The sequence below is a fragment of the Amycolatopsis sp. NPDC114484 genome, assembly GCF_055633755.1.
Genome location: NZ_JBVKDQ010000005.1, coordinates 364,892 through 420,669, shown reverse-complemented (window position 1 = coordinate 420,669; position 55,778 = coordinate 364,892). Strand labels below are relative to the sequence as shown.

Sequence of the window (55,778 nt, the reverse complement as noted above, 5' to 3'; positions counted from 1 at the left end):
GCGCGACCATCCCGGTGCGCAGCTGCAGTTCGTGCAGCACGGCCGCAGTCGCTTCACGCAGTTCGAGGTGGTTGCCGCCGGTTCCGCCGAGGTTCAGCGCCCGGGCGCCGAGCGCGTACCCGAACGACGAGTGCGTCAGCCACTGCAGCCGCACGAGCTGGTCGAGGATGCGGTGCGCGGTCGAACGGGGGAGGTGGGTCGTGCGCGCGACCTGTTCGAGGGTGAGCCGGGTGCTCGGCGCGTCGAAGGCGTCGAGGATCAGCGTCATCCGCTCGACCATCGACGGCGGCAAGGTGCGGTTCTGCGAGGCGTCCGTGCCGAGAGAGTCCGTTTCGATCGCGACAACCGTCATGCTGTGCTCCTCGCGGACGAATTGAAATCATTTCTAGTTTTGACGGTAACACGGCGGCCTCCCGGGGCGTCAACACGCGGCGGGTCACGACTGCGGCACGGCTCCCGATCAGCGGGAGAAGCCGCTCGCGGCCGGCCCGGCGGCGGGTAGGCATGGCGGCATGGACATCGGCCTCGTGAGCCCCGTGGTGACCCGGCTGCCGGGGGACCCGAACGCCTGGGAGGGCACCGCCGGCATCGAAGACCTGGCCCGGATCGCCGCGGCCGCGGACGGGCTCGGGTTCGATCACCTGACTTGCAGCGAACACGTCGCGGTGCCGGTCGCGGTCGCGGAGCAGCGCGGCTCGACGTACTGGGATCCGCTCGCGACGTTCGGTTTCCTGGCTGGGCGTACCAGCCGGATCCGGTTGGTCACGCAGGTGCTCGTGCTGGGATATCACCACCCGCTGGAGATCGCGAAGCGCTACGGAACGCTCGACACGGTCAGCGGCGGACGGCTCGTGCTCGGCCTGGGCGTCGGGTCGCTGCGGGAGGAGTTCGACCTGCTGGGCGAGCCCTTCGAACAGCGCGGCGAGCGGGCCGACGACGCGCTGCGGGCGCTGCGGGCCGCGTTGTCGCAGCGGCTGCCGGAGTATCACGGGCCGCACTACGACTTCGCCGGGCTGATCGTCGAACCGCATGCTGTCCAAGCGAAAGTCCCGCTGTGGATCGGCGGCCGAACCAGGCGCTCGCTCCGGCGGGCGGTGGAACTGGCCGACGGCTGGGTCCCGTTCGGACTGTCGCTGGAGGAACTGCGGCGGATGCTCGACACCGTTGAGCCGCCGGAGGGCTTCCAGGTCGTGCTCTCGCCCGGAAGGCCGCTGGACCCGGGATCGGCGTCCTGCCGGGATCGGCTGGCCCGGGTGGTCGAGGCCGGGGCGACGACGGTCAGCGCGCGGATCGCCGCGAACTCCGCCGACCACTACTGCGAGCAGCTCGAAGCGCTCGCCGAGCTAGGAAGCGAGGTCTGACGTGGACCGGATCGCCCAGTTGGAGGCGCGGCTCGCGCGGCTGGAGGACGAACGCGAGATCAGCAGGCTGATCGCCGCGTACGGACCGCTGGTGGACGCCGGCGCGGCCGAGGACGTCGCCGCGCTGTGGACCGAGGACGGGATCTACGACGTCGACGAGATCTACCTCGAAGGCCGCGAACAACTGGCCCGGATGGTCCGGTCGAGCGCTCATCAAGGCTGGATCTCCGGCGGTTGCGCGCATTTCGTCGGCCCGCCGCACGTGACCGTCGACGGCGACACGGCGATCGCGGTATGTCACTCGCTGATGGTGGTATATCAGGACGGCCGCTTTGTTGTCCGGCGCGCCACGGCGAACCATTGGGCGCTCGCCCGCACCGACGAGGGATGGAAGGTCGCCCAGCGCACCAACCGGGTTCTCGACGGCCGCGCCGAGTCGCCCGGGCTGCTGCGGCAGGGCGCGTACGGCGAGCCAGCGTTCCGCTGAGCCGGTCCCGGTTACTGGAATCGGCCCGTCGCTGACGGCGGTGAGCAGGCACAATCACCCCGCACCGGTGCGCGAGGAGGGAGACCTTGATGAGCCTCTCCACCGATCCTCGGCAGGTGGTGGCGGCGCTGACCGCGCCCGGCGCGCCGGGTGAACTGCGCACCGAAGAAGTGCTGGGCGTGCCGATGACGGTGTTCGCCCATCGCGCACGGTCGTTGGGGGAGGTGCTGGCTGCTTCGGCGCGGCACGGCGAACGCGAGTATCTGGTGACGGCCGACCGCCGGATCACCTTCGCCGCGCATGCCCGGCAGGCGGCATCGATGGCTTGCGCGCTCCGCGACGAGTACGGGATCGGCAAGGGCGACCGGGTCGCGATCGCGGCGGCGAACAGTCCGGAGTGGGTGCTCGCGTTCTGGGCGACGGTGTCGCTGGGCGCGATCGTGGTGGGCTACAACGCGTGGTGGTCGCGGCCGGAGCTGGAATTCGCGCTCGGCCACACGCGACCGTCGCTGGTAGTCGCCGACGCGAAGCGGGCCGCGCTGCTGGACGGGGTGCCAGTGCTGACCGTCGAGGAGGACGTGCCGCGCCTGGCCCGCTCACGACCGGACGCACCGCGGCCTTCCTGCGCGGTCGCCGAGGACGATCCGGCGGTCATCCTCTACACCAGCGGCACCACCGGACGTCCGAAAGGCGCGGTGCACACGCACCGGAACCTGACGTCGGTGATCGAATTCCACCGCCTGAACAGCGAAGTCGCGCGGGCGCTCGGCGACCCGACGGATCCGTCCGCGCGGCGGTACCTGCTCGGGGTGCCGCTGTTCCACATCGCCGGGCTGCACAATCTGGTCGTGCCCCGGCTGGCCGACGGCAGCACGGTGGTGCTGCACCAGGGCGGTTTCGACGCGGAGCGAGTGCTGCGGCTGGTCGAGGCTGAGCGCGTGACGAACTGGGGTGTCGTGCCGACTATGGCGCACCGTCTGCTGGAACACGGCGACCTTGACCGATACGACCTTTCCTCGCTGACCGCTTTTACTCTCGGCGCTGCGCCTTCTTCTCCGGCTTTCCACCAACGGTTGCGCGCGGAACTTCCGGTGGCCGAGCAGGGGTTGGTCGACAGCTACGGCCTGACGGAGTCCTCGACGGCGATTTCCGTTGCTGCCGCAGCTGATCTGGCTGCTTCTCCCGGAACTGTCGGGTCTCCGATCGCGACGGTGGAGCTGGAGATCCGGGACGCGTTCGGCGAGGTAATGCCTGACGGCAGCGCGGGGGAGATCTGCGTGCGAAGCCCGTTCACGATGCTCGGTTATTGGGAAGATCCCGAAGCCACCGCCGCCGCTATCGACGACGAGCGATGGCTGCACACCGGGGATATCGGCGTCCTTTCCGGCGGCCAGCTCCGGCTCACCGCACGGCGTTCGGATTTGATCCTGCACGGCGGGGAGAACGTTTATCCGGCTGAGGTCGAGTACGTGCTCGCTGAACATCCGGCAGTGCGGGAGTGCATTGTGCTGGGGGTGCCGCAGGCCGATCTGGGGCAGGAAGTAGCCGCGGTGGTGGTTGTTTCGTCGCCGGTCGAGGCGGAGGAGCTGCGGGCGTTCGCGGCGGAGCGGCTGGCGTCCTTCAAGGTCCCGTCCCGGTGGCGGATCGGGACGGATCCGTTGCCGCGCAACGTGACCGGCAAGGTGGTGCGAAGCAAGGTGCCGCGACCCTGATCCCGTTGACCGGGAGCGCGCCCGCGCGCTCGGGTGCTCCGCTGGGAGGCTCGGGGCAGCCGGGGCCGCATCGCAATCGGACCGGAGAAAGGGAAGCGCCATGACCCATCCCGCTCTTGCCGCGATCGAACAGCGCGCGGACGAGATCGCCGCGCTCGGACCGGAGAACGAGCGGCTCGGCCGGCTCGCCGACGAAGCGGCCAAGGCGCTCCGGGAGACCGGCGCGATCAAAATGCTCCAGCCTGCCGATTACGGCGGCGCGGAAGCGCATCCGCGCGAATTCGCGGAAACGGTGATGCGGCTGGCGTCGCTCGACGGCTCGACAGGCTGGGTCGCCGGGATCGTCGGCGTGCATCCGTGGGAAATGGCGCTCTGCGACCGTCGCGTGCAAGAGGAAATCTGGGGCGCTGACAACGACACCTGGATCGCTTCGCCGTACGCGCCGATGGGCGTGCTGAAGCCGGTCGACGGCGGGTATGTCTTCAATGGACGGTGGCAGTTCTCGTCCGGAACCGACCACTGCGACTGGATTTTCCTCGGCGGCTTCCTCGGCGACGCGGACGGCGATGTCGTGCAGCCGCCCCGGAATTACCACGTGATCCTGCCTCGCGCGGATTACGAGATCGTCGAGGACACCTGGGACGTCGTCGGCCTGCGCGGCACTGGCAGCAAGGACATCGTCGTTAAAGACGCGTTCGTTCCGGAGTACCGCGCGGTCCCGTTCAGCCGGATGACCGACGGCAGCGCGCTGCGCGAATCCGGCCGCACCAACCCGACGTACGGCGTCCCGTTCACCACGATCTTCCCGCTCGGCATCACCTCCGCGGTGATCGGCATCGCCGAGGGCGCGCTGGCCGCGCATCTGGCATATCAACGCACGCGCGTGCAAATCACCGGCACTCGGGTGAAAGACGACCCGTACGTGCTGTTCGCGATCAGTGCCGCCGCCGAGGAGATCAAAGCATCGCGAATTGCCATGCTGGACAACGTTTCCCGCTTCTACTACAAGGCAGCTGCCGGTTCGCCGGTGACGCTCGCCGAGCGGGCGGCGTCACGCCGCACTCAAGTCGCCGCCGCGTGGCGTGCGGTGCGCGCGATGGACGAGGTGGTCGCCCGCAGCGGCGGCAACGGCCTGCGGATGGACAACCCGATCCAGCGATTCTGGCGCGACGGCCACATGGGCCTGGCGCACGCGATCCACGTGCCCGGTTCGGTGTTCCACGCGTCCGCGCTGACCGACCTCGACGTCGAACCGCCGCCCGGGCCGATGCTCTCCATGATCTGAACTCTCTTACCCCGCAAGGAGTTTCGCTATGACCGACATCCGAGGGCTCGGATACCTCCGGGTGCAGAGCCGGGACCTGCCGCGCTGGCGGGAGCTGACCGTGGAGGCGCTCGGCTTCGCCGAGACCTCCGGCCCGGTCCCGGACGGCCTGTACCTCCGGATGGACGAACGGGAGGCGCGGCTGATCGTGCTGCCCGGCGAGGACGACCGGGTGCTCGCGGTCGGCTGGGAGGTGCGCGACCAGTTCGCGCTGGCGGCGGTCGGGCGCGCGGTGGAGGCGTCCGGAACCGCGGTGAAAGTGTTGTCGGAACAGCAATGCCGGGAACGCCGCGTCGATTCGGCGATCACCTTCGACGATCCGTCCGGCACCCCGGTCGAGGTCTTCTTCGGCCCGGTCCTGGACCACGACCCGGTGCGGACGAAGTGGACGCAGCAGTTCGTGACCGGCGCGCAGGGCATGGGCCACGTGGTGCTGCCGACGACGAACGTCGCCGAGGTCGAGACGTTCTACACCGAGGTGCTGGGCTTCCTCCCGCGCGGCGCGGTCTCGATGCCCGGCGCGGCCCCCGGCCAGAAACCGCGCCGGGTGCGGTTCATGGGCGTCAACCAGCGACACCACAGCCTGGCGATCTGCCCGGCCCCGCACGGCGAACCGCCGGGCCTGGTGCACCTGATGGTCGAGGTCGACTCTCTCGACGCGGTCGGCCGCGCCCTGGACGAGGTCGGCAAGCGCGGGTTCTCGGTGTCCTCGACGCTGGGGAGGCACACCAACGACAAGATGGTGTCGTTCTACGTCCGCGCGCCCGGCGGCTGGGACCTGGAGTACGGGACCGAGGGAACGCTGGTGGACGAGCGGTTCTACACCGCGGAGGAGATCACGCGGGACAGCTACTGGGGACACGACTGGTCCGGCTCGGAGCAGTTGGCCGCGTTCAGTCCGCCGAAGTGACCCGGTGCTGCCCCGTTCGCCGAGGTCCGTGAGGGCCTCCCTGAGGGAATCAGATTCCCTCAGGGAGGCCCTCACAGCCTCGGTGAACCCCGGCCCCGACAGGAGCCGACCCACCTATGGCGGTGCCTCAGCTCCCTGGCCTGAGGTTCTGGCCGGGGTGAACACTCACGCGGCCTTCTCCCATACCGAGATGTGCTGGCCACTCTCGTGCGTGAACGGCTTCTTGTCCCAGTTTTCCCATCGCGACCGCAGCCGCAACCCCGCCAGCCGGGCCATCAAGTCCAGTTCGGCGGGCCACACGTACCGGAACGGAATCGCCCGGAACTCGCCCCGCCCGTCGGCCACCCGCGCGTGGTAGGAACTCATCGACTGCGTCGAGACGTCGTAAAGATCGAATCCCCAATGCGTCGCGCTCAGCTCGAACGGCACGACGGTCTGCCCCGGCGGCAGCTTCCGCAGTTCCGGCACCCCGACCTCGATCACGAAACACCCGCCCGGCTCGAGATGTGCGGCGGCGTTGCGGAAACATGCCACCTGCGCGTCCTGAGATGTCAGGTTGCCGATGGTGTTGTAAACCAGATATGCCAACGAAAAGGTCCCAGCGACCCGAGCCGTCGCGAAGTCGCCGAGTGTCACGTCGATCGCGTCGCCGCCCGGTTTGGCCCGCAACCGCGCGGCCATCGCTGACGACAGGTCAATCCCCGACACCGATATGCCTCGCGCGGCGAGCGGCAATGCGATCCGGCCGGTGCCGATGCCCAATTCCAGCGCGCGACCGTCGCCGGCGAGCCCGGCCAGGACGCCGACCGCCGGGTTCACCGCTTCCGGCGCGAACATTTCGGCCGACGATTCGTCGTACCGCGCAGCGACACTTTCCCCGAAGTAGTCCTCCACACCGGCGACGGTAACCGGCACCGGCGTGGAACGCAGGTCATTTTCCGGCTTGTGCCACCAGATCGTCGACGGCTCGGGCGGCGAATGCCATGGCGGTGCCCAGCGGGATACCCGGACCGGGGTAGTACTTCCCGGTCATGGAGGCCGCGGAATTGCCGACCGCGTAAAGACCTTCGACTGCCGAGCCGTCCTCCCGCAGCACCCGCGCGTCCGGGTCGGTCACCAGCCCGCCCTTCGTGCCCAGGTCCGACAACACCAGCCGCGCGGCGCGGAACGGCGGACGATCTACCGGCACGAGCACCGGATTAGCGAAATGCCGCGCGTATTCGTCCTCGCCACGGCCGAAATCCGCGTCGTGCCCGGATTCGGCGAACGAGTTGAACCGGGCGACAGTCTCGGGCAGTTCCGGTGCGTCGATCAGCTTCGCCAGTTCCGCGAGCGTGTCCGCCTCCACCCAGGTGCCGGCCGCCAGGTGGTCGTCCGGCCGCCCGCCCGGCAAGGCGATGGCGGGCAACCGGCCGTCCTCACGGCTGTCGAACACGATGTGCGACGGGACCCGCCGTGCCGGGTCCGCTGCCATCTCACGGCCCATCTGGTCATATGGCAGCGATTCGTTCGCATACCGCCGCCCGTCGCGGTCCACGACGATTCCGCCGCGGAAGCCGAGCGTGAACGACGCGCCTCCGTCCGGCATCGCGATTCCCGGGCACCACCAGCCCTCGTCCATCAGGTCGACGGCCGCGCCAAGCGCGATCGCCGCCTCCAGAACGTGGCCGCGGTTCGTTTCCGCGGGCGCCATCGACCAGGCCGCCGAGCCCGGCACCCCGGACTGTTCCCGCAGGTCGGCGTTCCGTTCGAACCCGCCCGCGCCGATGAGCACGCCGTAGGTCGCCCCGATCCGCCGCGGGCCGACGCCGACCACCCGGCCCTCCTCGACCACCAGCTCCTCGACCGGCGTCCCGGTGAACACGGTGCCGTTGCCGGTCGCTTCGAAGGCCAGCAGCAGCCGTCCGATCAGCGCGCGGCCGCCGTCCAACGGCGCGTCCCGGTGCCCGCGGCCGGTGCGATCGCGGTCCACCGGCGGGCGCACCAGTTCCGCGCGTGCGCCCAGCTCGGACAACGGCAGGTCGACCGGCACGAACGAGCGTCCGCCAGGCACCCGGCCGGGCCGGTCGAAGTAGTCCGGGAACGCCCGCCACTCGAACTCGAGCGCCGGATCCGACTCGAGCGCCGCGACCAGCTCCGGTGCCTTCTCCAGGAACGCTTCCTGCCGCCCGGTCTTGTCCTCGCCGAGCAGCGCGCGCAGGTACTCCCGCGCGGCCGCGGTCGAATCCGCGACGCCGAATCGCTCCTGGACCTGCGTGCCGGGCAGCCAGCAAGCCGCGCCCGAGTACGCCGACGTCCCGCCGAGCAGGTCCGCCCCCTCGACCACCGCGGTGCGCAGTCCCGCCCGGGCAGCGAGGTACGCGCCGGTCAGCGCGCCCGCGCCGGAGCCGGCTACCACCACGTCGAACTGGTCGTCGAAAGCCATGAGTCCTCCAAGTCGTCGCGACCCGGCGAGCCAACCGCATCCGCGGCGCGCCGGGTCGCGGTCATCCCACTCACCGGTAGCGGCGGCGCCCGGTGGGAGGATCGTGCGCGAGAATGGCCTGATCACGAGCGGAGGAGCCGAGGTGCCGAGAGTCGCCGAAAACCGGGCGCCGGCCACGCCGAGTTCGCCCGCGCAGCAGGAGCGCTACCGCCGGATCCTGCGAGCGGCCGCGGACCACGGCGCGGAGCACGGCCTCGACCGGATCCAGATGCTCGACGTCGCCCGCGACGCCGGCGTCGCCATCGCCACGCTCTACCGGTACTTCCCGTCCAAGACCGTTCTGTTCACCGCGCTCCTGCACAGCCAGGTCGAACAGCTGGACCGCAACAGCGTCCCGGTCGAGCCCGGCCAGGAACCGGCCGAGGCGGTCGCGCGAGTGCTGGTCGACGCCGCCCGCCGCCTGCTGGAACGGCCGCGGCTCGCCCAGGCGATGCTGCAGTCGAACAACGCGACGGTCGCGGGGGAGTCGCCGAACATGGCCGCGACAGTCGAGTTCGCCGAGCTGATCCTGCGCGTCGCCGGGGTGACGGAGGCGAGCGAGCACGACCGCCGCTTGGTCCGGTTGATCGAGCAGACCTGGTACGGCGTGCTGACGTCCCAGCTGAACGGGCACATCACGGCGGAAGAGGCCGAGGCGGACACGGTGCTGGCGTGCCGGTTGCTGCTGGCTGAGCTGGGCCGGGCTGCTGGCTGAGCTGGGCCGCTGTGGTGGGGCAGCGCGGCGGGTTGGTATCTCAGGTAGGGCGGCGTCAGGTCGGCTGCCTTGGCGCTGGTATGCCAGGTGCTCTCGTTGAGCTGAGCTGGGGCCGTCGCTGGGCGGCGGGGTTGGCGTGCTGGATTCGCGCGCTGATATCTCAGTCACGGCGTCGCACCACAGCAGAGATATGCCACGGGCCCGAGGCAGCCCGCGCCCTTCCCCAAGACCAGCCCGCACCGTTTCTCCCGGTGACCGGGATCAACCCGCCGCGCGAGGCGGCGTCCCCGTAGCGTCGCGGCCGTTCCCGGAACCCCACCTCAGGAGGCCGTCATGCCGCGCACCGTCGTCGTCACCGGAGCGAGTTCGGGGATCGGTGCGGCGCTCAGCAGCCTCCTCGCCGAGCGCGGCGACCAAGTTCTCGGCGTCGACCTCGCGGGCAGCGACATCGACGCTGACCTTTCGACCTCGCAAGGCCGTACCGCCGCCGCCGAGGAGATCGGCAACCGCACCGGGCACGTCGACGCGGTGATCACCTGCGCCGGAACGTCGAACCCCGGCGAAGCGATGGTCACGGTGAACTACTTCGGCAGCACCGAGTTCATCGAGGCCCTGCGACCGTTGCTCGCGAAATCCGAAGCGCCGCGCGTCGTCCTGGTCGGCTCGATCTCCGGAACCCAGCCGAACGACCCCGCGGTGGTCGAGGCCTGCCTGCGCGGCGACGAGCAAGCCGCGCTGACCGCCGCCCGCGAGGCGATCGCGGAGAACCGGGCGCTCCAGCTGTACCCGGCCTCGAAGTCCGCGATCGCGCAATGGGCGCGCCGGACGTCCGTCTCGGAGGGCTGGGCCGACGCGGGAATCGCGGTCAACGTGGTCGCGCCCGGCGTGGTTCTGACGCCGATGACCGACGAGCTTTTCGCGAACCCGAAGATGAAAGCCGTGATGGACAAGGCAGTCCCGATGCCACTGCACGGTTACGCGGCCGCGGAAGATGTCGCGCGAGTTCTGGCGTATTTCGCCGACACCGCGACGACGCACATCACCGGCCAGGTCGTCTACGTCGACGGCGGCGCCGAAGCGACCCTCCGCCCGGCGGCGCACTACTGATGACGACTTACGCCGAAAGCGTCCCGTTGTCGCCCGTCCCCCATGACGATGGCATCGACGCTGCTGTCGCGGCGGCCCGCCGGGTCGTCAACGCTCTCCTGCACGCGGGTGCGGACAGTGCCGCGCCGATGACGGACATCGCCCACGATCTCAACCGGATTGCCGCCCAGCTCGAAGAGCACGCGCCGGAGCGCCAGGAAAGGTTCGTCGGAATGTGGGCCGGGCGACCGCGCCACGACCCCGTCACCGGCCCGGAAAACGCGCTCGCGCCGCCGTTGAAGCTGCACGGTTTGCCCGACGGCTCAGTCACCGGCACGGTGACCCTCGGCCTGCCCTACCAGGGGCCGCCCGGCTGCGTGCACGGCGGGATTTCTGCGCTGCTGCTGGACCACGCGCTCGGCGTCGCCAACAGCTGGGGGCCCGGGCCGGACGGGATGACCGGCACGCTCAGCGTCCGTTACCACCGGACGACCCCGCTGTTCGAGGAACTGACCGTTCGCGCGCGGCAGCAATCCAGCGAGGGCCGCCGGATCCACACGACCGGCGAAATCCTGGCCGACGGTCAGGTCTGCGTTTCGGCGGACGGGATTTTCGTGGCGAAACACGTCGCGCGACCAGTCGCCCAGGACGAAGGAGGCCGATGAACACGCTCGCGGGCCGGGTGGCCCTGGTGACCGGTGCCGGACAAGGCGTCGGGCAAGGAATCGCGCTGGCGCTGGCGGGGGAGGGCGCGTCGGTCGCGGTTCTAGGACGTACGCGTGGAAAGCTGGACGAGACCTGTCGCCTGCTGGGTGAGCGGGGTGCTTCTGCGGAACCGTTCGAGTGCGATGTCGCGGACACGACGGCGATTCCCGGGGTCGTCGACGAGGTCGTGTCGCGGTTCGGCCGACTGGACATCCTGGTCAACAACGCGTATTCCGGCGCTTTCGGGCCGCTGCTGAAAATGAGCGACGAGGATTTCGCGCGCGGTTTCGCGACCGGCCCGTTCGCCGCGTTCGCGTTCATGAAAGCCGCGCATCCGCATTTGAAGGCGACCGGTGACGGTTCGATCGTCAACCTGGTCACCTCAGCGATGGTGCGCTGGGATCCCACCACCTATGGTGCTTACGCCGCAGCAAAACAAGCCCTGCGCTCACTGTCGCGCACCGCCGCCGTGGAGTGGGCACGTGACGGAATCCGGGTCAACGCGATCGCGCCGCACGCGTTGTCACCGGGTTTGAAATGGTGGACCGAGCACAATCCCGAAGAGGCCGCCGAATTCGTCTCGACCATTCCGATGGGCCGGATCGGGGAGTGCGAGGAGGACATCGGCCGCGCCGTCGTCGCGCTGGTCGGCTCCGATCTGCGCTACCTGACCGGAGCCACCGTGCCGCTCGACGGCGGCCAAGCCTTCTTCGGCTGAGCCTTCTGAGGAGACATCCCTGTGTCCGACCTGTCTTCAGCCCTCGACACCGCCGCCGCCATCCGCCGCGGCGACCTGTCCGCCGGGGAGGCCGCCGAGCAGGCGATCGCCCGCATCGAGGAGGCGAATCCGCAGCTCAACGCCGTCGTCGGCCGCCGCTTCGAGGACGCTCTCGCCGAGATCGACGCCGGACTGCCGGACGGTCCGCTCACCGGAGTCCCGTTCCTGGTCAAGGATCTCGGCACCGAAATCGCCGGCCTGCCCGCGACCCAGGGCAGCGCGCTCTTCGCCTCCACCGTGTCCACTGTGGACAGCGAATTGATCCGCCGCTACAAACGCGCCGGTTTGGTCGTTCTCGGCACCACGAACACCCCCGAATTCGGCCTCAACGCGAGCACCGAGCCACAACTGCACGGCCCCACCCGCAACCCGCACGACCCGGCGCGCTCACCCGGCGGATCGAGCGGCGGTTCCGCAGCCGCCGTCGCCGCCGGCATGGTCCCCGCCGCCCACGCCACCGACGGCGGCGGCTCGATCCGGATCCCGTCGGCAATGTGCGGTTTGGTCGGCCTGAAACCCAGTCGCGGCCGCACCACCGGCGCTCCCGACTCCGGCACGCTCGCCGCCCCGGTCTCCGTCGCCCACTCGGTCACCACGACGGTCCGTGACAGCGCGGTCCTGCTGGACGCGATCGCCGGACCACTCCCGGGCGAAGCCTTCGCCGCCCCGACCCCGGCCGGCACTTTCCTCGACGCGACCCGCCGCGCGCCCGGCCGTCTCCGCATCGGCCTGGCCACCCAGGCCCGAACCGGCGTCGACTCGCATCCCGCTTGCCTGGCCGCCGTGCACCAGGCGGCGAAACTGTGCGAGGAACTGGGTCATCACGTCGAGGAAACCGTTGCCCCGTTTGACTTCCCGGACGTCCGCACGACCGGCGGGGTGCTGATGGGCGCGGACCTGGTGGTGATCGTCGAGGACCGCTTGGCCGCGCTCGGCCGCGAACTCCAGTCTGGCGACGTCGAGCCGTTCACCGAGCTGCTGCTGGACCACTATCGAGGCCTCACCGCCAACCAGCTCCACCGCGCGCTGCGCCGGGCGCAGGAGATCGGGTGGGAGGTCGGCCACGTCTTCACCTCCTATGACGTGCTGCTCACGCCGGCCCTGCCGCTCCCGACTCCGCCGCTGGGCCTGCTGGACACGACGGATCCCGCGTCGATCTACGAGCACGCGGCCGCGTTTTCGGCGTGGACCAGCGTTTTCAACGTGACCGGCATGCCCGCGATCTCGCTCCCGCTCGGCCGGGACGACGACGGACTGCCGCTGGGGGTGCAGTTCGCCGCGGATCTGGGGCAGGAGGGGCTGTTGCTGTCGCTGGCGGCGCAGCTGGAGGAGGCCGCGCCCTGGGTGTCTCAGTAATGGGATGATCCGGTGCTGGCGAGCTGGGCCATGATCACGATGATCCCGATCGAGGTCAGGATCGCCCACAGCACGACGATGGCGGCGATGACCAGCGCGTGCCGCCGGATCGCCGCGAGCTGGCCCAGGATCTCCAGGTTGATCCTGTTCGCATAGTCCGTCGGTCCGTCCGTCTCGGCCGCGTCCTTGAGCCGCTCGGCGACCGCGGCGGGTCCGGTGAACGCGCCGGGGTGATAGCGGGGCGCGGCTTTACCGCGCTCAGAGACTCAGCCCGCCTCGCCGCTCTCCCGGTCACCGAGATCGCCGGAGCGGGCCAGTCCCTCCGTTTCCTACCGTGACAAGGTGACTTCCACGACCCCCACCCCGCCCGATCCGCTGGCTCCCGCCCGGCTCGGGCCGGTGCAGTTGCGCAACCGCGTCGTCAAGGCGGCGACCTACGAGGGGCTCAGCCACCACGGCCGGGTCACCCGGGATCTGGTCGATTTCCACGTCGGCTATGCGAAGGGCGGCGTCGGGATGACGACGGTCGCCTATTGCGCGGTCGCCAAGGAAGGCCGTACCGACCGGCATCAGATTTACTGGGCCGATGAAGCCCTGCCGGGACTGCGCGTGCTCACCGACGCCGTGCACGCCGAGGGCGCGGCGATCTCGGCGCAGATCGGGCACGGCGGGCCGGTCGCGAACCCGAAGGGCAACGGGCTTCCCGCGGTCGCGCCGAGCCGGTATTTCCACAAAACGACCCTGAGCTTCGCCCAGGAAATCGACCACGCCGGCATCGAACGCGTCAAACGCGCCCACGCCGACGCGGCCCTGCGCGCCATCGATTGCGGGTTCGACGCCATCGAAGTCCACTTAGGACACAACTATCTGATCAGCTCCTTCCTGAGCCCGAAACTCAACCACCGCACCGACGAATACGGCGGTTCGCTGGAAAACCGAGCCCGGCTCGCGCGCGACACGATGCGTGCGGTGCGCGACGCCGTCGGCGACCGGATCGCGGTGATCGTGAAAATGAACATGGACGACGGCGCACCCGGCGGCTTCTGGCTCGACGAGGCGATCCCGGTGACGCAATGGCTCGAAGCCGACGGCACCTGCGACGCTCTCGAAATGACCGCCGGTTCGTCACTGCTCAACCCGATGTACCTCTTCAAGGGCGACGCGCCGGTCCGCGAGTTCGCGGCCGTGATGCCGCAGCCGTTGAAGCTGGGCGTGCAGGCGGTCGGAAAGCACTTCATCCGCGAATACCCTTACCGGGACGCGTTTCTGCTCGAAGACGCGCGGCAGATCCGGGCCGCGGTGAAGCTGCCGATGGTGCTGCTGGGCGGGATCACCGACCGCGCGTCGATGGATTTGGCGATGCGGGAGGGGTTCCAGTACGTGGCGATGGGCCGAGCGTTGCTGCGCGAGCCGGATTTGGTGAACCGTATCGCCGCTGAGCCGGAGACGCCGTCATTGTGCATTCACTGCAACAAGTGCATGCCGACGAACTTCACCGGGACGCGGTGCGTACTGGTGGATCGGACTACGACTCGGGGTGCGGATTGGGGGCAGCCCGCGGGTTACGTGGGCTGAGTGAGTGGCGTTGCCCGGTTAGAACCGACGCGAACGCTCACGAGTCGTCGCTCGGTTGCTGTCCGGCTGGGTCGTTGCCCGGGATGCGGACTGGGGCAGACGGTCGGCCGGGCGTGCGGCAGCCTGCGACTAGAGCGCGGACCAGAGCCAGTCGGCGGGGAGGGACCTCGTGACCGGCGTTGCCGGTTAGAACCGGGATGAACGCTCACGACCCGTGGCCTGTGCCTGGGGCGGGCTGCGAGGGAGCGCGGGCTGGGCGGGGCGCTCGTGAGGTGGCATTGCCGGTCACGAACCGGCCGCAACGCTCGCGAAGCAGCGCAGCGATGCGGTTTTCGCGAGTAGTCGCGGTGGAGCGGAGTCAGCTTCACGTTTCCCGCGGAAAGTTCGTGAACCCCTTCCGATTGGTCCGCAAATACCACCCCGAAGCCGCGAGCGTCCCGCCGTCCACCGGGATTGTGTGGCCGGTGACGTACGAAGCCGCGTCCGTGGTCAGGAATTCGATCACTTTCGCGTACTCGTCCACGTGCCCGAACCGGCCCAGCGGCACCCACGTCTCGATCGCCGACGGGTCGTTGTCGCGCAGCATCGCCGCCGCGGGAGTCTGCTGGCTGTCCGCGAGATCCGGCGCGATCGCGTTCACTCGAACGCCATACCGGCCCACCTCGACGGCCAGGCTCTTCGTGAACGCCGAAACCCCTGCGTTGTAAGCGGAATACACCGCGTGCCCGGGAATGCCGCGGAAGGCTTCGACTGTCGAGTTGTTCACGATCGCGCCGGAGCCCTGCGAGATCAGATGCGGCAGCACCCGGTGCGTGAGCTTGAAGACGTGCAGCAGGTTCAATTCGTGCAACCGCGCCCACTGTTCCGGCGTGCTGTGCAGGAAATCCCGGGAAGCGGGGCGGAAATCGCCGACATTGTTGACCAGGACGTCGATCCGGCCGTCGCCCAAGCGCAGTGCGGCAGCGGTGACGGCTTCGACCACCTCGTCCGCCACGATGTCGCCGACGACCGTTTCGCACACGCCGCCGGCCGCCTCGATAGCGGTCCGGGCGGCGGCCGCGGCTGCGGGGTCGATGTCGTTCAGCACGACCGCGTCCCCGCGTGCGGCGAGGCGGCGGCTGGTCGCCCCGCCGATCCCCAGCGCGCCCCCGGTGACGATGCTGACTCGCCGGATTGCTTCCTGTGGCATGGAAAACCTCCTCATCATCAACCTAGCATTTGTTTGGTAGGCTGAGCGCTCCCGGCGAGAAGGAGCAGCATGCCTGTCAGCTTCGACCTGACCGATCGCGTCGTCCTCGTCACCGGCGGAGCGCGCGGAGTCGGCGACGGCATCGTGGCGACGTTTCTCGAGGCGGGCGCCGAGGTCGAGATCTGCGGGCGTACCGAACCCGGGAAGCTGCGCGAGGCCGGCGGCCGGAAGGCGCGGTTCACGCAGGTCGACGTGCGGGAGCCGGAGCAGGTCCGCGAGTGGCTGGAGGAGATCGGCGAGAGGCACGGACGGCTCGACGTCGTCGTCAACAACGCCGGCGGCGCGCCGTTCGCCCCGTTCGCCGAGGCCTCGCCGCGATTCCATCGCAAGATCAACGATCTCAACTTCCTGGCCGCGGCGTACGTGCTGCAGGCGGCGTATCCGATCCTGCGCGAAACGCCCGGGGCTTCGGCGGTGAACGTCACGTCGATCTCAGCGCGACGGCCCAGCCCCGGCACTGCGGTGTACGGCGCGGCGAAGGCGGCGCTGGAGAGTCTCACCACGAGCTTGGCCGTGGAGTGGGCGCCACAAGTGCGGGTCAACGCGGTCAGCTGCGGGCTGGTCGAGACGCCGGGCTCTGAGAATCACTACGGCGATCCCGCGCAGCGCGACGCGGTCGCGCGGACGATCCCGCGTGGACAGTTCGCGACGCCGGCCGAGGTCGGCCAGGCCTGTTTGCTGCTTGCTTCACCGCTCGCGAGTCATGTCAGCGGAGCGGTGCTCAATGTGGACGGAGGCGGCGAATGGCCAGCCTTCCTCCAGCACACCCCGAACGCCTGAGGAGGACCTTGCTGTGCCCGAAGCCGTGATCGTCTCCGCCGCCCGCTCGCCGATCGGGCGGGCGTACAAGGGCTCGCTCAAAGACCTTCGACCGGACGACCTCGCCGCGCAGATGGCCGGAGCCGCGCTGGCCGCGGTCCCGGAGGTCGACCGGATCGACGACCTGATGCTCGGCTGCGCGCAACCGGCCGGGGAACAGGCGTACAACCTCGGCCGGATGGTCGCGCTGCGGCTCGGCCTCGACGCGGTGCCCGGCACGACTGTGCACCGCTACTGCGCGTCTTCGCTGCAGACCACGCGAATGGCGATGCACGCTATCCGCGCCGGTGAGGGCGACGTGTTCGTGTCAGCGGGGGTCGAGTGCGTTTCGCGGTTCTCCCAAGGCAAAGCCGACGGCATGCCGGATACGAAGAATCCGTTGTACGCCGACGCGATGGCTGTGACCGAGAAGCGCGCGGGCGGCGGTCTGCAGTGGACGGACCCGCGGAAAGACGGTGCGCTACCGGACGTCTACATCGCGATGGGCGAGACCGCGGAAAACGTCGCTGACCATTGTGGAGTGTCTCGAGAGGACCAGGACGCGTTCGCGGTGCGCAGCCAGAACCTCGCCGAGGCGGCGGGGGAGTTCTGGCAGAAGGACATCACGCCGGTGACCTTGCCGGACGGCACGGTGGTGTCCACCGACGACGGTCCGCGGGCGGGCGTGACGCTGGAGAAAGTATCTCAACTCAAGCCGGTGTTCCGGCCAGACGGGACGGTTACCGCGGCAAACTGCTGTCCGCTCAATGACGGGGCGGCCGCGCTCGTGGTGATGAGCGACGTCCGGGCGCGCGAGCTGGGCATTCAGCCGTTGGCGCGGATCGTCGCCACGGGAGTGTCCGCGTTGAGCCCGGAGATCATGGGGCTCGGGCCGGTCGAAGCGAGCCAGCAGGCGCTGGGCCGGGCCGGACTGTCCGTTAAGGACATCGGCCTGGTCGAGATGAACGAAGCCTTCGCCGCGCAGGTGCTGCCGTGCGTGGATCAGCTGAGCCTCGACCTCGACCGCGTCAACGTGCACGGCGGGGCGATCGCGCTGGGCCACCCGTTCGGCTCGACCGGAGCGCGGATGGCGACGACTCTGCTGCACGGTCTCCAGGCGAACGACGCGACCTTCGGGCTGGAGACCATGTGCGCGGCGGGCGGACAGGGCATGGCGATGGTGCTGGAGCGGCTCGTTTAACTGCCGGGCGCAGGCTCCGGGAAGGGGCCGGTACCGCGCCTTCGCTCCTGTCGGCGGGACGGTTCGGCGCTCACCGAACCGTCCCGCCGACAGGATGCAGTCATGGATTCCGTCGTGATCGACCCGCCGGTGCTCTACCCCGGCACCCCCGTCGTGTTGGTGTCCAGCGCGAACGCCGAAGGGACGACCAACCTGGCCCCGATGTCGTCGGCGTGGGTGCTCGGCCGCACCGCCGTGCTCGGCTTCGGCAGCACCGGCCACACCTTCGCCAACCTGCGCGACCGGCCGGACTGCGTGCTGAACTACCCGAGCGCCGAGTTGTGGCCCGCCGTCGAGCGCTTGGCCGGGGTGACCGGCGCTCCCGTCGTGCCGATGCACAAGGCCGGCCAGTTCCGGACCGAGCGGGACAAATTCGGCGCCGCCCGCCTCACCCCGGTCCCGGCCGACCTCGTCGCGGTGGACCGGGTCGCGGAATGCCCGCTCCAAGTCGAGTGCCGGGTGACCGCCGCGCGCCATCCCGGCGATCCCGCGCTGGGCATCGTCGAGGCCGAGGTGCTCCGGGTGCACGTCCATCCCGCGCTCGCCGAACCGGATCTCCGGCATATCCGTGTTGAAGCTTGGGAGCCGCTGTTCTACGTCTTCCGCCACTACGTGGGCCGGGGATCCGAACTCGGCCGGACTTTCCGTGCTACTACGCCCGAATCCGCTCCGCTGAGTCGCCGGTGAACCTGCCACGATCCAGGACGGCTTTCCGTGCATGGTGGCGGATGTTTCAAGGGAAAGCGGCCGCGAAGAGCGTCAGCCCAGCTCCCGCTTCACGATCTTCCCGCTGGCGTTCCGCGGCAGCTCCGCGATCGCCACGAACTCCCGCGGCACCTTGAAGTTCGCCAGCCGCTCCCGGCAGTACTCGCGCAGTGCCGCCGGATCCAGCTCGACCCCGGCCCACAGCGTCACGTAAGCGCGGCCCACCGAGCCCATCCGCTCGTCGTCCACGCCGATCACCGCGGCCTCCACGACGTCGGGATGCGTGCTCAGCACGTTCTCCACCTCGGCCGGGTACACGTTGAACCCGCCCACGGTGAACATGTCCTTGAGCCGTCCGGTGATCTTGACGCACCCGTGCTCGTCCAGCTGCCCGACGTCGCCGGTGTGCAGCCATCCGTCGGCGTCGATCGCCGCCGCGGTCGCGGCCGGGTCGTCGAAGTAGCCGAGCATCACGAACTCGCCCCGGATGAGGATCTCGCCGTCGGCGCCGACCGGGACGTCCTTGCCCTCGCCGTCGACCGCCCGGATCTCCAGCCCTGGCACTGCCGGACCGGTCGTGTGCGCGACGTGCCGCGGGTCCTCGTTCGGCCGCGACTGGGTCGCCACGACGCATTCGGTGAGCCCGTACGCCTGCGCGACCTGCTCGAAGCCGAGGATTTCCAGCATGTCCGAGAACAGGTTCTCCGGCACTGAAGCCGCGCCGGCGATCGCGAAGCGCAGCGACGACAAGTCGAACTCGGCGCGGCGCGGGTGGTTGATCAGGGTGGTGAAGATGGTGGGCGCACCGGGCAGCACTGAGATACCGACTCGCTGGACTAGCTCCATCAACGCGACCGGGTCGAAGGTCAGCACCGGGTAGATCGTCGTGCCCGCGGTGATCGCCGCGACCACCCCGGCTTTGTAGCCGAAGGAGTGAAAGAACGGATTCACGATCGCGTAATTGTCGGCTGGAGTGAGCGAAGCGCCCTTCGCCCACACGTCCGCGACACCGATCGTCTGGGCGTGCGTGCTCATCACGCCTTTGGGAACGCCGGTGGTGCCCGAGGTGTACAGAATGTCCGCCACCGCGGAAGGAGTCACCGACGATTCATCGACGGTCGAGACCGACTCCGCACCGGCGAGGAATTCGTTCCACGGCAACGCAACGCCATCCGAACCGAGGTCGACCACGGTGTGCAGCCGCGGAAGCCCGGGCACCACGCCGGAACCGCCGGAACCGGAACGGGAAGCGGCCTCGGTCAGCATCGCGAGATAGTCGTTGCCGAGAAACCCGTTGCACAGCACCAGCACCGAAGCACCGGACCGCTCCAGCACCACCCGGGCTTCCTCGCCGCGGTACCGGGTGTTGATCGGCACCAGCGCCGCGCCGAGGCACTGCGCGCCCAGGAACGTCAGAATGAACTCGACGCGGTTCGGCGACCACACCGCGACCCGGTCGCCGGACTGGACGCCGACCGCGGCCAGCGCGCGGGAAACGGTGCGTACCCGCTCCCGCAATCCGGTCCAGGACAGCTGTGTCGTACCGTCGACCACGGCCGGTGCGTCGCCGTGGCGGCGGGCGGCTTCGTCGAGCAGAGCGGGAATCGTGCGAGGCGTCGACACGCGGGTCTCCTCACTGAACAAGTGCTTGTTCGGTAGCATAGGGGAAAGCAGCGGGCAGGAAGGGATCCATGCGATGACTCCGCGAACCGGCCGGGCTCCGGCGAAAAACGGCGGCACCCGGCGCGGAGAGCTGCTGGGCATCGCCGCGCAGCTGTTCGCGACCCGGGGCTACTCCCAGACCACCGTCCGCGACATCGCCGACGAGGCGGGGATCCTTTCGGGGAGCCTGTACCACCATTTCGCGTCCAAAGAAGACATGCTCCGCGAGATCCTCAAGGAGTTCATGGACGACCTGCTGGCCGCGTTCACCGAGATCGCCGGGAAGGACGGCACGCCGCGCGAACAGTTCGACGCGCTGGTGTACACCGCCTTCGCGACCATTCACGAGCGGCCGTTCGCGGTGGCGCTCTACCAGAACGAATCGGCCGTCGTCGGCAGTCTCGCCGATTTCGAATTCGTCGGGAAGACGTCGCTGAAGATCGAAAAACTGTGGCTCAGCGTGCTCCAGGCGGGCCGCGAGACCGGCGAATTCCGCGACGACCTCGAGGTGAGCCTGGTCTACCGGTTCATCCGGGACACCGTCTGGTCGTCGGTCCGCTGGTACAACCCGCGCGGAAAGCTCCGCCACGACGTCGTGGCGGAGCAGTACCTCGCGATGCTGTACGGCGGGTTGCTCGCCGGCTGAGCGGTTCAGGACCGGGGCACCTTGACCTCTCGCTTTTGGACCTCTCGATCCCGGGCGTCCAATGGATCGAGCACGGTGCGGATCAGGTCCAGCTCGTGCTCGTCGGGCTCCCGGGACACCCCGGCTCCGCTGAAGTCCAGCTCGAAGCCGGTGTTCGAGCGCACCTCGTCCTCGGTGACGCCCGGGTGCAGCGAACGCACCTTCAGCCGTCCGTCCTCGTCGTAGTCGAGCACCGCCAGGTCGGTCACCACCACGCCGAGGTCGTGGAACCGCAGCGCCGTCGAGGGGTGCGCGCGGGCCCGGTCGTTGCCGACGCCGGACACGATGTCGACCCGGTCCACGAACACCCGGCTCGAATGCCGGCTCACCCAGTAGTCGGTGCGGTGGTTGACCGTGTTGCCCGGCGCGCCGCGCATGCCGATCAGCTGGCGTTTCGGTTTCCGCCAGTCGCCGATCAGCGAGATGTTCTGGTTGCCGAACCGGTCGATCTGGCTCGCGCCCATCATCGAATGCCTGCGCCCGGTGTTGAGGATGTCGAAGATCCGGCCGAACGGCGCCCAGCCCTCGACGGTGCCGCCGGCCGCGGCGGTCTTGCCCAGCGGCGGCGGGTCGGCCATGAAGTGGCATTCGCCGTCGGACAGCACCAGTTCGGGGGAGTGGGTGAGGCGGGCCAGCCGCGCGCTGATCGCCGGGACCGTGCCGACCGCGTGGGCCAGCACCTCGCCGGAGCCGCGCCACGCGTCGGAGCACGCGGCGACGCAGACCTCGGCGCGGGTCGCGGGGGCATTCATGCGGACTCCTTCTCGGTCGCGCGGTGGAAGGCGCGCACTGCTTCGTGGTAGCTGGCCTCGTCGCCGGTCAGGAAGGTCTCGCGGAACTGCTTCCACGAGACCTCGTCCTGCGCCGACTGCGCGTAATGCCGCTGGAACGCCTCGTCGCGGCCGTAATCCGGGTCGCACGACGTGAAGTGCGCGCCGTTCGGGGCCTCGATCACGCCGTTCACGAACATCCGGCTGATCAGCAGCGACGTCGATCGTTCGGTGGCGGTGAGGTCCTCGGTGTCCACGATCTTCTCGACGCTCAGCAGCGTCTTTTCCGACGCCATCGCGAACAGATCGTCGAAGTACGGGTCGGGGCCGAGGAACTGGCCGTTGCCGAGGGTGTCGCTGCGGTTGAGGTGCAGCAGCGAGACGTCCGGGCGCACCGCGGGCACCGCGAGGTAGACGTCGTCGTCATAAGGCGACGCGACGGTCCGCAGCTCCGGGTTCATCAGCAGCACGTCGCTTTCCAGCCCGGAGCGCGTCGGCAGGAACGACAGCCGGTTGGCGCCCGCCCGCAGCGCGGCGACGAACATGCCCTCGTCGTACTCGGTCGTCTCGACCCGGCCGCCCTCGCGCGCGGCGCGGAAATGCGGGTCGAGCGGGATCGTGTCGAGCGAGACGAACCCGTAGATCACCCGGCGCACCTTGCCCGCCGCGCACAGCAGTCCGACTTCGGGCCCGCCGAACGTGACCAGCGTGAGGTCTTCGACGTCGCTGCGCAGCAGTTCGCGCACCATCGCCATCGGCTTGCGCCGCGACCCCCATCCGCCGATCCCGACGGTCATGCCGGACCGGACGTACTCGGTGACGCCGTCCAGCGTCATGGACTTGCCGCCCATTCGTTCCTCCAGTGTTGTTCCGCTCAGCCGGGCAGTTGCACCAGTTCGACGCGGACCCGGTCCGGGTCGAGCACGTACACCGCGCGGCAGCCGGCCATCGGATGGCTGGTGACGATCGGCTCCGACACCGCCGCGACCCCGCGTCCGCGCAGCCTTTCCAGCGTCGCGTCCAGGTCGTCGACGGTGATCGCGACGTGCGCGGCGCCTGCCTGCCCGTGGTCCGGGTCGATCCGCGTCGGCGACCCGTTTTCGTACTGCAGCAGCTCGACCACCGTGTCGCCGTCGTCGGCGGACACGAAGCTTTGGCGCACGATCACTCCGGGATATCCGGTGACCTCGTCGATCCGCGGACCGCTGCGCTCGAACGGCCCTTCGACGCTGCCGCCGAGCAAATCTCGGTAGAACCCGGTCGACGCGGCGAGGTCGTGCACGGTGATTCCGACGTGGTGGATCATAGCCGCGTCCGGTGTTCGCGAGCGTCGCCGAAGAGGTGCGCCAGCGCGTGCGCTCGTTTGAAGTACAGCTGGGCGTCGTGCTCCCAGGTGATCGCGATTCCGCCGTGCAGCTGGACGGTTTCGGCCGCTACCGCGGTGAATGCTTCGCTGCACCAGGATTTCGCGTACGCCGCCTGCCGGACGAGATCGTCGCCGTTGCCTGCCGCGAACCCGGCCGCCCACGAGATCGAGCGCGCGGTTTCGACCTGCACCAGCATGTCCGCGACCCGATGTTTCAACGCCTGGAAGGAGCCGAGCGGACGGCCGAACTGTTCGCGCTCCTTGAGGTGCGCGACCGTACGGTCCAAACAGGACTGTGCGCCGCCGACTTGCAGTGCGGTGCAAGCGATCGCGGCGATGGCGTGCAGCCGGGGGAGCGCTTTGGCGAAGTCCTCCGCGAGCAACGTCGCCGGGGTGTCGCGGAACTCGACCTGGGCGAACCGGAGCGTCTGGTCGACCGCTGGGGTCGCTTCAGCGGTCGCGGCGGCTTGAAACAGCGCGGGGCGTCCGTCTGCCATGGCAACCACGAGCAGGTGAGATGCCTGTGCGCCGTCCAGCACCAAAGTCGCGGTGCCGTTCAGGACGCCGGAGGACGCGACCACGTCCGAACCGTCGGTTCGATGCCGTCCGGCACGATCCGCCCAGGCCAGCGCGACGACCTCGCCGGCAGCGATTTCGGGGAGCAGCTCAGGCGCTTCCGCGGCCAGCAATGCTTGCGCGGCAAGCACTCCGGACCCCAGCAGCGGCGACGGGGTCAGGCTCGCGCCCAGCTCCTCCAGTACGACATGTGTTTCGAACAGGCTGAATCCGCCCCCGCCGTACTCCTCGGGGATGGCCAGCGCCGCGACACCGATCTGCTCGCACAACGCGGACCACAGTTCGGCGTCGTATCCGGTCGGCGAATCGATCGCCGCCCGCAGATCGGTCTTCGCGGCTCGTCGCTGGACCAGCCCGCGGACGGCAGCGGCGAGTTCCCGCTGCTCGTCGGTCAGCGCGAAGTGCATCAGCGGCCCCTCATCAGGCTCTCCAGCACCCGCGCGCGGTGTACGCCGGGCGTGCCCCAACAGCCCACGAGCGCCCGGACGCGCAACAGCCACAGGCTCAGATCGCATTCGAGCGTGTAGCCGATCGCGCCGTGCAGCTGCAGTCCGGTGCGCGCGGCGAGCTGGGCCGCGTCCGACGTCGCGACCTTCGCCGCCGAGATCGCGCGGGCGCTGGGCTCGCGGGCCGCGCCGAGCAGCAGCGGGCGGGCGAAATCGAGCGCCACCCGGACGTCTGCGGCGGCGTGCTTGAGCGCTTGGTACTCGCCGATCACGCGGCCGAATTGCCGTCGTTGGCCGAGGTAGGCGACTGTGTCGGCCAGCATTCGCTCGCCGCAGCCGAGCAACTCTGCCGCGCAGGCGAGGCTGGCGAGGTCGAGCGCCTGTGCGCGCTTTTCCGGGGAGAGCGGCTGAACCTCGGCCGCGGCGGTCACCTCGAACAGATGCCGAGACGGGTCAACCGACTCCAGCGATCGGCCGATTTCCGCCCGGGACAAGGAATCGCCGACCACGAAGACATCCGTCGCGACATCAGCGTCCAGCGCGTACGGCGTCATTGGCGCGCTCGCGAAAGTCACCACCGAGTCCCCAGCGGCGAGCGCGGACAGCAACGAAGCGTCCGTGAGCAGCGCGGGTGCGGCGGCGATCGACTCGATCACCGGACCCGGGACGCCGTGGTACCCGAGGCGCTCGAAGGCCACGATCAGATCGACCGGTGTCCCATCGACGCCGCCGTGTTCCTCGGGCACACCAAGCGCTGTGACCCCCAGCTCGGCCAGCTGCTTCCACAGCAACAGCCCGGATTCCGGCCGCTTGGCCGCCCAGGACCGGTTGACGCCGGGGACGTCGGCCGCGCCCAGCAGGGCGTCCAGCGCTTCGGCGAACGCGCGCTGTTCGGCGGACAGCCGGAACTTCATGCTTGTGCCTTCCTGCGGTCGCCGCGGGGGAGGCCGAGCAGCCGTTCCGCGACGATGTTGCGCTGGATTTCGTTGGTGCCGGCGTAGATCGGGCCGCCGAGGGCGAAGAGGTAGTCCTCCATCCAGCCCCCGTCGGCCGTCGCGCCGGGGCCGAGCAGCTCCTGGTCCGGGCCGAGCAGGTCCAGCGCCGTTTCCTGGATGCCGAGGTCGAGCCCGGTCCAGAAGAGCTTGTTCACGCTGCCCGCCGCGCCGACGTCGCCGCCGTTCTGCACGTGGTCGACGGTGTCCCAGGTGTAGAGCCGGTAGGACTCGGCCTTGATCCAGGCGTCGGCCACCCGATCCCGCAGGTGCGGGGCCTCGGAGCCGCGCTCGGCCCAGAGGTCCAGCAGCCGGTCCGCCGCCGCGAGGAACCGCCCCGGCGAACGCAGCGACAGGCCGCGTTCGTTGCCCGCTGTGCTCATCGCGACGCGCCAGCCGTCGCCGACCCCGCCGAGCACGTCCTGATCAGGCACGAAGACGTCGTCGAAGAAGATCTCGGCGAAACCGCAGTCGCCGTCGAGCTGTGCGATCGGCCGGACGGTGACGCCGTCGGAATCGAGCGGGAACAGGAAGTAGGTGAGACCGCGATGCCGTTCGGCTTCGGGGTCGGAGCGGAACAGGCCGAAACCCCAGTCGGCGAACGGGGCGCGGGAGCTCCAGATCTTCTGTCCGTTGAGGACCCAGCCGCCGCGTTCGGCGTCGCGGACGGCGGTGCTGCGGATCCCGGCGAGGTCGCTGCCCGCTTCGGGTTCGGACCAGGCCTGCGCCCAGATCCGGGTGCCGTTGGCGGTGCGCGGCAGGTGCCTCTGGCGCTGGTCGTCGGTGCCGTGTTCGAAGATGATCGGGGCCAGCAGCGAGATGCCGTTCTGCGCGATCCGGGTCGGCGCGCCGCTGAGGTAGTACTCCTCCTCGAACAGCACCCACTCGGTCAGCGTCGCGTTGCGGCCGCCGTACTCGGCGGGCCAGGTGACCACGGACCACCGGCCCTCGGCGAGCTTCGCCTCCCACTCGCGGTGCGCGCGAGCGCCGTCTTCGGTGTCCATCGACCGCAGCGGGCCGGGGCTGTTTTCCTCCAGCCAGGCGCGAGCCTCCGCGCGGAACTCTTCTTCCGCAGCGGTGAATTCCGGGCTCATGACTCTCCCGCGGCTTTCTTGTTGGCCTTCGCCATCGACCGCGCGTCGAGCCCGGCGAGAGAATCGGTGTCCAGCTCGGCGTTGTGCGCGTGCGCGGCGTGGTGCAGGCCGAACACAGAGTCCATTCCGGACCGCATGCCCATCAGGTCTTCGGCCTGGTTGACCGCCTTCTTCGTCAGCGCCAGACCCAGTTGCGGCATCTGCGCGATCCGCTCGGCGATCGCGAACGTCGCCTCTTCGAGCTCGGCGCGCGGCACCACGTGGTTGACCATGCCGAGCGCCTGCGCGCGGTCCGCGCCGAACCGGTCGCCGGTGTAGAGGAATTCCTTCGCCGCGCGCGGGTTCATCACCCACGGATGCGCGAAGTATTCGACGCCCGGGATGCCCATCCGCACGACCGGGTCGGAGAAGAACGCGTCGTCGGAGGCCACGATGAAATCGCACGACCACGCGAGCATCAGGCCACCCGCGATGCACGCGCCCTGCACCATCGCGATCACCGGCTTCGGGATCTCCCGCCAGCGCCGGCACATGCCGAGGTAGACCTCCGACTCGCGGGCGAAGCGCGAATCGACGCCCGCCCGGTCGGTGTGGTCCCACCAGATGACCGCTTTGCGCTCGAAGCTCTGGTCGATGTCGCGCCCGGGGGTGCCGATGTCGTGCCCGGCGCAGAAGTGCTTGCCGTTGCCCGCCAGCACGATCGCCTTGACGTCCGCGTCGTCCACCGCCTTCGTGAACGCGGCGTCCAGCGCGTAGGTCATCTTCGAGTTCTGCGCGTTGCGGTACTGCGGCCGGTTCAGCGTGACGACCGCGACCGGACCGCGCACCTCGTACGTCACGACCTGCTCGTCGGTGCTTTCTTCGGTTCCGCTCAACGCGCATCACTCCTTCTCGGTTCGGCGGCGATGCTACCAAACAAGTGCTTGGTTTGGTAGCGTGGCGGGACCGGCACCGGCGGACCAGGAGGACGGGTGGATCTTCGCTACACCCCCGAGGACGAGCAGTTCCGCGCCGACGTGCGCGAGTGGCTCGGCGACCACCTCGCCGGCGAGTTCGCCGCGCTGAAGGGCCTCGGCGGGTCCGGGCGCGAGCACGAGGCGCCGGAGGAGCGGCAGGCGTGGAACCAGCACCTGGCGGCGCACGGCTGGACGTGCCTCGGCTGGCCGGTCGAGTACGGCGGGCGCGGGCTGAGCCTGCTGCGGCAGGTGATCTTCCACGAGGAGTACGCGCGCTCCGATGCGCCTGCTCGGGTCAATCACCTTGGCGAAGAGCTGCTCGGGCCGACGTTGATCGCGCACGGCACGGATGAGCAGCGGCGGCGGTTCCTGCCGGGGATCGTCGGGGTCGCCGAGCTGTGGTGCCAGGGCTATTCCGAGCCTGGCGCGGGCTCGGACCTTGCCGGGGTGCGCACGCGCGCGCGGCTGGACGGCGGCGAGTGGGTGATCGACGGGCAGAAGATCTGGACGTCGCTGGCTCAGCACGCGCAGTGGTGTTTCGCGGTGGTGCGGACCGAGGCGGGTTCCCGGCGGCACGCCGGGTTGTCGTATCTGCTGGTGCCGATGGACCAGCCCGGGGTCGAGGTGCGGCCGATCCGGCAGTTGACCGGGACCAGCGAGTTCAACGAGGTCTTCTTCGACGGGGCCCGGACTGAGGATTCGCTGGTCGTCGGCGCGCCGGGGGACGGGTGGCGGGTCGCGATGGCGACGCTCGGGTTCGAGCGCGGGGTGTCGACTATCGGGCAGCAAGTCGGGTTCGCCCGGGAGCTGGCCGGGATTGTGGCTACTGCCAAGGCGAATGGGCGCTATGACGATCCGGTGGTGCGGGATCGGCTGGCGCAGGCATCGGTGGGCCTCGAAGTGCTGCGGGTGCATGCGTTGCGGACGCTCAGCGCGTACGAGGCCGGGTCGCAGGGGCCGGAGGCTTCGGTGTCGAAGCTGTTGTGGGCTCGGTGGCATCGGGAGCTGGGGGAACTGGCGATGGACGTCCGCGGGGGTTCTGCCTTGACTGCGGCCGGTTCTTACGATCTGGACGCTCAGCAGACGCTTTTCTTGTTCAGCCGGGCCGACACGATTTACGGCGGGTCGGACGAAATTCAGCGAAACATCATCGCCGAGCGGGTGCTTGGCTTGCCTAAGGAGCCGCGACCGTGAGTGTTAAACCGGAACAGCCTGCGCCGGATTATGTGCCGGGGCACGGGTTGCTTGCCGAGCGCGTGGTTGTGGTGACTGCGGCGGCAGGGGCGGGGATCGGGGCGGCTGTTGCCCGGCGGTGCCTGGAGGAAGGTGCTCGGGCGGTCGTTATCGGGGATACGCATGAGCGACGGCTCGCTGAGGCGGCTTCCAAGCTGGGGGCGGAGTTCGGGGCGGAGCGGGTCGCGTCGGTGGTTTGTGATGTGACCAAAGAGGAACAGGTCGCTTCTTTGCTGGACGCCGCGGAGCCGTTCGGCGGGGTTGAGATCATGGTCAACAACGCGGGTCTTGGCGGTACGGCTTCGATTACCGAGATGACCGACGAGCAATGGTCGTTGGTGCTCGACGTGACGCTTACCGGGACTTTTCGGTGTATTCGTGCGGCTTCTCGGCGGATGATCGCTCGCGGTACCCGCGGGGTGATCGTCAACAACGCTTCGGTGATCGGCTGGCGGGCGCAGGAGGGACAGGCGCATTACGCGGCGGCTAAGGCGGGTGTGATGGCGTTGACCCGGTCTGCGGCGATGGATTTGGCTCCTTCCGGGATCCGGGTCAACGCGGTTTCGCCCAGTCTCGCGATGCATCCGTTCTTGGAGAAGGTCACGACCGCCGAGTTGCTGACTGAACTGAAGGGGCGCGAGGCGTTCGGCCGGGCTGCGGAGCCGTGGGAAGTCGCCAATGTGATGGTGTTTCTCGCTAGTGCGTATTCGTCTTATCTCACCGGTGAAGTCGTCTCGGTGAGCAGTCAGCATCCCTGATTCTGGAGGATTCGTGCCTGAGGCATATGTGGTCGACGCCGTTCGCACTCCGGTGGGGCGTCGTGGCGGGTCGCTCGCCGGAGTGCATTCCGCTGATCTGGGAGCGCACGCGATCACCGCGCTCGTCCGGCGGACCGGCATCGATCCCGGTGCGGTCGACGACGTCGTGTTCGGGTGTTGCGACACGATCGGGTCGCAGGCCGGGGACGTCGCTCGGACTGCGTGGCTGGTGGCCGGGTTTCCGGAGCACGTGCCGGGGGTGACCATCGACCGGCAGTGCGGGTCTAGCCAGCAGGCCGTGCATTTCGCGGCGCAGGGGGTGATGTCCGGGACCGCGGATCTCATTGTTGCCGGGGGAGTGCAGAATATGTCTGCGATTCCGATTTCTTCGGCGATGGTGGTGGGGCAGCAGTTCGGGTTCAGCACGCCGTTCGCGGAATCGCCTGGGTGGCAGGCCCGGTATGGCGATCAGGAAGTTTCGCAGTTCCGCTCGGCGCGGATGATCGCCGAGAAGTGGGGGCTTTCCCGGGCTGCTCTTGAGGAATTCGCCTTGGAGAGCCATCGCCGTGCCTCGGCCGCTATCGATTCCGGTCGGTTCGAACGGGAGATCGTGCCGGTGGGGTCGTTTTCTGTGGACGAAGGGCCGCGCCGGGATACGACATCGGAGAAGATGGCCGGGCTCAAGCCGTTGGAGGAGGGGAGTCCGATCACGGCCGCGGTGGCGTCGCAGATCAGTGACGGTGCTGGGGCTTTGCTGATCGCGTCCGAACGGGCGGTGGCGGAGCATGGGTTGACGCCTCGGGCTCGGGTGCATCACCTCAGCGTGTATGGCGCGGATCCGGTGTGGATGTTGACCGCGCCTATCCCGGCTACTCAGCGGGCGTTGGAGAAGACCGGGATGTCTGTGGCGGACATCGATCTGTTCGAGTGCAATGAGGCGTTCGCGCCGGTGGTTTTGGCGTGGATGCGGGAGATCGGTGTGCCGCATGAGAAGGTGAATGTGAATGGGGGCGGGATTGCGTTGGGGCATCCTATTGGGGCTACTGGGGCTCGGTTGATGACTACTTTGCTGCATGAGCTGGAGCGGAGTGGGGGGCGGTTTGGGCTGCAGGTGATGTGTGAGGGTGGGGGGCAGGCTAATGTGACTGTTTTGGAGCGTTTGTAGGAGGGAGGGGGCTCGTCGCCTGGGGGCGACATTGCGCCTCGTTTGTGAGAGGGCACCCCGAAGCTGATTGTGATGACAGTCTGCGGGGGCTTGTCAAGGCGGGAAAGATGCCTTGACAAGCCCCCGCAGACTGCATTTTTGGCTTCGTATCGGGGTGCGGGGGTGGTGTGGGTGCTTGGTTGAGTTGGGTGCGTTGGTGCATCGGTTGACCGGCTGTTGGCTAGCAGTGCGAACCGTCACGCTCTTCTTCGGGACTACGTGCAGGAAGGACGACTGGTCGGGATGGTGCCGCGTCGTGGCCGATTACTTTGCCGCCGTCCCGGTTGCGGTGGGGTGGGTGTGGTCTGTGAGGGGAACCCTGAGGGAATCAGAGTCCTCGGATCCTCACTCAGTCCAGCAGGGCGGAGGTGGACTTCAGTCGTTCTTGTGCGCTGTCCACGATTCGGGTCACCAGTTCCGCGCAGCTCGGCAGGTCTTCGATTACGCCGACTACCTGCCCGGCGGCCAGCATCCCGGCTCGGGTATCGCCTTCTACCAGGCCTGCTTTGAGCAGCATGGGGGTGTTCGCGGCCAGTATCGTTTGCGTCCACGAGCGGTCGCTGCCGCGCTTCATGCGCAGGCCGTCGGCGACCAGGGACGGCCAGGATTGGCCGCTCAATCGCTTGAAATCCGTTGTCCGGCGCAGGGTTCGGGTCATTCGCCGCGCGAAGCCTTCCTTCGTGAGGCCCTCGATGAACGGCGTGCGCAGCAAGCGGTGTGGCATGCCGTCGGCTTTGGTGGTGACGACGGTGCCGTCCAGGCCGAAGCCTAGGTAGGTGCGCTTGATTTCGTCCGGGACCGCGCTGTCGCTGGTGAGCAGGAAGCGCGTGCCCATGCCGATTCCGGCCGCGCCGTAGGACAGGGCGGCGGCTAGGCCGCGGCCGTCGAAGAAGCCTCCGGCGGCGACCACTGGGATATCAACTGCGTCCAGTACGGATGGCAGCAGCAGGGTGGTGGCGGTGGGACCGGTGTGGCCGCCGCCTTCGCCGCCTTGCATCATCACCAGGTCCGCGCCCCAGGAGGCGACCTTTTCGGCGTGGCGTGCGGCGCCGACTGTGGGCATCACGACCAGGCCGTGGTCCTTCAAGCGGGCGATCAGGTCTTTTTTGGGGGCCAGGGCGAAGGATGCCACCTTGACGCCGTGCTGTATCAGCAGTTCGGCGCGTTCGGTGGCGTCGCCCGCGTCGGCGCGCAGGTTTACGCCGAAGGGTTTGTCCGTGCGCTGTTTGACTTCCTTGATGGCGTGGTCGAGCTCGTCGTAGGTCATCGTCGCGGAGGCGAGGATGCCCAGGGCGCCGGCGTTGGCGGTCGCGGACACCAGGCGCGGGCCGGCGACCCAGCCCATGCCGGTCTGCACGATCGGGTGGGTTACGCCGGTCAGCTCGGTGAGCGGGGTGCGGAGAGGCACGGGTCTCCTCGAGAGGTCAGTCGTTCGCCGGGCGGCCGGTGGCGACGAAGGCGTCGCGGTGTTCGTCGGCGGCTCCGACGAGGTTGAGTTCGAAGGTGTAGCCCTGTTCGTAACGGTAGCTGCGGTTGACGTCGATCGGGTCGATGCCGTTCAGCGCGGCTTTGGCGGCCCGGATGACGCGCGGGTCCTTCGCGGCCACCTCGGCGGCCAGGGCGAGCGCGGCGTCGTGCAGATCGGCGGCCGGCACGGTTTCCAGTACCGAGCCGTGCTGTACCAGGTCGTTCGCCGCGATGGTGCGGCTGGTGAAGTACAGCGTGCGCATCAGGTGCTGGGGGACCAGCCTGGCGAGGTGGGTCGCCGCGCCGAGGGCGCCGCGGTCCACCTCGGGGACGCCGAAGTACGCGTCGTCGGCGGCGATGATCGTGTCGCAGTTGCCGACCAGCCCGACGCCGCCGCCGAGGCAGAAGCCGTTCACCGCGGCGATCACCGGCACGGCGCATTCGTAGATCGCCTTGAATGCCAGGTAACAGCCGCGGTTCGCGCCGACGAGGGCGTCGAAACCGGTGGTGCGCTGCATTTCCTTGATGTCGACGCCGGCGTTGAAGCCGCGGCCCTCGGCTCGGAGCAGGACGACGTGCACCGCCGGGTCCTCGCCCGCCTCCCGCACGGTTTCGGCGAGGCGGAACCATCCGGCGACCGGCAGGGCGTTCACCGGCGGGTAGTCCATGGTGACCACGAAGGTGCCGTTGTCGTGGAGCTGCGTGGAAATCGTCACGTGCGTTCCTAACCTAGCGATTGCTTGGTAGCCTAACACTTGCTTGGTTTACGGGGAACCGCCTCGCTGGCCGGAAGACGAACGGAGATGATGTGAGCGGGATCTTGGAGGGCCGGGTCGCGATCGTGACCGGGGCCGGCCGCGGACTCGGCCGCGAGCACGCACTGGAACTCGCCCGCCAGGGTGCGCGCGTCGTGGTGAACGACCTCGGCACGTCGGGGGCGGGAGAGGGGGCGTCCGACGGTCCGGCCGGCGAAGTGGTCGAGGCGATTCGCGCGCTGGGCGGCGAAGCGGTGGCCAACGGCGCCGACGTCGCGGACTTCGCGGCGACGGAAGCGTTGGTGCGGCAGGCGGTCGAGGAGTTCGGCGGGCTGGACATCGTCGTGAACAACGCCGGCTTCGTGCGCGACCGGATGATCGTGACCACCAGCGAACAGGAGTGGGACGCGGTCGTCGCGGTGCACCTCAAGGGGCATTTCGCGCTGATGCACCACGCCGCCGGTTACTGGCGCGCGGAGGCGAAAGCCGGGCGTACGCGGGCGGCGCGGATCATCAACACCACCTCCGGCGCGGGTCTGCAGGGCAGCGTCGGCCAGGGCAGCTACAGCGCCGCCAAGGCCGGGATCGCCGCGTTGACGCTGGTCGGAGCCGCGGAACTCGGCCGGTACGGCATCACGGTGAACGCGCTGGCCCCGGCCGCGCGCACCCGGATGACCGAAGGCCCGTTCGCGGCGCAGATGGCCGCGCCGGACGACGGGTTCGACGCGATGCACCCGGGCAACGTGTCGCCGATCGTCGCGTGGCTCGCCAGCGAGGACGCCGCGGACGTCACCGGCCGCGTGATCGAGGTCGAGGGCGGCCGGATCTGCGTGGAGAACGGCTGGAGCCACGGCCCGTCCCGTGAACTGGACCGCCGCTGGACCGCCGCCGAAGCCGGCCCGGCCGTGCGCGAGCTGCTGAAGGAAGCGCCCGCGCCCGAACCGGTTTACGGTGCGCAGTGAGCGGCCCCGCGGACTGGAAGGGCCGGGTCCTCGGCGAGCGCACCGTCGCCTACACCGACCGCGACCCGATCCTCTACGCGCTCGCCATCGGCGCCCGGCCGGACGAACTCGACTTGGTGTTCGAGGACCGGCTTCGGGTGCTGCCGCCGTTCGCGCTGACGCTCGCCCAGTGGGCTCCGGACGTCCTCGGCTCGGCCGGGGCGTTCGAGGTCGGCAACGCGGTGCACGGTTCGCAACGGCTGCAAGTGTTGAAGCCATTGCCGCCTGCGGGCGAGATTTCCATGCAGGCCAGCGTTCCGGAGGTGTGGGACAAAGGCGGCGCGGCGGTTTATGACGTGGCCGTCGAATCGGACTACTTCGTCGCGACCTGGTCCTTGTTCTGCCCCGGCATCGGCGGTTTCGGCGGTGAACGCGGCCCCGGCCGTCCGCCCGCTTTGGACAGTCCGGATTGGACCGTGCCACTGTCCACTGCGGACAACCAAGCCGTGCTCTACCGGCTGCTGGGGGACCGGCACCATATCCACGTCGACCCCGCGGCAGCGGCCGGAATCGGCCAGCCGCGCCCGATTCTGCACGGCTTGGCCACCCTCGGCGCGGGCGCTTTGGTCGCGGCCCGCCAGGTCGGCGCACATCCGGCGGATCTGACGTCCCTGGAGGGCCGCTTCGCCGCGCCGGTGTTCCCGGGCGAGGAATTGCAGGTCGAAGGCTGGTCCGACGGCGGCCTGCGGATCACGTCGGAACGCGGTCCCGTGGTCGACGGCGGACGTGCCCACTTCGGATAGAGGAACGCGCATGAAGGTCTTGGTCATCGGCGGCACCGGCATGATCGGCGCGAACACCGCCGCGCACTTGAGCGGCGCCGGCCACGCCGTGACGGTCGCCGGACGGCACGAACCCGACGCCGATTCCCTGGTCGCGGGCCTGCCGGTGCTGCTCGGCGACTACGCCCACGACGGTTTCGACGAGGCCGCGCTGGCTCCGTTCGACGCGATCGTTTTCGCGGCCGGACAAGACATCCGGCACGTCTCCGGCTGGGGCGACGAGGAATTCTGGCGGACGTACCAAATCGACGGCGTGACCGCGATCGCGTCGCGGGCGAAACGGGCGGGCGTCGGCCGTTTCGTCCAGATCGGCAGCTATTACCATCAGGCCCGGCCGGATCTCGCGGAAGCGAACCCGTACGTCGATGCCCGCCGCCTGGCCGACGAAGACGCGCGCGCTCTGACCGGGGACGGGTTCGCCGTGTGCACGCTGAACCCGCCGTCGATTGTCGGAATGGCCCCCGGCCGGTCGACGCGGCAGTTCGCGAAAATGCTGGCTTGGGCTGACGGTGAGTTAGCCGGGAAGGTGCCGGACTTCGCGCCGCTCGGCGGTACGAACTACCTGTCCGTGCGGAGTCTGGCCGAGGCCGTCGAAGGCGCTTTGCTGCGCGGGGAATCCGGCGCGGCGTACCTGGTGGGCGACGAAAACCTCAGCTTCCGAGAGTACTTCCAGCTGATCTTCGATGTCTCCGGCTCCGGCCGGACTCTCGAAGAACGCGACGAGGAACACCCGTTCCTGCCCGACCGGGTCCTGATCCCCGGCCGCGGCGCGACGATCTCGTACGAACCGGACGCCCGCGAGACGGAGCTGCTCGGCTACCGCCGCCGGGACGTGCGGCCGATGCTGGAGGAGATGGCCGCGGCGGTGCGGTGAGTCGTGAGCGCGGTTCTGACCGGGACTGCCGCTCACGACGTCTCGGTGTCGGCCAGACCGACGATGTCGCTGGCCGCAAACGTTTTCCGCGGGTCGCGGCCGGCGAAGTACGGCGTGATCGTCCGCTCTAGCTCAGCCGGGTCGAACGCGCCCTGTCCGGACACGAACCGGTGCTCGACGGTCGGCGGGGCGAGCAGCGCGACCATGTCTCCGTACACGACGAACACCTGCCCGTTCACCGCCTCCGCCGCCGGGGAGCCGAGGTACGCGACAAACGCCGCGACCCGCTCCGGTGCGAGGATGTCCAACCCGCCCGCGCTGCGTCCGGCCGCGAAGATCCCGTCCGTCATCGCCGTCCGGGCGCGCGGGCAGATCGCGTTCGCGCGGACGCCGTAGCGGCTCAGTCCTCGCGCGCAGGACAACGTCAGCGCGGCGATCCCCGCCTTCGCCGCCGCGTAGTTCGGCTGCCCGGCGCCGCCGAGGAGAAACGCCTCCGAGGACGTGTTGATCAGGCGGCCATAGGTGGGTTTGCCGGTGCTTTTGCTGATCTGCCGCCAGTGTCGCGCCGCCGCGCGGGACAGTGCCGCGTGGCCCTTGAGGTGGACCCGGATGACGTCGTCCCAGGATTTCTCGTCGAGGTTGAAGAGCATCGCGTCGCGGGTGATGCCGGCGTTGTTGACGACGATGTCGAGCGAGCCGAAGTGCTCGGTCGCCGCGGTGACGAGGTCTTCGGCGTACTGCCAGTCGCCGATGTCGCCCGGAACGGCCAGCGCCCGGCCGCCCCGCGCTTCGATCTCGGCGACCACCTTGTCCCCGGCGTCGCTCACATCGTTGACCACGACGTTCGCCCCCTCCGCGGCGAGCGCGAGCGCTTCGGCCCGGCCGAGTCCGGCGCCGGCCCCGGTGACGATGGGGGTGCGGCCGGCCAGGGCGGTGCTGGGGTGGGACACGGGGCCTCCAATGCCGGGACGGGATGCCGTCATGGTGCCGATGGCGGGCCGGTGCCGTTGCGGCCGCTCCCGGTGAGTGGCATCGGCGGTTCTTGGCGGGGAGAAGTGCTGCACGCTGGCTTGCGGTCGGAACGCCGGGTTGATGCCGTACGCACGCTGGGCCGGGCCACTCCCGCTCACCAGTACGCGCGCTTGTCCCGCCCGCCGGGACGAAGCTAACCTCCAACCAAACGCTTGCTCGATTACCAGGGGCCGGTCCGGCCTTCCCCGCGAGAAGGAGATCCGGGCTTGAAAGACACGACGCCAGTCCTCGTCGACGCGGTCCGCACGCCGTTCGGCAAACGCGACGGATGGGTTTCCGCCCTGCACGCCGTCGAGTTGCTCAGCCGCGTCCAGCGGGGTGTCCTCGACCGCACCGGTGTCGATCCGCACACGGTCGAGCAGGTGATCGGCGGTTGCGTCACGCCGCTGGGCGAGCAGCACGGACATGTCGTCCGCACCGCCTGGCTCTACGGGGGCCTCCCGACCGCGACCGGCGCGACCACCATCGACGCTCAGTGCAGCACGTCGATGCAGGCGTCTTTCCTGCTCACCGGGCAGATCGCGAACGGGACGGTCGACGCGGGTGTCGCGTGCGGCGTCGAGCTGATGTCCCGTGTGCCGCTCACACCGAAGCAGGGGACCGGCACTGGTACACCGAGGCCAGCCGACTGGTATCTCAACACCCCCGATCAGTACACCGCAGCGGATCGCATCGCCCGCAAGCGCGGGCTGACCCGGGCGGACCTCGACGCGTTCGGCCTCCGTTCTCAGCACAACGCGCGAAAGGCTTGGGACGCTGGGCTTTTCGACCGTCAAGTCCTCCCGCTGACCCTGCCGGACGGCCACCAGATCACCCGAGACCAGGGACTCCGCGAGACCTCAGCGGAAGCGCTCGCCGGACTCCGCACCACCGTGCCGGACGGTCTGCACACCGCGGGCACCTCGTCGCAGGTCTCCGATGGCGCGAGTGCCGCGCTGTTCCTGTCCCGAAGCCGCGCCGACGAACTGGGCCTCCGCCCGCGAGCGCGGCTGCTAGCCCAGTGCGTCATCGGCGGCGACCTGGAGTACCTCCTCGACGGACCGGTCGCAGCGGCGCGGAAACTCCTCGACCGCACCGGTCTGACGGTCGGCGACATTGATCTTTTCGAAGTCAACGAGGCGTTCGCCGCCGTTCCACTGTCCTTCGCGCAGGTGCACGAGATCCCGGAGGACAAGCTCAACGTCCTAGGCGGCGCGATCGCGCTCGGCCACCCGGCGGGAGCGACCGGCCTCCGGCTTCTCGCGACGGCCGTCGAGGAACTCGAACGACGCGACGCCAGCCTCGCGATGATCGCGATCTGCGCCGCGGCCGCCACCAGTTGTGTGCTCGTCGAACGGATCTGAACCATGCCTATCGCCTTGTCCGAGGAACACCGCGACCTGGCCGCATCCGCTGCCGGGTGGGCTATGCGGCATGCGCCGATCGCCGAGACTCGCGCGGGGTTAGGGGGCCAGCCGGGTTCGGGGGAAGCCCCGGCCGAGGGGCAGCGTGATCTGGCCGGGTCCGCCATGCAGTGTGCGTCGGTCGTCGAGACTCGTGCTGGGTTGGGCGGCGAGCCGGGTTTGGGGGAAGCCTCGGCTGAGGGGCAGCGTGATCTGGTTGAAGCCGTCGTGCGGCGTGCGCGGGTCGTCGAGACTCGTGCTGGGTTGGGCGGCGAGCCGGGTTTGGGGGAAGCCTCGGCTGAGGGGCTGCGTGATCTGGTTGAAGCCGTCGTGCGGCGTGCGCGGGTCGTCGAGACTCGTGCTGGGTTGGGCGGCGAGCCGGGTTTGGGGGAAGCCCCGGCCGAGGGGCAGCGTGATCTGGCCGGGTCCGCCGTGCGGCATGCGCCGGACGGCGAGATTCGTGCCGCGTCGGGCGGCCAGTTGGGTTTCGGGGGAGCCCCGGGCGCGGGGCACGGAGACCTGGCTGAATCCGTAGACCGGCGCGTGCCGGACGTCGGGACTGGTGCCTTGTCGGGCAGTCAGCCGGGTTATGGGGAGGAGCACCGCGACCTGGCCGAATCTGCCCTCCGGTGCGCGCCGGACGGCCAACCAAGGCGGTCTGACCTCTGGAAGGCCCTCACCGAACAAGGCTGGCATTCCCTGCACCTGCCGGAATCCGTCGGCGGCCAAGGCGCTGGCCTGCTCGAACTCGCCGTGGTGGCCGAGCAGTTCGGCCGTCACCTGGTGCCTGGTCCGTTCCTGCCGACTGTCACCGCCAGCGCCGTCCTCGCTGTCGCCGAACCGACGGAGGAGTTGCGTGCGTTCGCCGCCGGGGCGACCGGTGCTGTCGTACTTGACGGCCTCCGTGCTACCAGCACCGCCGACGGTTGGTATGTCAACGGCACCAGTTGTCCGTCGCTCGGGCTCGCGGACGCGGAGATCGCGGTGGTCCGCGCTCAGCAGGTCTGGTTCGTGCTACGGCCAGAGCCCAGCCAGCTGATCCCAGTCGAGGACGTTGATCTGACCAGATCCGCGGCGCGGCTGAAGCTGGAGAACTTCCTGGTATCTCAGGAGAACCTCATTGAGATCCGTCCGGAACGCGCGGAGCTGGCCCTCGCGGTCCCGGCGGCGGCGGAGGCGGCGGGGCTGTGTAGCTGGGCTCTGGACTGCGCTGTCGAGCACGTCCGCACCCGCGTCCAGTTCGGGCGTCCGATCGGCTCCTTCCAAGCGGTCCAGCATCAGGCGGCGGGCATCCTCCTGCAACGCGAGATCGCCACGGCCGCTGCCTGGGACGCGGCCCGGGCGGAGCGGCATTCCCTTGCGCAGCAGGCACTTGCCGCGGCGCAGGCTCGGCACGCCGCGCTCCCGGCCGCGGTGGACGCGTCCGTCGGCTGCGTCCGTCTTCTCGGCGCGATCGGCTTCACTTGGGAACACGACGCGCACCTTTACTGGCGGCGCGCCGTCGCGTTGTCCGGATCCCTCGGCCGATCAGCCGCCCGGACCCTCGGCGAACGCGCCCGGACCACGACCCGCGACCTGACGCTCGCCAGCCCCAGCGACTGTGCCGAATTGCGCCGCCAGGTCGCGCCCGTCCTTGATCAGATGGCCGCCGAGCCGTCGATCCGCGTGCTCGCCGACGCTGGTCTCGCCGCACCGCACTACCCGAAGCCGTACGGCCTGGACGCCGGACCGCTCGAACAGGCCGTCATCGCCGAGGAGTTCGAGCGGCGCGGGATTCCCCAGCCCACCACGGTGATCGGCGAATGGGTCCTGCCGACTCTGCTCGTGCACGGCTCGCCGGAGCAACGCGACCGGTTCGTTCTGCCGAGTCTGCGCGGTGAGGTCCGCTGGTGCCAGCTGTTCAGCGAACCGGGCGCCGGTTCGGACCTCGCCTCGCTTACCACCCGGGCGACCAAAGTGGACGGTGGCTGGCGGATCTCCGGACAGAAGGTCTGGACGTCGCTGGCCCACGAAGCGCATTGGGGCGTCTGCCTAGCCCGGACCGACCCGGACGCGCCACGGCACCGGGGTATCTCGTACTTCCTCGTCGACCTGGCCGCGGAAGGCGTCACCGTCCGGCCGATCAGGCAGGCCACCGGACGCGCGGAGTTCAACGAGGTTTTCCTGGACGACGTGTTCGTCCCGGACCGCGATCTCGTCGGCGAGCCGAACAGCGGCTGGCGGCTCGCGACGACCACGCTGGCCAACGAACGGCACAACATGGGCGCGACGCTCGCGCACGGTTCGTCGGACCGGATCCGCCAATTGCTTCGCGACAATCCGGATGATCTCGACGCACTGGCAGCACTCGGCCGGTGCGCGTCGCGGGAACTGACGCTCGCCACGCTCGGCCTCCGCGGTGTGCTGGCCCGGCTCGCCGGACTGGACCTGGGAGCCGAGGTCAGCGTGCAGAAGGTGTTCAGCGCGCTCGCCCAGCAGGAGGGTTCGCGCGAGGTGATCGCCCTGCTCGGCCCCGGTTCGGCGAGCGCGGAGGGCGGGCACGTCATCGACCATCTCGGCCTGCCCGCCGTGCTGTTCGGCGGCGGCACGGTCGAAATTCAGCTCAATCTCATCGCTCAACGGGTCTTGGGATTGCCCCGCTGACCCCGACTACTAGGAGAGAAACGCATGCATCCGGAGCTGTCGGAGCGCTCGCGAAGGCTCCGCGCGCAGTTGCGCGAGTATTTCGCCCGCATCATCGACGAGGACGACCGCCGCGCGCTGGCCGAGCAGACTGAGGGCGGCCCGGTGTTCGACCGGATCCTGCGCCGGATGGGCGCGGACGGCTGGCTCGGCCTCGGCTGGCCGGAGGAATACGGCGGCCGCGGCGAGGACCCGGAAGCGCTCTTCGTGTTCTACGACGAGGTATTGCGCGCCGGTGCCCCGCTGTCGCTGGTCACGTTGAACACGGTCGCGCCGGCGTTGATGCGTCACGGCACCGAGGAACAGAAGAAGTTCTTCCTGCCGCCGATCCTGCGCGGCGAGCTGATGTTCGCCGTCGGCTACACCGAACCCGGCGCGGGCACCGACCTGGCGTCGCTGCAGACGCGGGCGAAGATCGACGGCGACTCGCTCGTCGTCAACGGCAGCAAGATCTTCACCAGCGCCGGCATCTTCGCCGACTGGATCTGGCTGGCCGTGCGGACCGATCCGGACGCGCCCCCGCATCGCGGCATCTCCGTCGTGCTCGTGCCGACCGATACCCCGGGTTTCTCCGCCACCGAAATCCATACGGTGGGCGGGATCAGCACCTCGGCGACGTACTATGAGGACGTCCGGATTCCACTGTCCAATGTGGTCGGCGAGCTGAACAACGGCTGGCGGCTCATCACCAGCCAGCTCAACCACGAACGCGTCGCCCTCGCCGCGCGCGGCGGTATCGCGAACCAGATGTACGACGCGGTGCTCAAGTGGGTGCGGGAGGAGCCGTTCGGGCCGGGAACGGTGTATGACCTGCCGTGGGTCCGGCACACGCTGGCCGAGGTGTATGCGCTGCTCAGTGCCACTGACCTGATCAACCTGCGGCTGGTCGCGGACGTCGCGGCGGGCACCCTCGGCGGCGGGGATTCCGCTGCTGCCAAGGTCTTCGGCACCGAGGCGGTGGTGACCGCGTACAGCCGGCTCCAGGAGGTGCTCGGCGCTCGTGGCCTGCTGCGGCCCGATTCGCCCGGTGCGGCGGTGAACGGGCGCGTAGAGACGCTCGCCCGGCGCGCGCAGAACAACACTTTCGGCGGCGGCACCAACGAAGTGCTGCGGGAGATCGTCGCCGCGAAAACCCTCGGCATGGCGCTGTCCGCACGCCGTCGTCCGGAAAAGGCCAGGAGCTGACATGGATTTCGACCTCAACGACGACCTGGCCGCGGTCCGCGAGCTGGCCGCCAAGATCTTCGCCGACCGCGCGACGGTCGACCGGGTGGTGGCCGTCGAGAAGCAGGGCGGCTTCGACGCCGACCTCTGGCGAGTGCTCGCCGAAGCGGACCTCCTCGGCATCTGTCTGTCCGAAAGAGACGGTGGAGCGGGTCTGGGGATGTCCGGCTTGGCGGTGCTGCTCGAAGAAGCAGGCCGACACGTCGCGCCGGTTCCCTTGTGGAATGTGATCGCGGGCGGTGTGCTGCCGGTCGCCCAGTTCGGCACCGAGGAGCAGCGGAACCGGATCCTGCCGCGTGTGCTGGACGGTTCGACGCTGCTGGTCGGCGCGTTCGACGACACGGTTTCGGTGACCGCGACCCGGCGCGGCGACGAACTCGAACTCACCGGTGAAGTGGTGTCGGTTCCTGCTGGCGGGCAGGCCGATCTGGTTTTGGTTCCGGTCAAGGAAGACGATCAAGTCCATTTAGTACTCGTGCCGACGGTCCACCTCAACGTGACCTCCGTCGAAGTCACCAGCCGCGAAAGTCATGCGTCAATCGTCTTCAACAGAACAAGGGCCGCCGCACAGGACATCCTGGCCTCCGGCAATGACGCTCTGCAGTGGACACTCCGCCGTCTCCGGGTCGCGCTGGCCGCCGTCAGCGTCGGAGTGTGCGCCCAGGCGTTGACGACCACCGCGAAGTACACCTCGGAGCGAGTCCAATTCGGACGTCCACTGTCGACAAATCAAGCTGTCGCTGTGCGGGCAGCTGACGCCTACCTCGATACCGAGGCGATCCGCGTCTGCACCCAGCGCGCCGCCTGGCTGCTGGACGAGGGCCGCGAGGACGAAGCGGAAATCGCCGCACTGGTGGCCAAATGGTGGGCGTCGCGCGGGGGACTGCGGGTCGTGCACGCGACCCAGCACCTGCACGGCGGCATCGGCGCGGACATCGACTATCCGATCCACCGCTACTTCCTCTGGGGCCGCCAAATCGCCTTCACCCTCGGCACCGCCGACGCACTCGCCGCCGAACTCGGGGACCGGCTCCCGTCCGCGCCCCCTATCGGTGCCCCGGCTTAGGAGACTCTCGTGCCCATCGACCTCGACAAGGCCCTCAACGCCCCGCCGCGCACCCAACAGCTCGCCTGGACCACCCGGGACGTGCTGTTGTACCACCTTTCCCTGGGCTCCGGCACCACGCTCCGGTACAGCTACGAACGAGACCTGGAGGTCCTGCCCACCTTCGCACTCGTTGCCGGGCAAGGAATTTCCGCTGGGGACAGCCCCGCGGAGGGTTTGACGCTGCCAGGCGTAGACGTCGATCTCACGAAACTGTTGCACGCCGGACAGGTCGTCACCCTCCACCGCGACCGATTGCCGACGTCCGGCTCGGCGGAACGAACCACCCGGATCGCGGAAATCCAGGACAAGGGCCGCGCCGCGGTCATCGTGCTAGCCCACGAGGTCGCCGACGCTGACGGTCCACTATGGACCTCGAAGATGTCCATCTGGGCCCGTGGCGAGGGCGGCTTCGGAGGAGATCCGGGCACCGCGCCTGGACCGAAGAAGCCGGAAGGCGACCCCGCACATGTCCTGGACGTCGCCACGACCGCCGACCAAGCCCTGCTGTACCGGTTGAACGGCGACCGCAACCCGCTCCACGCCGACCCGGAATTCGCCGCCGCAGCAGGCTTCGCCGCACCGATTCTGCACGGGCTCGCGTCCTACGGCCTGGTCGCCAAAGCCGTCGCCGACCACTTCCTCGACGGTCACCCCTCCCGGCTCCGCGAGCTGGGAGCACGCTTCGCAGGCCCGGTAACCCCCGGCGAAACCTTGAGGATTTCGTTGTGGCAGCAGGAAAATGCCCTGGCCCTCAACGTGACCTGCCCCGAACGCGACGACGCGGCCGTCCTCACCGACGCCTGGGCCCGCACGACTTCAGGAGGTGCGTGATGGGCACTCCGGTCATCGTGGACGCGATCCGGACCCCGTTCGGAAAGCGGCGCGGCGCGCTGTCCGGCATCCACGCGGTCGAACTGCTCGGCCACGTGCAGCGCGGAATCATCGAACGCACCGGCATCGACCCCGCGCTGGTCACCGACGTCATCGCCGGATGCGTCACGCAGGCCGGGGAACAGTCGAACAACGTCGGCCGCTTCGCCTGGCTGCACGCCGGGCTCCCGGACGAGACCGCGACCACCACCATCGACGCGCAATGCGGGTCCGCGCAACAGTCCGTGCACCTGATCGCCGCGCAGATCGCGGCCGGGCTGGTGGACGCGGGGATGGCGTGCGGGGTCGAGTCGATGAGCCGGGTGCCGCTGCTGAGCAACCTCGGCGACGCGGGCCGTCCGCGTCCGGAGTCCTGGAAGGTCGACCTGCCCGCCCAATACGAGGCAGCCGACCGGATCGCGGCCCGTCGCGGGCTCAGCCGCGCGGATTTGGACGCGTTCGGCCTCCGCTCGCAGCAACGCGCCCGCCGCGCCTGGGACGAGGGCCGATTCGGCCGTTCGATCCTGCCGGTCCCGCTCGAGAACGGCCGATTCGACCGGGACCAAGGCCTGCGCGACACCAGCACCGAGGCCCTCGCCGGACTCGCTCCGATCGAGGCGGACGGCCTGCACACCGCGGGCACCGCGTCGCAGATCTCCGACGGCGCGTCGGCCGCCTTGCTGGTCGCCGCCGACCAGACCTTCGGACTGCGCCCGCGCGCGAGGCTGGTCGCGCAGACCATCGTCGGCGCCGAGCCGAAGTACCTGCTGGACGGGCCGATCCGCGCCGCCGAACGGGTCCTGGGCCGGGCCGGGATGACCGTCGCGGACATCGATCTGTTCGAGGTCAACGAGGCGTTCGCGTCGGTTCCGCTGTCATTCGCCCGCACGCTCGGAGTCGACGAGGACCGGCTGAACGTCAACGGCGGCGCCATCGCGATCGGCCATCCGGTCGGCGCGACCGGAATCCGGCTGCTGGCGGAGATCGTCGACGAGCTGGAGCGCCGTGACCAGACGCTGGGCTTGGTGGCGATCTGCGCCGGCGGCGCCCAGGCGACCGCCGCGATCGTGGAACGGCTCTGAGATGTATTCGCTGAGCGGTTTCGACGGCAAGGTCGCGGTGGTGACCGGTGCGGGCCGGATGCGGTCGATCGGCCGGTCGATCGCGGTCGGGCTGGCGCGCGCGGGGTGCGCGGTCGTGGTGACCGGCAGCGGCCGCGCACCCAGCCAGTTCCCGCCGGAAGAGCAGGCCGCGGGCTGGCAGGACATCCAGTCCGTGGCCGACGAGATCCGCCAGTCCGGCGGCCGGGCGTTGCCGGTGGTGAGCGACGTCGCCGACCCAGCGCAAGTCGACCGTCTGCTGGCAGGAGTTCTCGACGCCTTCGGCCGCGTGGACATCGTCGTCAACAACGCCGCCGCCGCACGCGGCCCCGATCGCGTGCCGGTGCTGGACCTCGACGTCGAGACCTGGGACCGGGTCCTCGCGGTCAACCTGCGCGGGCCGTTCCTGATGACCCGCGCGTTCGGCAGGCGGCTGGTCGAGCAGGGCGACGGCGGGGTGTTCGTGAACATCTCCTCGATCGGCGGGAAGCTGTCCGGGGCCGGATCGGCGGCCTACTCCGCGTCGAAAGCCGCGCTGCAGTCGTTGACCTCCTCGACAGCCAAAGAGCTGGGCGGGCACGGGATCCGGGTGAACGCGCTGTGCCCCGGCGTCGTCGGCACGAGCAGGCTGGACGACACGGACCCGGATTCGTGGGCCGAGTACGTTCGCGCGCAGGTGCCGTTGCGCCGTGCCGGCGAGCCGGCCGACATCGCGGCGGCCGCGGTGTTCCTGGCCAGTGCCGAGGCGGGCTGGGTCACCGGGCAGTGCTGGAACGTCGACGGCGGGCAGCTGACGATCCGTTGACCGACACCGATCACTACGGGAGGCGACCGATGACCGATCGGGACGACATCATCGCGCGGCTGACCGCGCCGGGCGCGCGGTTCGAGATCCGGCCGGAACCGGTCGCGGGCCGGCCGGCGAAGGTGTTCGCGCGGCGGCATCGGTGCCTGACCGAATTGCTGGAGGCCTCGCGCGAGTTCGGCGACCGCGAGTATCTGGTCACTGTGGACAGTCGGCTCACCTTTGCCCGGCATTACGACGCGGTCGCCGCGCTCGCCGCGGTGCTGCGGACCGAATACGGCGTCGGACGCGGGGACCGGGTCGCGTTGTGCGCGGCGAACTGTCCGGAGTGGATTGTCGGATTCTGGGCGGCGGTTTCGCTCGGCGCGATCGCGGTCGGGATGAACTCGATGTGGGCCGCGCCGGAGGTCGCGCACGGCCTCGATCTGACCACGCCGAAGGTCGTGCTGACCGACTCGGCGCGGAAACCTCTGGTCGCGGACCGGTATCCGGTGCTGGAGTTCGGCAGCCCCGGGTACCGGGCACTCCTCGACCGCCACGAAGGCGCCGCGCTGAAACCGCAGCCGGTCGACGAGGACGACCCGGCCGTCATCCTCTTCACGAGCGGCACTTCCGGCCGTCCGAAGGGCGCGACGCACTCGCACCGCAACGTGCTCGCCGCCGTCTGGTTCCACCTGTTCAACGACGCGCTCGCGGCGGAATTCGGCCGCCCGGCACGGGATCGCCGGTTCCTGCTTGCCACGCCGTTGTTCCACATCGCCGCCTTGCACAACCTCGCCGTCGTGCGGCTCGCCGTGGGCGACACCGCCGTGCTGCACCAAGGGAAATTCGACCTCCACCGGGTGCTGGAGCTGGTGCAGACCGAGCGGATCACCAACTGGGGCGCGGTCCCGACGATGCTCTCGCGCCTGGTCGAAGCCGATCTGTCCGGCTACGACCTGAGCACGCTCAAGACAGTCTCGGTCAGCAGCGCGCCGTCGACCGCCGAGCTGAAAGACCAGTTGCGGGACGCGTTGCCCGGCGCGGCCTCCTCGCTGAGCACCAACTACGGCCTCACCGAATCGTCCACCGCGGCGACCCTCGCGACTCCGGCCGAACTCGTCGCCGATCCGGACACCGCGGGCCGCCCGGTGCCGAACATGGAAGTGCGGATCCGCGACACCGAAGGCCGCCCGGTCCCGGACGGCACCGACGGCGAGATCCACCTCCGCGGCCCGCAAGTGATGCTCGGCTACTTCAACGACCCGGCCGCGACGGCGGCCGCGTTCACCGAGGACGGCTGGTTCCGGACCGGCGACCTCGGCCTGCTGCGCGACGGTGCGCTGACCGTGCTGAGCAGGCGCAGCGACCTGATCCTGCGCGGGGCGGAGAACATTTACCCGGCGGAGGTGGAGGAACAGCTCTCCGGACATCCCGGCGTCGCCGAGTGCATCGTCGCCGGGCTGCCGGATCCGGACTACGGCCAGATCGTCGCCGCGAAGGTCGTGCTTCGGGCTGAGTCCGAAGTGGACGCGGACGGCCTGCGCGGCTATCTCGCCGACCGGCTGGCCAGGTACAAGGTCCCGACGGCTTGGTTCCTGACCCGGGATCCGTTGCCGCGCAACGCGACGGGGAAGGTAGTCCGGCGGCTGGTGCGATGGGAGTGAACCGCGAGGAGTGGGAACCGCTGCTCGCCGACCTCGCCTCCCGTCGCTCGGCCGCGCGGGCGATGGGCGGCGAAGAACGCCTGGCCCGGCTCAGCGGCCTGCACGCGCGCGACCGGATCGCCGCTTTGCTGGATCCCGGCAGCTTCGCTGAGCTCGGATTGCTCGCCGGGGAGCTGCCCGCGGACGGTTTCGTCGCCGGAAGCGGCAGCGTCGGCGGGAAGCCGGTTCTGGTCGGCGCGGAGGACTTTTCCGTCGCGGGCGGGTCGATCGGCGTCGCCGCGGCGTCCAAACGGGAACGTCTCGCCCGGCTCGCGGGACAGGAACGCGTGCCGCTGGTGATGTTCCTGGAGGGTGCCGGACACCGGCCGTCGAACAGCTTGCACCCGCATCGGCCGGCCCCGAACGATCTCCAGGCGCTGGCCGACCTGTCCGGGAAAGTGCCGGTGGCGGCGGTGGTCGCCGGACCGTCGGCCGGGCACAGTGCGCTCACCGCGGCGCTCGCGAACCTGGTGATCCTGGTGCGGGGGGACGGGCAGCTGTTCTCCGCCGGTCCGCCGCTCGTGCGCGCCGCCTTGGGCGAGGAAGTGTCCAAAGAGGAACTAGGCGGTGCCGACATTCACGCGGTCCATAGTGGACTTGTCGACCTCGTCGCCGCCGACCTCCCCGAAGCGATCGAGCAGGTGCGCCGCTACTTGAGCCTGCTCTCGCCGTCGGTCGTGGCAGCCGAGCAGGAACGGCGGACGGACGCGCTCCTGGACCTGATCCCGCCGAACGACCGCGTGCCCTACGACATGCGGCCAGTGGTCGAGGAACTGCTCGACCGTGAAACCTGGTTCGAGCTGGGCCGCGACCACGCCGCTTCGATGCTGACCGGGCTGGGCAGGCTTGGCGGGCACGTCATCGGCGTCGTGGCGAACCAACCGGCAGTGCGCGCCGGAGCGATCGACACTGCGGCGGCCGACAAAGCGGCCCGGTTCATCGAGCACGTCACGGGATTCGGCGTGCCGCTGCTGATGCTCGCGGACAACCCGGGCTTGCTCGGTGGTCGCGACCAGGAACGCGCGGGCGTCTTGCGCGCGGGTGCGGGGCTTTTCCTTGCCCAGCACCGCGCGGACGTGCCGAAGTTCCACGTGACGATGCGCAAGGCGTTCGGTTTCGGCAGTTCGGTGATGGGCCAGAACGCCTTCGACCGGCAGACCCTCAGCCTCGCCCTGCCCGGGGCGACGCTCGGTGCCATGCCCGCACGCGTCGGTGCGGCGGCCTCGAAGGCGGACATCGCGACCAGCCAAGCGCTTGCGGAAAACGAGGCGGCCGGACCGTGGCGGCTCGCGAGCGCGGCCACCTATGACGACGTCGTGCACCCGGGGGAGCTGCGGAATCGGCTGCTGGCGGGGATGCGGCTCGTGAGCGGCTATCGCGGTTAGAACCGGGACAGCCGCCCACCCAGCGGGAGTGGCGCTTGTCCGGCCGCCCCGCCGCTCCTACCGTCCTGCCAAACGCTTGCTCAAGGAGGGGTGATGACCGGTCTCCGGACGGACTTCGCCGAGTTCACCGGCCAGCAGGCCGAGCCGCCGCGGGTGGCCCGGTACGCGGTGAACGAGGCGATGATCCGCAACTGGGTCGAAGCGGTCGACGACCGCAACCCGGCGTACGTCGACGAGGCCGCGGCGAAGGCGACCGGCCGTCCCGGCATCGTCGCGCCGCCCGCGATGTGCTCGACCTGGATCATGGCCGGGTACCGGCGCTACCGCGAGATCCAGGAGCTGCGCCGCGAGGGCACGGTGGAGGATTTCGCGTACTCGCGGCTGATGAGCGTGCTCGACGCGGCCGGCTACACCTCGGTGGTGGCCACCGACGTCGAGCAGGAGTACGTCCGCGAGATCACCCCGGGCACGCACGTGACCTGCCACTTCACCATCGAAGCCGTCTCGGAGTGCAAACGCACCGCGCTCGGCTACGGCCATTTCGTCACGCTGCGCAAGCACTACGTGGACGAAGCGGGGGAGTTGCTGGTCGACGAACGCTTCCGCATCCTGCGGTTCCGCCCGGCCGAGCGGAGCGTCTGATGGGGGAGCACACCGCGGTCCCGCGGCTCACGATCACCCAGGACAACCAGTTCTTCTTCGCCGCCGCCCGCGAGGGACGGCTGGAGATCCAGCGCTGCACCGGCTGCGGCGCTCTCCGGCATCCGCCCGGCCCGGCGTGTCCGGTGTGCCGGAGCTTCGCGTGGGACACGGTCGTCGCCAGCGGGCGCGCGGTATTGCACAGCTGGACGGTGCTGTATCACCCGAAGGACCCCGCGTTCGACTACCCGCTCGCCGTCGGACTCGCCGATCTGGAGGAGGGCATCCGGCTGGTCGCGGACATCGCCGGGGTTAACCACGACCGGCTCGAAGTCGGTTTGCCGCTGCAGGTCGGGTTCAGCGAGCACGCGCACGGCGAAATCCTCCCGCAGCTGAGGCCGCGAGACCCGAAGGAGCACATCCGATGACCCTGGCTCTCGGGGACCGTCTGCCGGAGCTGGCGATCCCGTTCGACCGCACCGCGATCGTCGCCACCGCGATCGCGTCGCAGGACTTCGAGGACGTGCACCACGATCCGGGCAAGGCGCGGGAACGCGGGATGCCGGACGTCTTCATCAGCATCAACGCCACCAACGGGTTCATCGACCGCTACGTCACCGATGTCTGCGGGCCGGCGACGCGGATCCGCAAGGTGTCGCTCCGGCTCGGACTGCCGTTGTTTCCCGGTGACACGCTCACTTTCGCCAGCGAGGTTATTGAAGCGGCGGACGGGGCGGCGACGATCAAGGTCACCGGAAGCCATGAACGCGGCGTGCATGTGACGGCTCGTGTGGAGGTGGCGGCATGAGCGCAGCTTGCAAGCGAATCCTCGATGTTCATGCCGACGCCTCGCGATCGACCAGTGTGCAACTCCTTGTGGAGGTGGCGGCATGAGCGCAGCTTGCAAGCGAATCCTCGATGTTCATGCCGACGCCTCGCGATCGACCAGTGTGCAACTCCTTGTGGAGGTGGCGGCATGAGTGGCTTCGCGCGGCAGGCCGCGATCGCCGGGATCGGCGCGACTGAATTCAGCAAGAATTCCGGTCGCAGCGAATGGCGACTCGCCTGCGAATGCGTCCTCGCCGCACTCGCCGACGCGCAGATCCCGGTCGAGGAAGTCGACGGATTCGCGCTGTTCACCATGGAAACCAACCCCGAGATCGCAGTCGCTCGGGCGTTGGGAATCCCGCGGCTGAAGTTCTTCAGCCGCATCCCGCACGGCGGTGGCGGGGCCTGCGCGCCGGTGCAGCAGGCGGCGCTCGCGGTCAGTTCCGGGGTCGCGGACGTCGTCGTGGTGTACCGGGCGTTCAACGAACGCTCCGGGCACCGCTTCGGGGCCGGGCCTCCGCCGTTCGCCTACACCGCGAATACCGATCAGGAATACCGGAACTGGATCAATCCGTACGGCCTGCTCACTCCCGCGCAGCAGGAAGCCTTTCTGGCGCGGCGGTATCTGCACAAATACGGGGCGACGAGCGAGGACTTCGGCCGCGTTTCGGTGCTTTCCCGCAAACACGCGGCGGTGAACCCCCGAGCGTGGTTTCACGGGCGTCCGATCACGCTTGAAGACCACCAGTCGTCGCGGATGATCGCCGATCCGTTGCGGCTGCTCGATTGCTGTCAGGAAAGCGACGGCGGGCAAGCGCTGGTGATCGTGGGCGCGGAGCGGGCGCGCGACCTCCCGCATCCGCCCGCGGTGATCGCCGGGGCGGCGCAAGGCGTTGGGCCGCAACAGATTTCGATGAGCAGCTACTACCGGGAAGACATCGACGAAATGCCCGAGGTGCAGCTGGTCGCCGAGCAGCTGTGGGCGCAATCGGGCGTGGGGCCGGAGGGAATCGACGCCGCGATTCTGTACGACGCCTTCACGCCGATGGTGTTGCTGCAGCTGGAGGAATACGGATTCTGCGGCCGTGGCGAAGCGAAGGACTTCATCGCTGACGGAGCGCTCGAACTCGACGGACGGCTGCCGGTAAACACCCACGGCGGCCAGTTGGGGGAGGGATACCTCCACGGGGTCAACGGGATCGCCGAGGGCGTCCGGCTGATTCGCGGCAGCTCGGTCAACCAGCCCGCGAAATCGTTGGAGCACGTGCTCGTGACTGGCGGATCTCCGGTGCCGCATTCCGCGATCGTGCTCGCGGCGGACCGCTGACCGAAGGGAGGGCCGATGGAGACGTTCGCGGAAGTAATCCGCTCCCGGCGCGGGGACACGCACGAGGGGCTGCGGTTCGAGGGCCGGAGCTGGACGTGGGAGGAGGTCGTCCGCGAGGCCGCGGTGCGGGCTTCGCTGCTGCGCACGTTCGAGCCGGGGCCAGGCCGGTCGCAGCGGCATATCGGGGTGTTGCTGCAGAATCTGCCGGATTTCGTGTTCTGGATTTTCGCCGCCGCGGTGACCGGCGACGTCCTGGTCGGCATCAACTCCACCCGGCGCGGCGCGGAACTGGCGGCGGACATCAGCCACACCGACGTCGACGTGCTGGTCACCGAACCGTTGTACGGCGACGAGGTCGCGAGCCTCGAGCTGCCGGCTGTCCGCCGCGTCCTCGACGTCGAATCGGCGGAGTACCAGGACCTGCTGGCCGCGCACGCGGGCGCGGGCCTGCCCGCGTCCATCCCGGACCCGGCGGCGATCTTCCTGCTGCTGTTCAGCTCCGGTTCGACCGGCACGCCGAAGGCGGTGATCTGCGGCAACGGCCGCCTCGGCCGGTTGACCGACGCGCTGGCCGAACGCGTCTCGCTGCACCGCGATTCGGTCACCTACCTGTGCCTGCCGATGTTCCACGGCCACGCGATCATGATGAATCTCGCCGCCGCGGCGAAGGTCGGCGCGACTGTCGTCCTGGTACGGAAGTTCTCCGCGTCGCAGTTCGTCCCGGACCTTCGCGCGCACGGCGTGACCTACTTCAACTACGTCGGCCGGGTGCTCAGCTACCTCGTCGCGCAACCGGAGCAGCCGACCGACGCCGACAACCGGCTGGAGGTCGCCTTCGGCTCGGAAGCCGCGCCGGGCGAATCCGCCGAATTCCGCCGTCGATTCGGCTGCGAGGTGCGGGAAGGCTACGGCTCCAGCGAAGGCGGAATCCGCATCGTGCCGGAACCGGACGCGCCGCCGAACGCGCTGGGCCGCCCCGCGCCCGGAATGCGCGCGGAAATCCGGGACCAGGACAACCGGGAATGCCCGCTCGCGGAATTCGACGAGAACGGCTTGCTGCTGAACGCCGAGGACGCGACCGGCGAGATCGTCGCGGTGGGACGCGGGAAAACGTTCGAGGGCTACTACCGCCATCCCGCCGCGATGGCCGAGCGGCTGAAGTTCGGCGGCGAGGACTTCTGGACCGGCGACCTCGGCTACCGCGACCGCGACGGCTACCTGTACTTCGCCGGCCGGGCCGCGGACTGGCTCCGCGTCGACGGCGAGAACTTCGGCACCGCCCCGGTCGAGCGGATCCTGGGCCGCTACCCGGGGTTCGCCGCGGCGCACTGCTACGGCGTGCCCGATCCGAAGACCGGAGACCTGCTGATGGCGTCGGTCGTTCTCGCGGAGGATGCCGCATTCGATCCGGAGGAGTTCGACGAATTCCTTGCCGCACAACCGGATCTCGGTACGAAATGGCGACCGACCTTCGTCCGGATCCTCGACGAGGCCCCGGTCACCGGCAGCGGCAAGGTCGACAAAGCGCCGTTGCGCGCACAGGGCTGGGAGGACGACCGGGTCTGGTACGCGCCGAGCCGGACCAGCTCGTACCGGCCGCTCACCGCGGAGGGCCGGAAGGCGCTGCGGGCGGAATTCGCCGCGCACGGCCGGGAAAACTCGCTGCCCGCGGCGTCCCGGCGCTGATCATCGCGGCGGGAGGCCCAGCGAAATCGAGGCGAACGCTTCGCGCAGCGTCGTCGGCACAGTCTTCTCCAGACTCTCGTCCAGGAACCGGTTGAGCACGGTGGTCATCGCCGCGATCGCGACGTCGGACACCAGTTGCGGATACAGTTCGCCGGCCCGCGTCCCGGTGCGCTCGGCGATCGCCCTGACCAGATCGCCGGTCTCCACCCGCGCCAGCGCGGTGCGCATCTCCGGCGTCGCGCTCCACGCTTGCACCGTGCTGAGCTGGTCGGATGCTGGCTGACCGTAGGGAACTCCGTCGGCGCGCAACGGTTCGATGAGCGCTTCGGCGAGTGCGGTCCACAGGGGTTCGTGCGCCGGACGCTCCCGCAGCAGTTGCGCGCTGAGCCGGATCCGGTGCCCGTGCCGGTAGGCGACCGCGTCGTATTTCGTGGCGAAGTAGTTGCTGAACGTCCGCAGCGACACCCCGGCCCGCTCCGCGATGTCCTCGCGGACAACGTTGTCTGGACCTCTCTCGTACATCAGCGCCACGGCGGCGTCGCTCAGCGCTTTGCGCGTGTCGAGCTTCTTGCGTTCTCGCAAGCCGAGCGGTCGTTGGTCAGCCATGCTGCCCACGGTATCCAATCGGGCGCCGCATTCGTGTGGCCGACCGGTTTTGTTATGGACGAGCGCCGCGCAGGAACTGTTCGACGGCGGTGTCCACGAGCCCGTCGAGCAATTCCGGCGGAACGAGGGCGCCGTTGCCGATGGTCGCGATTCCTTGCAGCGTCGCGAACAACACGACCCCGATCCGCTGCGGCGGCCCGTCCCGCAACGCGCCCTGCTCCTGGCCCTCGACGATCAGGTCGTTCATCAGCCCGAACGGCGCTTCGGCGGCCTGCACGATCCGCGACGCGCCGGGGCGGTGCTTGCTGGTGTACATCAGTTCGAGCAGCGCCGAGTTCTCGGTGGCGAAGCGGGTGTAGGCGGCGGCCGCCGCGTGCACGCGGCCCGGGAAGTCGTCCGCGGTCTTCAGCGCGGAGCGCAACGCATTGTCCAGACGCGCGAATCCGGCTTCGGCGAGAGCGTCGAGCAACGCCTGCCGATCCGGGAAATGCCGGCGAGGCGCGGCGTGGCTGACGCCGATCTCCCTGGCCAGGTCGCGCAGCGACAGTTGATCGGCCCCGTGCGCGCGCAAACCGCGTTCGGCCGCGTCGAGCAGTGCGGTGCGGAGGCTGCCGTGGTGATAGGGGCGGTCGTCGGACTGGTCGGGCACCGGGCCAGTCTAGCAGCATGTTTCCGTTGACAACATTGTTGTCGGTGCCTACTTTGGGGGCATGGACCCTCTCGCGGAAAACCAGACCGGCCGCACCGCCGTGATCACCGGTGCGAACAGCGGATTAGGTCGCGCGACAGCCGCGGCACTGGCAGCCAAGGGCGCGCGGGTGGTGCTCGCGGTGCGCAACGTGCGCAGCGGCCGCGAGGCTGCTTCGGAACTGCCCGGCGACGTCGAAGTCCGCCGGCTCGACCTCGCCGACCTGGCGTCGGTCCGCGCGTTCGCCGCGGGGTTCGCGGAGCCGATCGACCTGCTGATCAACAACGCGGGCATCATGATCCCGCCGCTGGCGCGCACCGCGGACGGGTTCGAATCGCAGTTCGGGACCAATCATCTCGGCCATTTCGCGCTCACGAACCTGCTTTTGCCGCGGATCCGGGGCCGGGTGGTGACAGTCTCGTCGAACGGGCACCGGGTCGGTTCGATCGATTTCGCCGACCTGAACTGGGAACGCAAACCATACCGGGCGGTGGCGGCGTACGGGCAGTCGAAGCTCGCGAACCTGCTGTTCACCGCGGAACTCCAGAGGCGGCTGACTGAAGTCGGTTCCCCGGTGCTGGCGACGGCGGCGCATCCGGGGACGGCGGCGACGAACCTGCTGAAGGTGGAGACGCCGGTGTTGTCCTCGCTGGCGAAAGCCGGTACGCGGCTGGTGGCGCAAACCTCGGAGGAGGGTGCGCGGCCGACGCTTTATGCCGCGTTGGCGGATGTTCCCGGCAACAGCTTCGCGGGGCCGCGTGGGTTCTTGCAGAACCGCGGTGCGCCGAAACTCGTTGGCCGGTCTGCGAAAGCTCGGGACGGAGAGACCGCGCGTCGCTTGTGGACGGTGTCCGAGGAGCTTACTGGGGTGCGGTTTCCGTTGCCTGTTTCGGCCTGAGGCGTTTTTTCGTCTTTCCGGGTGGTGCTCGGAGAATTGTGATCAGCGGCCCGATTCCGTCGCCCGAGCCTGTCGCGCTTCATGCTGGCGGGGCTCCGGTTTCGGTCAGGAACGCGATCAGTTCCTTGGCCAGTCGCTCCGGCTGGTCCTCCGGGATCAGCGTGCCGCTGTCCGGGATTTCGACCAGCCGGCCGTCCGGGAAAAGCTCGGCGAGCCGCCGTCCGTGGTCGGCGGGCATCATCCGGTCCCGGTCCGCCCAGACGACCAGGACCGGCCGGTCGAACGTCCGCAGCCGTTCGGTCCAGGCGAGCAGTTCGCGCCGCGGCGGGCTTCCGGTGGCGAATTTGACGAGGTCCCGGCGGATTTCCTTGTCCTGCAACGCCGGAGCGAACCAGCCGTCGAGAATGTCGTCCGGGATGCGGCTTTCGCACATCCCGCCATAGGCCGCTTTGGCGTGCCGGTAGAACGGCGTCCGGCTGATTTGGGTGAGCAGCCACGGCCCGCCGGGGAGCCGGAGCAGGTTGACCGCCGGGCGCGCGGGCTTGGGCGGGAAGTTGTCGAAGGCCTCGCAGGCGACCAGCGCGAGCCGTCCGGCCCGGGCCACGTGCTCGGCTGGTGCCATCCCGTCGGCGACGAGGAATTGGCCGCCGCCCCAGTCGTTGAGCACGATTGTCGCGTCGTGGAGATCGAGCGCGGCGAGGAATTCGCCGAGCAGCCGGGCGACGCCGAACTGCGTGAGGTCGGCGC

At 69.4% G+C, this 55,778-nt stretch carries 56 protein-coding genes (2 of these 56 running past the window's edge); 37 read left to right on the top strand and 19 right to left on the bottom strand.

The window, feature by feature from the left end:
* Window positions 1-352, bottom strand: the beginning of a protein-coding gene (locus tag ACZ7SW_RS16685) for an IclR family transcriptional regulator (RefSeq protein ID WP_470231273.1). It extends 473 nt beyond the left edge of the window; 352 of the gene's 825 nt are visible here — the first part of the coding sequence; its start codon is at window positions 350-352; its stop codon lies beyond the left edge, outside the window.
* Window positions 353-512: 160 nt separating this feature from the next.
* On the opposite strand from ACZ7SW_RS16685, the gene ACZ7SW_RS16680 reads away from it, so the two are divergent.
* From ACZ7SW_RS16680 to ACZ7SW_RS16660, 5 genes are all read left to right on the top strand, one after another.
* The gene (locus ACZ7SW_RS16680) at window positions 513-1,361 is read left to right on the top strand and encodes an LLM class F420-dependent oxidoreductase (protein WP_470231272.1); all 849 of its coding nucleotides are present in this window, start codon (window positions 513-515) and stop codon (window positions 1,359-1,361) included.
* 1 nt (window position 1,362) lies between these two features.
* Window positions 1,363-1,848 carry a nuclear transport factor 2 family protein gene (locus tag ACZ7SW_RS16675; RefSeq protein WP_470231271.1) on the top strand — a complete coding sequence of 162 codons (486 nt, stop codon included), beginning with the start codon at window positions 1,363-1,365 and terminating at the stop codon, window positions 1,846-1,848.
* An 89-nt stretch (window positions 1,849-1,937) separates the two neighbouring features.
* The gene (gene casG, locus ACZ7SW_RS16670; RefSeq protein ID WP_470231270.1) at window positions 1,938-3,560 is read left to right on the top strand and encodes a steroid-24-oyl-CoA synthetase; all 1,623 of its coding nucleotides are present in this window, start codon (window positions 1,938-1,940) and stop codon (window positions 3,558-3,560) included.
* 100 nt (window positions 3,561-3,660) lie between these two features.
* Window positions 3,661-4,845: an acyl-CoA dehydrogenase family protein gene (locus tag ACZ7SW_RS16665; protein WP_470231269.1), complete on the top strand. Its 1,185-nt coding sequence runs from the start codon at window positions 3,661-3,663 to the stop codon at window positions 4,843-4,845.
* A gap of 28 nt (window positions 4,846-4,873) precedes the next feature.
* The gene (locus ACZ7SW_RS16660; RefSeq protein ID WP_470231268.1) at window positions 4,874-5,794 is read left to right on the top strand and encodes a VOC family protein; all 921 of its coding nucleotides are present in this window, start codon (window positions 4,874-4,876) and stop codon (window positions 5,792-5,794) included.
* 165 nt (window positions 5,795-5,959) lie between these two features.
* Here the strand turns inward: ACZ7SW_RS16660 and ACZ7SW_RS16655 are convergent, their stop codons facing one another.
* Window positions 5,960-6,631, bottom strand: a complete 672-nt coding sequence (locus ACZ7SW_RS16655) for a class I SAM-dependent DNA methyltransferase (protein WP_470231311.1) — start codon at window positions 6,629-6,631, stop codon at window positions 5,960-5,962.
* A gap of 94 nt (window positions 6,632-6,725) precedes the next feature.
* Complete coding sequence (locus ACZ7SW_RS16650) at window positions 6,726-8,219, bottom strand: FAD-binding protein (RefSeq protein ID WP_470231267.1); 1,494 nt, start codon at window positions 8,217-8,219, stop codon at window positions 6,726-6,728.
* Between the two features lie 142 nt (window positions 8,220-8,361).
* Here ACZ7SW_RS16650 and ACZ7SW_RS16645 point away from each other — a divergent pair, with 142 nt between their 5' ends.
* The 7 genes from ACZ7SW_RS16645 (at window position 8,362) to ACZ7SW_RS16615 (ending at window position 14,473) form a co-directional block, all read left to right on the top strand.
* Window positions 8,362-8,973, top strand: a complete 612-nt coding sequence (locus ACZ7SW_RS16645) for a TetR/AcrR family transcriptional regulator (protein WP_470231266.1) — start codon at window positions 8,362-8,364, stop codon at window positions 8,971-8,973.
* Between the two features lie 333 nt (window positions 8,974-9,306).
* Window positions 9,307-10,080 (top strand): SDR family oxidoreductase, encoded by a 774-nt coding sequence (locus ACZ7SW_RS16640; RefSeq protein WP_470231265.1) that lies wholly within the window; start codon window positions 9,307-9,309, stop codon window positions 10,078-10,080.
* The gene (locus ACZ7SW_RS16635; protein ID WP_470231264.1) at window positions 10,080-10,724 is read left to right on the top strand and encodes a PaaI family thioesterase; all 645 of its coding nucleotides are present in this window, start codon (window positions 10,080-10,082) and stop codon (window positions 10,722-10,724) included. Before ACZ7SW_RS16640 ends, ACZ7SW_RS16635 begins: the two co-directional genes overlap by 1 nt.
* Complete coding sequence (locus ACZ7SW_RS16630; RefSeq protein WP_470231263.1) at window positions 10,721-11,482, top strand: SDR family NAD(P)-dependent oxidoreductase; 762 nt, start codon at window positions 10,721-10,723, stop codon at window positions 11,480-11,482. The genes ACZ7SW_RS16635 and ACZ7SW_RS16630 overlap by 4 nt, the downstream gene beginning before the upstream one ends.
* A 21-nt stretch (window positions 11,483-11,503) precedes the next feature.
* Window positions 11,504-12,898: an amidase gene (locus ACZ7SW_RS16625; RefSeq protein ID WP_470231262.1), complete on the top strand. Its 1,395-nt coding sequence runs from the start codon at window positions 11,504-11,506 to the stop codon at window positions 12,896-12,898.
* 30 nt (window positions 12,899-12,928) lie between these two features.
* Complete coding sequence (locus tag ACZ7SW_RS16620) at window positions 12,929-13,054, top strand: hypothetical protein (RefSeq protein WP_470231261.1); 126 nt, start codon at window positions 12,929-12,931, stop codon at window positions 13,052-13,054.
* A gap of 186 nt (window positions 13,055-13,240) precedes the next feature.
* The gene (locus ACZ7SW_RS16615; RefSeq protein WP_470231260.1) at window positions 13,241-14,473 is read left to right on the top strand and encodes an NADH:flavin oxidoreductase; all 1,233 of its coding nucleotides are present in this window, start codon (window positions 13,241-13,243) and stop codon (window positions 14,471-14,473) included.
* A gap of 364 nt (window positions 14,474-14,837) precedes the next feature.
* Here the strand turns inward: ACZ7SW_RS16615 and ACZ7SW_RS16610 are convergent, their stop codons facing one another.
* Entirely contained in the window at window positions 14,838-15,662 is an 825-nt protein-coding gene (locus ACZ7SW_RS16610; protein ID WP_470231259.1) for an SDR family NAD(P)-dependent oxidoreductase, read from the bottom strand.
* A 69-nt stretch (window positions 15,663-15,731) separates the two neighbouring features.
* Between ACZ7SW_RS16610 and ACZ7SW_RS16605 the strand changes: the two genes are divergently transcribed.
* From ACZ7SW_RS16605 to ACZ7SW_RS16595, 3 genes are all read left to right on the top strand, one after another.
* Window positions 15,732-16,502: an SDR family oxidoreductase gene (locus tag ACZ7SW_RS16605; protein ID WP_470231258.1), complete on the top strand. Its 771-nt coding sequence runs from the start codon at window positions 15,732-15,734 to the stop codon at window positions 16,500-16,502.
* A gap of 13 nt (window positions 16,503-16,515) precedes the next feature.
* The gene (locus tag ACZ7SW_RS16600; protein ID WP_470231257.1) at window positions 16,516-17,721 is read left to right on the top strand and encodes an acetyl-CoA C-acetyltransferase; all 1,206 of its coding nucleotides are present in this window, start codon (window positions 16,516-16,518) and stop codon (window positions 17,719-17,721) included.
* Window positions 17,722-17,823: 102 nt separating this feature from the next.
* Complete coding sequence (locus ACZ7SW_RS16595; protein WP_470231256.1) at window positions 17,824-18,447, top strand: flavin reductase family protein; 624 nt, start codon at window positions 17,824-17,826, stop codon at window positions 18,445-18,447.
* A gap of 72 nt (window positions 18,448-18,519) precedes the next feature.
* On the opposite strand, the gene ACZ7SW_RS16590 is transcribed toward ACZ7SW_RS16595, so the two are convergent.
* The gene (locus tag ACZ7SW_RS16590) at window positions 18,520-20,088 is read right to left on the bottom strand and encodes an AMP-binding protein (RefSeq protein ID WP_470231255.1); all 1,569 of its coding nucleotides are present in this window, start codon (window positions 20,086-20,088) and stop codon (window positions 18,520-18,522) included.
* 73 nt (window positions 20,089-20,161) lie between these two features.
* On the opposite strand from ACZ7SW_RS16590, the gene ACZ7SW_RS16585 reads away from it, so the two are divergent.
* On the top strand, window positions 20,162-20,773 hold the full coding sequence (locus ACZ7SW_RS16585; RefSeq protein WP_116202412.1) for a TetR/AcrR family transcriptional regulator: 612 nt from the start codon (window positions 20,162-20,164) through the stop codon (window positions 20,771-20,773).
* A 5-nt stretch (window positions 20,774-20,778) separates the two neighbouring features.
* Here the strand turns inward: ACZ7SW_RS16585 and ACZ7SW_RS16580 are convergent, their stop codons facing one another.
* Genes ACZ7SW_RS16580 through ACZ7SW_RS16550 form a run of 7 tightly spaced genes read right to left on the bottom strand, consistent with a single transcriptional unit; the run spans window position 20,779 to window position 26,931 of the window.
* Window positions 20,779-21,564 (bottom strand): CoA-transferase subunit beta, encoded by a 786-nt coding sequence (locus tag ACZ7SW_RS16580; RefSeq protein WP_470231254.1) that lies wholly within the window; start codon window positions 21,562-21,564, stop codon window positions 20,779-20,781.
* On the bottom strand, window positions 21,561-22,433 hold the full coding sequence (locus tag ACZ7SW_RS16575; protein WP_470231253.1) for a CoA transferase subunit A: 873 nt from the start codon (window positions 22,431-22,433) through the stop codon (window positions 21,561-21,563). The genes ACZ7SW_RS16580 and ACZ7SW_RS16575 overlap by 4 nt, the downstream gene beginning before the upstream one ends.
* Window positions 22,434-22,456: 23 nt before the next feature.
* Window positions 22,457-22,888 carry a VOC family protein gene (locus ACZ7SW_RS16570; protein WP_470231252.1) on the bottom strand — a complete coding sequence of 144 codons (432 nt, stop codon included), beginning with the start codon at window positions 22,886-22,888 and terminating at the stop codon, window positions 22,457-22,459.
* Window positions 22,885-23,931, bottom strand: coding sequence for an acyl-CoA dehydrogenase family protein (locus ACZ7SW_RS16565; RefSeq protein WP_470231251.1), 1,047 nt, complete (start codon window positions 23,929-23,931; stop codon window positions 22,885-22,887). The genes ACZ7SW_RS16570 and ACZ7SW_RS16565 overlap by 4 nt, the downstream gene beginning before the upstream one ends.
* Window positions 23,931-24,884 (bottom strand): acyl-CoA dehydrogenase family protein, encoded by a 954-nt coding sequence (locus tag ACZ7SW_RS16560; RefSeq protein WP_470231250.1) that lies wholly within the window; start codon window positions 24,882-24,884, stop codon window positions 23,931-23,933. Before ACZ7SW_RS16560 ends, ACZ7SW_RS16565 begins: the two co-directional genes overlap by 1 nt.
* A complete protein-coding gene (locus tag ACZ7SW_RS16555; RefSeq protein WP_470231249.1) occupies window positions 24,881-26,056 on the bottom strand; it encodes an acyl-CoA dehydrogenase family protein in 1,176 nt (391 codons plus the stop codon). The genes ACZ7SW_RS16560 and ACZ7SW_RS16555 overlap by 4 nt, the downstream gene beginning before the upstream one ends.
* Window positions 26,053-26,931, bottom strand: coding sequence for an enoyl-CoA hydratase (locus ACZ7SW_RS16550; protein ID WP_182893223.1), 879 nt, complete (start codon window positions 26,929-26,931; stop codon window positions 26,053-26,055). The genes ACZ7SW_RS16555 and ACZ7SW_RS16550 overlap by 4 nt, the downstream gene beginning before the upstream one ends.
* A 96-nt stretch (window positions 26,932-27,027) precedes the next feature.
* Between ACZ7SW_RS16550 and ACZ7SW_RS16545 the strand changes: the two genes are divergently transcribed.
* From ACZ7SW_RS16545 to ACZ7SW_RS16535, 3 genes are read left to right on the top strand one after another with little or no spacing between them, the layout of a single operon-like run.
* Complete coding sequence (locus ACZ7SW_RS16545; RefSeq protein WP_470231248.1) at window positions 27,028-28,206, top strand: acyl-CoA dehydrogenase family protein; 1,179 nt, start codon at window positions 27,028-27,030, stop codon at window positions 28,204-28,206.
* Window positions 28,203-29,003, top strand: coding sequence for an SDR family oxidoreductase (locus ACZ7SW_RS16540; protein ID WP_470231247.1), 801 nt, complete (start codon window positions 28,203-28,205; stop codon window positions 29,001-29,003). The genes ACZ7SW_RS16545 and ACZ7SW_RS16540 overlap by 4 nt, the downstream gene beginning before the upstream one ends.
* A 13-nt stretch (window positions 29,004-29,016) precedes the next feature.
* Complete coding sequence (locus tag ACZ7SW_RS16535) at window positions 29,017-30,168, top strand: acetyl-CoA C-acetyltransferase (RefSeq protein WP_470231246.1); 1,152 nt, start codon at window positions 29,017-29,019, stop codon at window positions 30,166-30,168.
* 388 nt (window positions 30,169-30,556) lie between these two features.
* Here the strand turns inward: ACZ7SW_RS16535 and ACZ7SW_RS16530 are convergent, their stop codons facing one another.
* Both ACZ7SW_RS16530 and ACZ7SW_RS16525 read right to left on the bottom strand, forming a co-directional pair.
* The gene (locus tag ACZ7SW_RS16530; RefSeq protein WP_470231245.1) at window positions 30,557-31,615 is read right to left on the bottom strand and encodes an NAD(P)H-dependent flavin oxidoreductase; all 1,059 of its coding nucleotides are present in this window, start codon (window positions 31,613-31,615) and stop codon (window positions 30,557-30,559) included.
* 16 nt (window positions 31,616-31,631) lie between these two features.
* A complete protein-coding gene (locus ACZ7SW_RS16525) occupies window positions 31,632-32,390 on the bottom strand; it encodes an enoyl-CoA hydratase family protein (RefSeq protein WP_470231244.1) in 759 nt (252 codons plus the stop codon).
* Between the two features lie 92 nt (window positions 32,391-32,482).
* On the opposite strand from ACZ7SW_RS16525, the gene ACZ7SW_RS16520 reads away from it, so the two are divergent.
* The 3 genes from ACZ7SW_RS16520 to ACZ7SW_RS16510 are packed head-to-tail and all read left to right on the top strand — an operon-like array spanning window position 32,483 to window position 35,086.
* On the top strand, window positions 32,483-33,391 hold the full coding sequence (locus ACZ7SW_RS16520) for an SDR family oxidoreductase (RefSeq protein ID WP_470231243.1): 909 nt from the start codon (window positions 32,483-32,485) through the stop codon (window positions 33,389-33,391).
* Window positions 33,388-34,173: a MaoC/PaaZ C-terminal domain-containing protein gene (locus ACZ7SW_RS16515; RefSeq protein WP_470231242.1), complete on the top strand. Its 786-nt coding sequence runs from the start codon at window positions 33,388-33,390 to the stop codon at window positions 34,171-34,173. Before ACZ7SW_RS16520 ends, ACZ7SW_RS16515 begins: the two co-directional genes overlap by 4 nt.
* Window positions 34,174-34,183: 10 nt before the next feature.
* Window positions 34,184-35,086: an NAD-dependent epimerase/dehydratase family protein gene (locus ACZ7SW_RS16510; protein WP_470231241.1), complete on the top strand. Its 903-nt coding sequence runs from the start codon at window positions 34,184-34,186 to the stop codon at window positions 35,084-35,086.
* Between the two features lie 32 nt (window positions 35,087-35,118).
* Here the strand turns inward: ACZ7SW_RS16510 and ACZ7SW_RS16505 are convergent, their stop codons facing one another.
* Window positions 35,119-36,036: a 3-oxoacyl-ACP reductase gene (locus tag ACZ7SW_RS16505; protein WP_470231240.1), complete on the bottom strand. Its 918-nt coding sequence runs from the start codon at window positions 36,034-36,036 to the stop codon at window positions 35,119-35,121.
* 288 nt (window positions 36,037-36,324) lie between these two features.
* Between ACZ7SW_RS16505 and ACZ7SW_RS16500 the strand changes: the two genes are divergently transcribed.
* Complete coding sequence (locus ACZ7SW_RS16500) at window positions 36,325-37,461, top strand: steroid 3-ketoacyl-CoA thiolase (protein WP_470231239.1); 1,137 nt, start codon at window positions 36,325-36,327, stop codon at window positions 37,459-37,461.
* 99 nt (window positions 37,462-37,560) lie between these two features.
* On the opposite strand, the gene ACZ7SW_RS16495 is transcribed toward ACZ7SW_RS16500, so the two are convergent.
* On the bottom strand, window positions 37,561-38,013 hold the full coding sequence (locus ACZ7SW_RS16495) for a hypothetical protein (protein WP_470231238.1): 453 nt from the start codon (window positions 38,011-38,013) through the stop codon (window positions 37,561-37,563).
* 30 nt (window positions 38,014-38,043) lie between these two features.
* Here ACZ7SW_RS16495 and ACZ7SW_RS16490 point away from each other — a divergent pair, with 30 nt between their 5' ends.
* The 13 genes from ACZ7SW_RS16490 to ACZ7SW_RS16430 all read left to right on the top strand — a co-directional run bounded on the left by ACZ7SW_RS16490 (window position 38,044) and on the right by ACZ7SW_RS16430 (window position 52,839).
* Complete coding sequence (locus ACZ7SW_RS16490; RefSeq protein ID WP_470231237.1) at window positions 38,044-40,143, top strand: acyl-CoA dehydrogenase family protein; 2,100 nt, start codon at window positions 38,044-38,046, stop codon at window positions 40,141-40,143.
* A 24-nt stretch (window positions 40,144-40,167) separates the two neighbouring features.
* A complete protein-coding gene (locus ACZ7SW_RS16485; RefSeq protein WP_470231236.1) occupies window positions 40,168-41,367 on the top strand; it encodes an acyl-CoA dehydrogenase family protein in 1,200 nt (399 codons plus the stop codon).
* Between the two features lies 1 nt (window position 41,368).
* The gene (locus tag ACZ7SW_RS16480) at window positions 41,369-42,472 is read left to right on the top strand and encodes an acyl-CoA dehydrogenase family protein (RefSeq protein ID WP_470231235.1); all 1,104 of its coding nucleotides are present in this window, start codon (window positions 41,369-41,371) and stop codon (window positions 42,470-42,472) included.
* Window positions 42,473-42,481: 9 nt separating this feature from the next.
* Window positions 42,482-43,345, top strand: a complete 864-nt coding sequence (locus ACZ7SW_RS16475) for a MaoC/PaaZ C-terminal domain-containing protein (RefSeq protein WP_470231234.1) — start codon at window positions 42,482-42,484, stop codon at window positions 43,343-43,345.
* Window positions 43,345-44,466: a steroid 3-ketoacyl-CoA thiolase gene (locus tag ACZ7SW_RS16470; protein WP_470231233.1), complete on the top strand. Its 1,122-nt coding sequence runs from the start codon at window positions 43,345-43,347 to the stop codon at window positions 44,464-44,466. The genes ACZ7SW_RS16475 and ACZ7SW_RS16470 overlap by 1 nt, the downstream gene beginning before the upstream one ends.
* Window position 44,467: 1 nt before the next feature.
* A complete protein-coding gene (locus tag ACZ7SW_RS16465; protein WP_470231232.1) occupies window positions 44,468-45,289 on the top strand; it encodes an SDR family NAD(P)-dependent oxidoreductase in 822 nt (273 codons plus the stop codon).
* Between the two features lie 29 nt (window positions 45,290-45,318).
* Window positions 45,319-46,935 (top strand): steroid-24-oyl-CoA synthetase, encoded by a 1,617-nt coding sequence (gene casG, locus ACZ7SW_RS16460; protein ID WP_470231231.1) that lies wholly within the window; start codon window positions 45,319-45,321, stop codon window positions 46,933-46,935.
* Window positions 46,926-48,359 carry an acyl-CoA carboxylase subunit beta gene (locus tag ACZ7SW_RS16455; protein ID WP_470231230.1) on the top strand — a complete coding sequence of 478 codons (1,434 nt, stop codon included), beginning with the start codon at window positions 46,926-46,928 and terminating at the stop codon, window positions 48,357-48,359. Before casG (ACZ7SW_RS16460) ends, ACZ7SW_RS16455 begins: the two co-directional genes overlap by 10 nt.
* A gap of 93 nt (window positions 48,360-48,452) precedes the next feature.
* The gene (locus ACZ7SW_RS16450; RefSeq protein ID WP_470231229.1) at window positions 48,453-49,001 is read left to right on the top strand and encodes an FAS1-like dehydratase domain-containing protein; all 549 of its coding nucleotides are present in this window, start codon (window positions 48,453-48,455) and stop codon (window positions 48,999-49,001) included.
* Window positions 49,001-49,426, top strand: a complete 426-nt coding sequence (locus ACZ7SW_RS16445; protein ID WP_470231228.1) for a Zn-ribbon domain-containing OB-fold protein — start codon at window positions 49,001-49,003, stop codon at window positions 49,424-49,426. Before ACZ7SW_RS16450 ends, ACZ7SW_RS16445 begins: the two co-directional genes overlap by 1 nt.
* A complete protein-coding gene (locus ACZ7SW_RS16440; protein WP_470231227.1) occupies window positions 49,423-49,806 on the top strand; it encodes a hotdog family protein in 384 nt (127 codons plus the stop codon). The genes ACZ7SW_RS16445 and ACZ7SW_RS16440 overlap by 4 nt, the downstream gene beginning before the upstream one ends.
* Before the next feature lie 168 nt (window positions 49,807-49,974).
* Entirely contained in the window at window positions 49,975-51,153 is a 1,179-nt protein-coding gene (locus ACZ7SW_RS16435) for a lipid-transfer protein (protein ID WP_470231226.1), read from the top strand.
* A gap of 15 nt (window positions 51,154-51,168) precedes the next feature.
* Window positions 51,169-52,839, top strand: a complete 1,671-nt coding sequence (locus tag ACZ7SW_RS16430; RefSeq protein ID WP_470231225.1) for an AMP-binding protein — start codon at window positions 51,169-51,171, stop codon at window positions 52,837-52,839.
* Here the strand turns inward: ACZ7SW_RS16430 and ACZ7SW_RS16425 are convergent, their stop codons facing one another.
* Complete coding sequence (locus ACZ7SW_RS16425; protein ID WP_470231224.1) at window positions 52,840-53,445, bottom strand: TetR/AcrR family transcriptional regulator; 606 nt, start codon at window positions 53,443-53,445, stop codon at window positions 52,840-52,842.
* A gap of 52 nt (window positions 53,446-53,497) precedes the next feature.
* On the bottom strand, window positions 53,498-54,094 hold the full coding sequence (locus ACZ7SW_RS16420; protein ID WP_470231223.1) for a TetR/AcrR family transcriptional regulator: 597 nt from the start codon (window positions 54,092-54,094) through the stop codon (window positions 53,498-53,500).
* Between the two features lie 61 nt (window positions 54,095-54,155).
* Between ACZ7SW_RS16420 and ACZ7SW_RS16415 the strand changes: the two genes are divergently transcribed.
* Entirely contained in the window at window positions 54,156-55,031 is an 876-nt protein-coding gene (locus ACZ7SW_RS16415; RefSeq protein ID WP_470231222.1) for an oxidoreductase, read from the top strand.
* 79 nt (window positions 55,032-55,110) lie between these two features.
* On the opposite strand, the gene ACZ7SW_RS16410 is transcribed toward ACZ7SW_RS16415, so the two are convergent.
* Window positions 55,111-55,778 carry the 3' portion of an alpha/beta fold hydrolase gene (locus ACZ7SW_RS16410; protein WP_470231221.1) on the bottom strand. The gene runs 193 nt beyond the window's last position, so the window shows 668 of its 861 coding nt (coding positions 194-861); its start codon lies off the right edge, out of view; its stop codon occupies window positions 55,111-55,113.

Bases quoted from the DNA above. Each gene is read 5' to 3' on its own strand.
- ACZ7SW_RS16680 (WP_470231272.1), top strand. From the start codon at position 513: ATGGACATCGGCCTCGTGAGCCCCGTGGTGACCCGGCTGCCGGGGGAC.
- casG (WP_470231270.1), top strand. From the start codon at position 1,938: ATGAGCCTCTCCACCGATCCTCGGCAGGTGGTGGCGGCGCTGACCGCG.
- ACZ7SW_RS16665 (WP_470231269.1), top strand. From the start codon at position 3,661: ATGACCCATCCCGCTCTTGCCGCGATCGAACAGCGCGCGGACGAGATC.
- ACZ7SW_RS16660 (WP_470231268.1), top strand. From the start codon at position 4,874: ATGACCGACATCCGAGGGCTCGGATACCTCCGGGTGCAGAGCCGGGAC.
- ACZ7SW_RS16655 (WP_470231311.1), bottom strand. From the start codon at position 6,631: ATGTTCGCGCCGGAAGCGGTGAACCCGGCGGTCGGCGTCCTGGCCGGG.
- ACZ7SW_RS16650 (WP_470231267.1), bottom strand. From the start codon at position 8,219: ATGGCTTTCGACGACCAGTTCGACGTGGTGGTAGCCGGCTCCGGCGCG.
- ACZ7SW_RS16640 (WP_470231265.1), top strand. From the start codon at position 9,307: ATGCCGCGCACCGTCGTCGTCACCGGAGCGAGTTCGGGGATCGGTGCG.
- ACZ7SW_RS16635 (WP_470231264.1), top strand. From the start codon at position 10,080: ATGACGACTTACGCCGAAAGCGTCCCGTTGTCGCCCGTCCCCCATGAC.
- ACZ7SW_RS16630 (WP_470231263.1), top strand. From the start codon at position 10,721: ATGAACACGCTCGCGGGCCGGGTGGCCCTGGTGACCGGTGCCGGACAA.
- ACZ7SW_RS16620 (WP_470231261.1), top strand. From the start codon at position 12,929: ATGATCACGATGATCCCGATCGAGGTCAGGATCGCCCACAGCACGACG.
- ACZ7SW_RS16610 (WP_470231259.1), bottom strand. From the start codon at position 15,662: ATGCCACAGGAAGCAATCCGGCGAGTCAGCATCGTCACCGGGGGCGCG.
- ACZ7SW_RS16605 (WP_470231258.1), top strand. From the start codon at position 15,732: ATGCCTGTCAGCTTCGACCTGACCGATCGCGTCGTCCTCGTCACCGGC.
- ACZ7SW_RS16595 (WP_470231256.1), top strand. From the start codon at position 17,824: ATGGATTCCGTCGTGATCGACCCGCCGGTGCTCTACCCCGGCACCCCC.
- ACZ7SW_RS16585 (WP_116202412.1), top strand. From the start codon at position 20,162: ATGACTCCGCGAACCGGCCGGGCTCCGGCGAAAAACGGCGGCACCCGG.
- ACZ7SW_RS16580 (WP_470231254.1), bottom strand. From the start codon at position 21,564: ATGAATGCCCCCGCGACCCGCGCCGAGGTCTGCGTCGCCGCGTGCTCC.
- ACZ7SW_RS16575 (WP_470231253.1), bottom strand. From the start codon at position 22,433: ATGGGCGGCAAGTCCATGACGCTGGACGGCGTCACCGAGTACGTCCGG.
- ACZ7SW_RS16570 (WP_470231252.1), bottom strand. From the start codon at position 22,888: ATGATCCACCACGTCGGAATCACCGTGCACGACCTCGCCGCGTCGACC.
- ACZ7SW_RS16565 (WP_470231251.1), bottom strand. From the start codon at position 23,931: ATGCACTTCGCGCTGACCGACGAGCAGCGGGAACTCGCCGCTGCCGTC.
- ACZ7SW_RS16560 (WP_470231250.1), bottom strand. From the start codon at position 24,884: ATGAAGTTCCGGCTGTCCGCCGAACAGCGCGCGTTCGCCGAAGCGCTG.
- ACZ7SW_RS16555 (WP_470231249.1), bottom strand. From the start codon at position 26,056: ATGAGCCCGGAATTCACCGCTGCGGAAGAAGAGTTCCGCGCGGAGGCT.
- ACZ7SW_RS16510 (WP_470231241.1), top strand. From the start codon at position 34,184: ATGAAGGTCTTGGTCATCGGCGGCACCGGCATGATCGGCGCGAACACC.
- ACZ7SW_RS16485 (WP_470231236.1), top strand. From the start codon at position 40,168: ATGCATCCGGAGCTGTCGGAGCGCTCGCGAAGGCTCCGCGCGCAGTTG.
- ACZ7SW_RS16480 (WP_470231235.1), top strand. From the start codon at position 41,369: ATGGATTTCGACCTCAACGACGACCTGGCCGCGGTCCGCGAGCTGGCC.
- ACZ7SW_RS16470 (WP_470231233.1), top strand. From the start codon at position 43,345: ATGGGCACTCCGGTCATCGTGGACGCGATCCGGACCCCGTTCGGAAAG.
- ACZ7SW_RS16465 (WP_470231232.1), top strand. From the start codon at position 44,468: ATGTATTCGCTGAGCGGTTTCGACGGCAAGGTCGCGGTGGTGACCGGT.
- casG (WP_470231231.1), top strand. From the start codon at position 45,319: ATGACCGATCGGGACGACATCATCGCGCGGCTGACCGCGCCGGGCGCG.
- ACZ7SW_RS16455 (WP_470231230.1), top strand. From the start codon at position 46,926: ATGGGAGTGAACCGCGAGGAGTGGGAACCGCTGCTCGCCGACCTCGCC.
- ACZ7SW_RS16450 (WP_470231229.1), top strand. From the start codon at position 48,453: ATGACCGGTCTCCGGACGGACTTCGCCGAGTTCACCGGCCAGCAGGCC.
- ACZ7SW_RS16445 (WP_470231228.1), top strand. From the start codon at position 49,001: ATGGGGGAGCACACCGCGGTCCCGCGGCTCACGATCACCCAGGACAAC.
- ACZ7SW_RS16440 (WP_470231227.1), top strand. From the start codon at position 49,423: ATGACCCTGGCTCTCGGGGACCGTCTGCCGGAGCTGGCGATCCCGTTC.
- ACZ7SW_RS16435 (WP_470231226.1), top strand. From the start codon at position 49,975: ATGAGTGGCTTCGCGCGGCAGGCCGCGATCGCCGGGATCGGCGCGACT.
- ACZ7SW_RS16430 (WP_470231225.1), top strand. From the start codon at position 51,169: ATGGAGACGTTCGCGGAAGTAATCCGCTCCCGGCGCGGGGACACGCAC.
- ACZ7SW_RS16425 (WP_470231224.1), bottom strand. From the start codon at position 53,445: ATGGCTGACCAACGACCGCTCGGCTTGCGAGAACGCAAGAAGCTCGAC.
- ACZ7SW_RS16415 (WP_470231222.1), top strand. From the start codon at position 54,156: ATGGACCCTCTCGCGGAAAACCAGACCGGCCGCACCGCCGTGATCACC.